This window comes from Scytonema sp. HK-05 (genome assembly GCF_963872035.1).
In the GTDB taxonomy this organism is placed as follows: Bacteria; Cyanobacteriota; Cyanobacteriia; order Cyanobacteriales; family Nostocaceae; genus Kalymmatonema.
Genome location: NZ_CAWMYC010000128.1, coordinates 1 through 57,671 on the forward strand (window position 1 = coordinate 1; position 57,671 = coordinate 57,671).

The following is a 57,671-nucleotide window of genomic DNA, read 5'->3' on the forward strand; positions in this document are numbered from 1 at the left end:
ACCGCTCTGGACTCGGTGGCGAATGCCCCCGTGCTTCAGCCGGGGGTAAGCTTACCAACAATACTTATTGAGGTAATAATACAGTGTCAATCACATGGATGACACCATTATCAGCTGCGACATCCGGAGTCACAACTGTAGCGTCGTTCACCTTAACACCATTGGAGGCATCAATTTTGATATCTGATCCGGCAGTCGTTGTCGCCTGTTTAAGCTGGGCTAAATCAGCCGCTGCAATTTTGCCAGAGACCACATGATATTCTAGAACCTTTCTAAGCTGGATGACATCCTCTAGCAGTGATTCCACAAAGCCTGATTCTAGTTTGGAAAAAGCTTCGTCTGTTGGCGCAAAAACCGTAAATGGACCAGAACCCTTCAACGCAGTATCAAGACCAGCAGTGGTAATAGCCGTTACTAGAGTGTTGAAAGAACCTGCGTTAATTGCAGTATCTACAATATCAGGCATCTAAGTGTCGCCTCAATTATTAAGGAACTTTACTTAAGAGATTTAACACACTTTTTAGTCTTAAGTGGTGGATATCAGAATTTCTCATCAGCGATCTGCGTTTCTTTGCGGACGTTACCTGCACGCGATCGCCATTTCGTTGACTGTTGAGTGTCAACCGTTAACTGTGAATTATTTGACGCCTAAAGCCTTTTTCCCCAAAGATAAACAAATCACATCATTTTGCGGAGTGTGGATGCGGCTACAGAGAACGTCCCGGTAGTATCTTTCTATAGGATTTTTCCTGAAGAGACCGGGATTACCAACCAGTTCTAGTCCGATTTCTACAGCCCGAATCGAATTCTTAGTAGTAATGTATTTGACTGTTTGTGCCTGTAAACCTACGGCATTGTCATACTCTCCTTTATCAATTTCAGCCGAAGAAGCATAAATCAATCGGTTGTTTGTATACAATAGCGTTTCTATCTCACCTATAGCTGTTTGAAAGTGCGGCAAGGTTGCCAAACTTGCGCCCAAATTAGAAGGCGTTCTCTCGTGTAAGTAGCCTATCAGCCAGTCTCGCGCCGCTGTCGCCACTCCTTGGTACAGCGCACTCAGCAACAGACTTCCACCTGCAAACAGTAACGGATCGGCAGGCGACCAAGCTTTGACGGGGCGGACATCTAAGGCATATTCTGTCGGGATGAAGACATTTTCCAAAATCAGGTCGTGGCTACCTGTTGCCCGCATTCCCATATGATCCCAAGTTTTCTCGATTTGCAAACCAGGAATATCGCGAGGAACAAGAAAACTCCCAACTTGAACTTCCTCGTCATCAGTCCGCGCCCAAACCACAAAATAACGCAGGATGGGACTACCTGTGGTGTATACCTTGTGACCTGTCAACAGCCAACCATCAGGCTTTCGTTGGGCAGTAGTTGCGGGGAGTCCTCCTCTGGCAGGTGTTCCTAATTCTGGTTCAACACGGGCAGCATTCAGCAGGGCAATGCCTTCAACAGACTCGCGGCAAAGTCGTTCATATAATGCCGGATGCCAACGACGAGTGCGGGCGGCGTTGGCGTGTTGGAGATAGTGCATTGTCAGCACCAGGGCAGTGGAAGCATCACCTTTTGCGATGGTTTCAATCACTCGGCAAATCACAGAATACCCCAAACCTTGACCACCAAATTCCTGTGGAACAGTGAGACTCAAAAGTTGTGCTTCATGCAGCGCTTCAAAGTTCTCAAAGGGAAAAGTGCCATCTCGGTCGTGTGCGGCGGCGCGAATCCCAAAGTCAGCAGCTAAAGCCTCGACGCGCTCAAATAAATCTGGAGTTGTTGTTGCGCTAACGAGTGTACTAGCAACAGTCTTTTCTGAGCGTAAATCAACTGAGTGTGTCATAGATACCGTCATTGGTTTCTAGAGTTGGAACCTTGCCTGTAGGGTTGTAATTCAGCAAGTAGCTATTCGGATCACGCACAGTAACTTTCTGCATTTGTACTTGCTTACCGAGATTGAGTTCGAGTGTAGTTACCCCAATGCGTGCGTATGGTGAGTTTGATGTATAGAATAGTCTCATCAAAAAGTCAGTCTTAGTTAGCTGCACTTGGTAATTGCCTCATTAAAACTGTTGTCCCAAACCGATTTCACATCCACCTTTGATTTCAGAACACCCGCTTTGAAAAACGTATCCGCGACTTCTTGCTGAGAGGCTATAGCCCGATTGGAAGTAGGCAGCAATTCTGAACGGCGCTGTTCTTGTTCTTCCTTAGCATTTTGGTAGACGATCGCTTCTTCAACACCAATAGCAGTCGCATATTCCTTCGACCACTTCTTCAGATTAGATTCGCGCCAATTTTGTGACTTTTTGATGCGACACAGAAAGTCTGAAACCGCCGCTTTCTTTGCTGGATCGGCGATCGCTTCAGGAGCCGCTACAATCATGAAGTTCCCGCTGAGGATATTTTTTGCAGATTTCAGTACCCTTGCTCCCTCTTTCTTGGCTTGTGGAATCGAATAACCGTAGGTAGCCCAACCATCAAGGTCGCCCCTCCTAAAAGCAGAAAGCCCGTCGGGGATAGACAGAGCAACTGCATTAATGTCGTTCATTGTCAGACCAACTTCCTGTAGCATTTTAATCAGGAAGTAATGGGCAGTAGTCGCTTTGATATAGCCCACTTTCTTGCCTTTGAGGTCGGCGATTGTTTTTGCTGTAGAGTTCTTCGGCACAAGCACGACTTGACCCACAGTCGGACCTTTTGTGGCTGCAATAATCTTCACTGCTGCATTGGACTCAATCCCAAATATAGGCGGAGTTTCGCTACACGAGGCAATATCAATCGCTTTGGCGTTAATCGCCTGCACCATCAAGTTGCCTCCTGTAAACTCTGTAAATTGAGCTTTGTAGGGAAAATTATCCAGCCCAGCTAATTTGAGTTGCAAATCCCAGCCGCCTTTGTACTTGGCGACACGCAACGTTACGTTTGACAAGTTAGCGGCGGTAAGAGTGGGATTTGCAGCAGCTGTATGAGAGCGATCGCCCACCGAGAAACCTGCAACAGCCAAAGCCATGCAGCCGCCCAAAACGAACATCAACACCACACTCTGCTGCAAACTTTTTAGAAGTCGCGTTAAGCGTTTTTGCCATTCAAACCGCTTCCAAATCGACTGCCAAGCAGCCTTGAATTTGAAGCGCTGCCAGTAGGTAGACACCTTGATTCATCCTTGGAAAATACAAAGGTAATGACTTAATGGTCATTCGTCATTGAATGATTCATTACGAATGACAAATTGAATGACTCTTGTGTAGAGTGGAAAAACCTTGAGGATAAAAATTTTCAAGCTATGGTTAAAATACTGTAAATCTATCTGTTTACCGTTTTAAAGCGATTGTGACACGAGGTTCGCAAAAGAGCAAGATTTTTCCAGCTCATTTTTTACCAAACTTCACGAAATAGCCTTGCTTGTATCAGCTATTTATGATAAGTTCCATTTTATAAATAGACGTATCTTGATTGAGATACCGTAGATATAGAGAACGCAATCAGTCAAAGTACCAGACAGCATAAGCCATCTCAGTTTTAAAACATTGCCTATAACCAGCTAAGTTTCCGGTTCCTTGGGGAGGCACAATTCACAAAAAACCCCCCAGGAAACGGTTTCATTGGCACTTATCTCAGCAGAACATTGCCTGATTGCAAAATTTTTAAGTGGAGTTTACCCATGCCAGTTGAGTTTATTGGCTTGATCCGGACGCGACCTGTTTCGGAATTAGACGGACCGCCAGGGACAATATCAGATAACATCATCGATCCAGCTTATGTGCGCGAGTTTGCTCAAGCTCATGAAAAAGGTGACTTCGACAGGGTACTCATAGGCTACAATTCCAACAGTCCAGATGGCTTTGGCGTTGCGAGTTATGCCGCTTCTGTGACAGAAAAACTGGGCTTTTTGATTGCCCACAGACCTGGTTTTGTCGCACCCACTTTGGCAGCCCGTAAAGCAGCAACCTTAGACCATTTCACCAATGGGCGCATAGCCATTCACATCATTACTGGTGGCAGTGATGCTGACCAACAAAAGGACGGCGACTGGCTTGACCACGATACTCGTTACCGTCGCACAGACGAGTATTTGGAGATTGTGCGGCGAGTTTGGACTAGCGAAACTCCTTTTGATTATGAGGGTGAGTTTTATCGTGTCAAACAAGCTTTCTCTGATGTCAAACCCTTGCAAAAGCCCCACATCCCGATTTATTTTGGCGGCGCATCCTCTGTTTCTGTTCCTGTAGGTGCAAAACACGCCAATGTTTATGCCATGTGGGGAGAACCAATTGCAGCAATCAAACAGCGAATTGCAGAAGTTAAAGCAGCCGCGCCACCTGGAAAGACACTACGGTTTAGTGTCTCCCTGCGTCCTATTCTCGGCACAACTGAAGAAAAGGCATGGGAACGGGCGCAAGAAATCTTAGCGCGGATAGTTGAGTTACGCGGTGGGCAGAAGGTAACAACTTCAGCACGACCTCAAGCAGTGGGATCGCAACGGTTACTAGACTTTGCCGCACAAGGGGAGATTCATGACAAGCGCCTATGGACGCCAGTTGCAGCGGCAACAGGAGCCGCAGGTAACACAACTGCTTTAGTTGGCACGCCTGAACAAGTGGCAGAGGCTTTAGTGGATTACTACGAAGCCGGAGTAACAACTTTGTTAATCCGAGGCTTTAATCCGTTACAAGACGCGATTGATTACGGTCGCGAAGTGATTCCGTTAGTTCGTGCAGAAGTAGCGCGACGGGAAAGACAAACTGCAAGCGTTGCCTAAATTCAACAAAGTCAGGATGTTTGCTAGACATGACCAAACATCCTGACTTTTTTTATGAAATTCTTGACCCACTTATGCTGATCAATATCAACTTCATGGTAATTTAGAAGAAACAAATTTAACATTAATGCTAGTTAATTTCCAGTAAGCATAATTTTTAAAAGAAAAACCCCTAAGCTATCACTTAGGGGGTTTAAAACCACGACTGCATCGGGCTGGCACTCATGTAGCGTCGTGCATTACAAGACCCGGTAGCTCACCGGTAAGAGGAGGTTTTAGCCTTGTGCTGTGTGATTTTTTGTGCAAGAACGTATTAACACCTACGATACTGCTCATAAAATTGGCGCAGTTGCCAAAATGCCAACTAATATTTATTTAAAGAATAACTCAAATGCTGTGAGCGTAAGCGTTACTCCGACCCAGGTGGCTCGCGATAAGTGCGATGGCAGTCCGTGCCCGCGCCCGGCGCGATGGCACGGACTGCCCGCCTGCGGCGATCGCATTGGAAATTAGCAAAGAGGAGAAATTTTCCCTCTTCGCTAGCGGGCTGTGGTCATCAATCCAGCAAATCGGGTTCTTCACGCACAATCTTTTCGTACAGTGGTTGGAAGCTGAACCACCCGCCTCTATGCGTTCCAACTTGGCTTTGTGCTAAACGGGCGGTGTCGGGGTCAATGGGAATGGGTTTGCCTGCGGCTTCGGCTAACAATTGAGCTTGAGCTGAACGCTCAAAAGTAATGTACCACCATGCTGCTTCATCAACGGTGTGACCTACTGTCAGATGACCGTGGTTACGCAAAATAGCTGCTTTTTTATTGCCTAAAGCCTCCGCAATTCGCTTGCCTTCTGTGGTATCTAGTACGACACCCTTGTAGTCATCAAACAATGCATGGTCTTCGTAAAAGGCGCAAGCATCTTGGGTGAGGGGGTCAAGCAGGCGATGCAAACTTGACCAGGCTTTGCCGTAAAGTGAATGAGCATGTGCAGCGGCGACAATATCGGGTCGAGCCTCATGAACCTGGGAGTGGATGGCGAAGGCGGCTCGATTGACAGGATAATTGCCCTTGACCACTTCACCCTCTCTATCAACTAAGATGAGGTCGCTAACGCGAATGTGACCGAAATAAACCCCAAACGGATTGACCCAGAAATGGTCTGTAAATTCAGGGTCACGGGCTGTAATGTGACCTGCGGTGCCTTCACTGAAGCCAAAACGGGCAAAGACGCGAAAAGCAGCGGCTAGGCGTTGCTTACGGTAGAGGCGTTCGTCTTCAACGCGCTCAAAAACAGGGGGTTGCGGTCTTTCAAACTTGGGCATGATTTTTCTCCTCTTTACAGGGTGCGTTGGAGTATCCAGAGCGAAACGATCGCACGCTTTCTTGTTCTGGCTTATACTGATTTCTCAAAACACATCCTGTATCATTACCGAGAACGTGAATCGAGACTGATGGTGCAAATCTTGTTGTTGTCTTGACTGCGTGGATATCTCCTTCTGGAGGTAACAGGTAATAAATATCGCCTGGTTTCAGTTGACGCACTTCAACCACCTCTAATTTAGCGTGTCCTTCTGTTTCGCCTTGATCCACGCGTCTGTAGACAGTTTCTTCTTGTCTTCCTTTATATAAACCAACGAGTCCCCAAGCAAGATGGTCGTGGACAGGAGTCGTTGAACCTGGGGGAATCACCAAGCTAAAGACTGTGAGTGAACGGTCTTTTGCTCTGTATAGCAACCATTGACCGATACCACCTCCCATCGCGCTATCTGGGTTAGGTTCAGCAAACTGGTCTGGTAGCCACCCTTGTTGAGCAAGTAGTGCGGTGAAATAAGGTTCGAGGGTAGCTACAGTTTCACTGCGGTTGTGTCTAGTTTGTTCACTAATTTCTTGAACTGTAGCAACAAATTGCTTCAGTTCAGGGCTATCGACAAACCATTGATCAGCTTCTAAGAGTTCTAGGTTAGTCATAAGTCAAGACTCAAGAGCCATTAATTATTATTTGTCTCCCTCACTCCCCTTACTCTAGTGGATCAGCACCAATGGCTTGAAGTGCTGCTTGAGCAATTGCAATATCCTGTTCGATTGTTCCACCTCCCACGCCAATTCCACCCACATGAGTCCCATTAAAGCGTATCGGTAAACCTCCGCCTAGATTTGTAAGCAGGTTACCCGATGCTAATGGTAAACTAACAGCAAGCTTTTCTGAGAACGATCCAGAGGCACGGCGGGTTGAGGCGGCGGTTTGAGCCTTGCGTTTACTGGTTTCTGCGCTGTGAGGAGTTGCTCCATCTCCGTGGGCGTATGCTATTTGAACAAGCAGTGAGTTGTGAATGGATACGGAAACAGCTATTCCCAAGCGCTGGCTCTCGTCTAGAGCTGCTTTTACAGCTTCTAGTGCCTTTTCAACTGTAATTAATTCTACAGTGCGAGTAAATTTGTTTCCCATTGTATTTAATTATTTGAACTAACTACCAACTGTTCGCGCCGTTGTACGGCATTCCGGACCAAACCAATGACATCACCACCGTAGGCGATGGGCGTAAGCCTGGCGGCACCGCAGGACTTAGCCCCGCTGGAAGCGATCGCATCTTTAACAGGCTCAAAAGCTCGAATCAACAAGGTTGTGACTCCCTCATCTCCTTCATCTTTCATTTGGCGGTTGTGGTTTCTAAAGGGCAAACCGCAGCAGCAATATTTACCCGTTGGGGAATCATCTTTTGCTCCAGCATCCAGTCAGCTGTCTTCTGGAGATTGGCAACATCGTCAACGTTCGGAAAAACAAGTTGCTCTGGACCTCGATTTTTCGTTGCCCGCTTGGCTACAGCTGGAGAAACTTTCACTTCCTTGACCATAAATTCAGCCGCTTTGTCTGGATGCTGATTTACCCATTCAGCATCCTTATTCAAACGAATCAGGGCGGCTTTTACACCAGTTGGATTTTCAGCAGCAGCACCGCTCCGCACAACCTGAACACTGTATGGTGGGGCTGGATGAGTTGTGGTAATCCGACGGGCACCGTGTTCGAGTTCGGCAATTGAGATATAGGGTTCCCAGACTGCCCAAGCATCAACAGAACCTTGGTAGAGGGCGGGTGCAGCATCATTTGGACTCAGGTAAACCCGTTGGACTTTGTCTTTGGGGATATTCTCTTTTTCCAAAACCTTTAATAATAGGTGTTCGCCTGCACCACCCTGATTGACAGCAACTTTTTTGCCAATCAGGTCAGCAGGTTTGCGAATAGAAGAGTCTCCACGCACAACGATCGCACTACCTAAGGCATCTGGTCTGGGACGCTGCACGGCTCCAATGCAAAGCGGCTGTCCCGCAGCTATACCAGATATGGTCGGAATATCACCACAACCGCCTATGTCAGCTCTATTCCCGTTGAGGGCTTGTAAGAGAGATGCACAACGGTCAAACGGACCGCTCCATTCAATTTTTATGTTCTGAGCAGCTAGCTCACGTTCTAAGTCCCCGCGTTGACGGGCAATGGGGACAGCACCTCCTCCCTTTTGGAAGGCTAAACGAATGGAACTTGTTCTTTGTAAATTTTGATTGCTAACTGGCGTAGCCAGGGAATTTGCGGAGTTTCCAGCAACATTTGTACCAGTCCCAGAGCAGCCAGAAACTATGAAACTCATCAAAGAACTTGTAATCAACAAGCTTCCAAGCGTCTTAGCTCTACATGCTCCGCTTTGCCGAAAGCTGTGCTGTTTAAAATGAATCATTTCTATTTACTCCTCAATGTCAATAGTTGGGAGTTCAGCCATCAGCCAAAGCACTTATGTCTCATCACCTATCTCAGTCTAATACCAGCTCTTTTTAAATACAGTAAATTGATTAATTTACCGTATATTAAAAATTATAAGCAAAATATTCTCATAAACTGCTGTAAAAATCAAGTTAATTTTTGTTGAGTTATAATCAGTAAATTAAGTTCAGCCGAAATATAGTAATTCGATATAATAGTTTGTGAAATTTTACAGAAAGACTAAAGTTTTCTATCAAAATTCCAATGGAGCAGCAAAAAAATGGACAGGAATGTCGTCTGCTCCTCCCAGAAATACTCTTGAATGACAACAAGAATTTTTCCTAAGATACCTGAGTAAATTACAACCCTAGTATTTTCCTCACCTCCGTTACAAATTGCTTCAGAATTTGAGGTAGGTTGGCGATTTCTCGCATCAGATCTTGGGGACTAAAACCAAAAACCATCAAGATCACGACAATGACAAAAATGGCGATCGCCGTACTAATTGCTGTTTGTAGTAGACTGAGCAAAGCTCGGAAGACCAACCACGCGACAATGAGTGCAGCAATGAAAATTATGAGGTTAGTTGGCATGGTTTTGCCTAGGTACATCTCAAGTTGGCAGAAGAACTATAAAGTATAAAGTATTTAGCCTTTATATTTCATCGTTCATCTTTTGGTTAGCAACCAGTCTCGAAACGTTGAATTTCAATTAAATAACCATTGGGATCGCGCAAAAAGCAGTGGTAAATTTTGTACTTTTCATTCAATATAGGTGGTTTTTCAAATTCAACACCACGTTCTTTAAGGTATTCAAACCACTCATCCACCTGCTGCGTTACCAAGGTAAAGATGACATTTGATTGCTTGTCTGTTGGAAAAATCGATGTTTCGCCTACTTGGCACAATCCCAAGTAAGCAGAGCCACTGACACTATAAATCCGACAGCTACCCTGGTCAAGCCACAACTCCAAGCCCAGGGTGTCTTCATAAAAGCGCGTTGTGGTGGCTAAATCTTGGGTATACAAAAAGGTAATCTGCTGTTCAATAGGGGGATGAGACATATTTTATCTGTCTTTAGATAGTTTTGTAGATTCAACGTCTATCTATAGGCTAATGTTACGGAGCCGATGAGGTAGAATCATGAGCGACAAGAACCTTTCATCTCGTCTTTGGCAGATGTCTACATCTTCGCAGGCGAATACCTGGATGTATTACTAAGTACCCAAATACCTTAACAAATCACTTATTTCTCAACTTTTCGCTCCCAATCTTCTACCCATTCCTCCAATTTCTCTCTTAACAAGGACTGCCACCCTGGTATTGCTTTTATCCTTTCTCTTAATCCTGGCTTAACCTTTAGTTGAAATGGTGTTTTGTCTAACGCTTTGTCTCCCTCTGGTTGAAATTTTGGAAAAGGCATTGTTAATTTGTTTGATAACTGGTATACTAGTATTTATAGCAAAAAGACAATCATCAGACAACCAATGTACTCTTTAAAGCTAGAACTAAAACTTAATAATAAGGAAAGAAGTAAACTAGCTGGATGTGCTGGGTTTTCTAGATTTGTCTATAACTTTGGCTTATCCTTGCTTACAAATTCTTGGGACTTTGAAGGAATAAAAGCATCCAACTCTAAACGACTAGCAGCAATAGAGAAAGTTTTTACTAACTACGTAAAAACTAATCCAGATTACGTATGGATGCAGCAATATCCTTCAGCCATCTACTCAAACGCTCTACGAAACTTAGCAAAAGCTTTTGAAAAATGGCGTCAACAAGAATCTGGTTTTCCGCAAATGAAAACCAAAAAGAAAGGAGACAGTTTTACTGTTCTGAAAAAATCAGGTGTGTATCCGACGGCATGTGAGCCAATGCTGCCTTTTACAAACAGGCAAGTATTGCAGCCTGGGAAAAGAATTACAATACCAGGGTTGGGAGAATTTAGACTAAAGCAACCAATACCATTTTTGTGTTCTAGTCAATCTTTTACGATTTCTAGAATGGCTGATAAGTGGTTTGTTTCTTTTAGTTTAGATGTTGAAAAAGCTCCTCCAGTGATTCATGAAGTTGAGTCTGTTGGAATCGACTTAGGTATCAAAACATTTGCGACGTTATCAGATGGTTCAACACGAGAAACGCCTAGTAGCTTAAAAAAAGCGAAAACCAAGCTAAATAAGCAACAGTGGCGCAATCGTAAAAAGCAGCTTGGAAACCGTCGCAAAGATATTAAAGCATCAAAAAATGCAAAACAATACTTTGCTCAACTAGCAAAATCTCACGCTCATATTACCAATATCCGTAAAGACTTTCTACAAAAAACTACGACCGAGATTAGCCGAAAATACTACCGTATTAGGATAGAGGATTTGAACGTATCAGGGATGATTGCCAATAACAAACTATCAGAAGCGATTTCTAATTTAGGTTGGTATGAGTTTCGCAGAATGCTGACTTACAAGGAAGCATTTTACGGAACAAAACTAGAGATAGTTAATAGGTGGTTTCCAAGTTCAAAAACGTGTTCTAGTTGCGGTAGTGTTCAACCGATGCCTTTGTCAGAAAGAGTTTATAGATGTGGAGCGTGTGGTCATGTTCAATGCCGTGACTTGAACGCGGCAATAAATTTGAACAATGCCCCAAAGTCAAAAATACGTGCGGTGAGCAGCGCGTTGGACGGGTTCCCCGGCTTGAAGCGACTGCGAACCCGGAGGGCAAGCGCGGAATCAACGCCTGTGGACAGGAAAGGAGCCGTCTCCCCTGGTAGAAGCAGGAAGCAAACATCAAAAGTTTAAGTTATGCGACTTGAGCGATTTGTGTAAGTTTTGTGTTGCACACCACAGTCCTAGTAATGACAGTAACGCATTCCCCACGATTACAACTTTTCAACCTCCACAATGGCGATTCCAAGGGAACGCTGCGCCCTCACGGGCAATCGCCTATCTATGCAGTAAGTTTGCTTTGTTGCAGAAATCCTCTTTAGTTCGAGTCCTTGACGCCCAGTCAAGTGTTCGCCCTAGTAGATGCAGTAGAAGAGTACTTCTACCTTGAGAAGATCTGAGTTTTTGAGTCAAACTTTATTCTAAAACATTTGTACTAAAGGAGAAAGGTATGAGCAATTCAAGCCTATCTGCTGCTGCGCAAGAAGCTGCGGATACAATTTTGGAGATCGATCTAAAGGTTCAAGCAGAAAAAGGACCTGATCTGCGCAAGGATCATACCAAAAGCCACGGTCTACTCTGGGGAGAATTCCGAGTCGATGACTCTATTCCTGAATCTTTGAAGATAGGAATCTTTGCCAAGCCCCAGACATATCCGATCTGGGTGCATTTCACCAATGCTTCAGAAGCACAGAAGCGCGGAAAGTTCAAGTCAGACCACGAACCGGATATACGCGGCGTGGCTATCAAACTCCTAAACGTCGAGGGTCAGAAAGTGCTTGACGACGAGGAGAACACCCAGGACTTCCTTTTGCTCAATCACCCGGTCTTCATTGTGCGCGATGTCCAAGGGTTTGCTAACCTGACTAAAGCGGGTATCGGTCAGGCTGATCCGCAAGTGCTGCGATCGCTCGAACCGACCTTTGAAATCATTAAAACGATTGTGAGCAAACAAGTTACCAATCCGCTGTTCATCCAGTATTGGAGTACCACACCTTTTCAATTAGGTTCCCACATCATCAAGTTCTCCATCAAACCCCAGCAACAGGATGAGGTTCCCGGTTCAAAGTCCGATTCAGAGAATTATCTGCGCGAGGCAATAGTCAAATACCTGACGGAGGAAGGCAAGGAAGCAAGATTTGACTTCTTGGTGCAGCTGTATGTCAACGACGAGAAGACGCCCATCGAAGACCCAACGCAGGAGTGGAAAGAGGAGGACTCGCCTTTTATTAAGGTGGCTACACTCAGAATTCCCGCCCAGAAGTTCGACTTCGAGGAGCGTAAGCGGTTGGATGAGGGACTCTCGTTCTCGCCTTGGCATACCCTACCTGAACACGCGCCTGTGGGCAGCATCAATTTAGCCCGTAAGAAGATTTATCAAGAAATTGCCAAGTTTAGGCATGACCACATTGAAAAACGCCTCAGGGAACCTCAACCTTATTCTTCAATTTTGGACGACCCTCAATCATGATTCATTAAAACACCGGTAATACAGCACCTTGATATTTTTGGTTGATAAAATCCCGGACTTTGGGGTCGTTGATCAGCTTGTTAAGCTTCTGAATTCTGGGATCGTTTTCTTTACTTTGCAATGTGACTAGCCCTACAGCATAGCGTTTCTGTGCTACTGACTCCTGCACGAGGGGTTGTAATTGCAGCCCTGCTTGTAAACGAAGGCTAGCTGATAATACAGCTAAATCTACATCGTCGAGCGATCGCACGATCGCTGGTCCTTCTAACTCCTTTAATTGGGCATTTTTGGGGTTATCTTTGATGTCTTTGACGCCTGCGAATTCTCCCAAGCTGTCCTTAAATTTGATCAGACCTTGGGCTGCTAGTAATCTTAAACTGCGATCGCCATTACTTTTATCGTTGTAAACGGCGATAGTCGCTTTTTGCGGAACCTCGGCTAGAGACTTGTACCGCTTAGAATAAATACCTATCGGAGTTAGGAAACCCAAATTCAGCATCACCAAATTGAGGTTGAGTTGCTTAGCCGCATTCTGCATAAACGGGGTGTGCTGAAAAAAGTTGGCATCTATTTGCCCGTCTTTTAGTGCCGTATTAGGTTGTATCCAGTCATTAAACTTAACTATCTGAATATTTAAACTCTCATTGGCTGTCAGATTATCTTGGATAAATTTCAAAATATCTTCGGAAATCACTGCCCATACACCGACTTTTAAGACCTCTTTTTTTTGGCTTGCTGCAACTGTCGAAGCTGCTGTATTTGTAGAGGTATTGGCAGACGATTCGCTCTGACTGCTGCTGCAGCTAGAAAAAAATGCAGATGCCGCAAAAGAGCTTGCCGCTATCAGAAAAAAACGGCGTTGAATGAGAAAAGAATGCACATTTTCTTGTTTTTTGTTCATTTGTTAATATTTTGTACATCACAAAGGCTACTGTAATAATCATTCTTTAAAACACAGGTATAAGTCTTCCCTTATACTCTTTGTTAATAAAATCCTTGACTTGTGGATGAATGAGCAATTTATTCAATTTTTGAATCTTGGCTTCGTTTTCTCGGTTCTGTAATGTGACCAATGCCAGAGCGTATTTTGTGTCCTTGGCTGTTTCTTGACCCATAGAATTTGGTTCTATCCCTGCAAGAGCAACTGTTTGAGAGGTCGATACAATGAAGTCTACATCATTAATAGCTCGGACTACTTGTACTCCTTCTACTTCCTTTATTTTTAAATTTTTGGGATTCTCAGCAATATCTTTCTGGGTGACGAATTCCTTGCTATTCTCCTTTAACTTGATTAGCCCATTTGCTGCTAGTAACCGCAGCCCTCGGTCGTTATTGATAACATCATTGGCAACTGTAACGCTTGCATTTTGAGGAATTTCATTGACTGACTTGAGCCGCTTGGAAAAAAGACCAAGTGTGTTTAAGTAAACTGTATTCAATGCCACTAGATTGATTTTGAGTTCTTTGATAGCATTATTCATAAAAGGTTTGTGTTGGAAGAAGTTAGCGTCAATCACTTTATCTCTCAACGCCGTGTTAGGCTGTATCCAATCATTAAATTTAACTACCTCTATTTTTAATTTCTCTTGAGGCGCAAGATTCTTATTAACAAATTTCAAAATATCTTCTGAGACAATGCCAGTGACTCCAACTTTAATTACATCTGTTTGGTTACTTGCCTGAGCAGTATTAGAAGTTAATTCACTCTGTTTTTGACCGCAACTAGCAAAGAAGAGCGATGCAAAGAATGCACCTCCTGCTGTGAGGACAAAACGGCGACCTATTTGTGTCAAGGGGGCTAATTTTTTGTCTGTGTTCATCAGTGAACCTTTTTGAGTTGGGTGTAGGATGTAGAGATGAAAAAATGTATTATATTTCTTGCAAAAGATATGATTAATGGATATTTAGAACCACAGATGGACACAGATTAACCTTGCCCTCGAGCGAAGCGTAGACGCCCGCAGGGCGGCTTCCCGGAGGGTAGGGACAGATAAATTATCTGTGTGCATCTGTGTTAATCTGTGGTTTTTTTTCATATATTTTGCTGTTACAAGTGGGCTATTATTTTTGATTTTTGAATTTGAGCAAAGCGTTTGTCATACCAATTCTGTATGAAGATGCGCCGCCTTAATACCCCCCTGTAGTCCCCCCAAGGCATCGGGGAGAGGAGAGTGCCGGGGGTAAATATATTGCAGCTTCACAAAGAAACGGTATCACTACTAAAATATGCATTGTCAATATTTTTTCTGAGAAATTGATTATTTTTTTCTCATCTGTCGTGCTAGGAAATCACCTAATAACTGTATGATTTGTACCAAAAGAATCAAGACGATAATTGTGGAAAACATGACCCCAACATCGAACCGTTGGTAGCCATATTGAATTGCCAAATTGCCCAATCCACCGCCACCAACTGCCCCAGCCATTGCTGAAGAGTTCAGCAGGCTGACAATGAGAATTGTTATGCCTAAAACCAAAGATGGTAATGCTTCTGGAATCAACACTTTAAGCACAATTTGCCAATAGTTGCAACCCATTGCTTCTGCTGCTTCTACCAGCCCTTTATCTACTTCTAGGATGCTGGTTTCGGCGATGCGTGCAAAGAAGGGGATGGCTGCAATTGTTAGGGGAACAAGCGCTGCTGTGCTGCCGATAGAGGTGCCAACTATCAGTCGTGTTACGGGCGTTAAAACGACTAGCAGAATAATAAAGGGAAAAGAGCGTCCGGTATTTACCACCGCGCTCAGTACTTTGTTGATATTTAGGGAATCCAGAAAATTGCCTGGTGCGGTCATGACTAGGAACAAGCCCAAGGGTAAACCTAACACCACGGCTACCAGGGCTGATATCCCAACCATATAAAAGGTTTCAACTGTAGCTTCCCATAAGCTTTGAACGAATTCCGACCCTTGCATTAATGCACCTCTACTTCAACTTTCGTCTTGTGTAAATATTCAAGAGCCTGCTTGACATTGGCTCCTTCTAGTTCGACTTGAAACTGTCCGACGCGTTGATTTCCCACCGTTTCAACGCTGCCATTGAGGATATGAATATCAACATCAAAGCGACGAGCCAACGTTGCAAATATTGGCTGACTGGCGGCTTCTCCGGCAAATGCCAGTGTTGCCAGTACCGCACCAGGAGGCGGTATATATCCATTTCGACGGGGGAAAAACTCCTGCGCTAACAAAGAGTCAGGCTGGGCAGCTAAATCGCTGACTCGCCCCTGTTCGACAACTTTTCCGGCATGCAGAATTGCTACACTGTCACAAATGTGTTTCACTACGCCCATTTCATGGGTAATGAGCAAAATTGTTAGCCCCATACGCTTGTTGAGGTCGTGCAGCAGTTCCAAAATCGAGCGAGTCGTTTGGGGGTCTAGGGCTGACGTCGCCTCGTCTGAGAGCAGTACGTTTGGCTCTCCCGCTAGCGATCGCGCAATGCCAACCCGCTGCTTTTGACCCCCGGAAAGTTGAGCCGGATAGGCGTTTGCCTTGCCTTCCAAACCAACCAGCGCGAGTAATTCTTCAACTTTTGCCTTGCGTTTGAGTTTGCTGTAACCTATCACCTCCAGGGGAAAAGCGATGTTTTGTGCAACTGTTCTGCTACTGAGCAAGTTGAAGTGCTGAAAAATCATGCCGATGCCTTGACGTGCTTGACGTAGTGCTGCACCAGAAAGTGCAGTCATTTCTTGACCATTCACCCAAACAGAACCAGAAGTAGGTTTTTCTAATTGGTTGACGCAGCGGATAAGAGTGCTTTTACCTGCTCCACTTGGTCCTAAAACGCCAAATATTTCACCTGCTTTGACGCGGAGGCTGACGCCATCCAAAGCCACGACTTTTTGGTCGCTTTGTTTGTAAATTTTATGTACATCAATAAATTCAATCATGAAAGGGTATTTGAAGTTAAGAAAAATGGGTGTTTTGCAACGGTTGTGAAAAGTGGAGCAAAGAATTTATTTTATGAACCGCCAAGGACGCAAAGAAGAAAGAAGAGGACAAAAGAGTCAGTCTTAAAGAATTTGGCTAAGGAATAGGAAGTACAGCACCTTGATATTTGTCTTTGATAAATTGTTTGACTTTGTCGTCGCGGAGTAATTTATAAAGTTTTTGAACTTTGGGGTCGTTTTCTTTGCCCTGTAAAGTCGTAACAGTAACGGCGTAAAGTGGGTTTTGCGCTGACTCTAATGCTAAAGCATCTTTATCAGTTCGCATTCCTGATTGAACAACCCAGTTACCTGTCATTGCTGCTAAGTCTACATCAGGAAGAGAGGGAATTGCTTGCGCTCCAGGTATTTCTTTAATTTTCAGGTTTTTGGGATTTTCAACTACGTCTTTAACACTTGCTAAAACCCCAGCATTCTTTTTGAGCTTGATTAACTTAGCGTCTTCCAGTACCTTCAGTGCTCGATGGGCATTGTTGACATCATCGGGAATTGTGACAATTGCATTTTGGGGAACCTCAGCTAGAGATTTATGACGCTTGGAGTAAACGCCAACTGGATTTAAGTGAATTGGGGGATTGAGTGCAACCATTTTGATGTTGTGTCGCTTGCCAAAGTCCTCCATAAAGGGGACGTGTTGAAAGTAATTGGCATCGATTAGCCCATCCCTGAGAGCATAGTTATCCTGTACAGAGTCATTGAAGGTAACAATCTCAATGTCTAATCCTGCTTGAGGTGCGAGATTATCCTTAACAAATTTCAAAATATCTCCGGCTGGGACAGGCGAAACCCCAACTTTGATTTTCTCCTTTGCTCCTGTGGCTGTTGTATTAGATGCTGTTGTAGCTGTGGGACTAGATACTGCTGTGTTAGAAGTTGAAGAGTTTTGGGGTGCAGCACAACTAGAAAATACTAAAGACGCTGTGAAGGATGCGGCTGTTAATAAAAAGAAGCGGCGTTTAGTTCTAATAGAAGGAGTTATCATACTCTTGCTTGTGCTATCTCTTAAAAATTGCATAACAATTGGTTTCAATTGCTGAAACTACAGCGTTTATTCTTATGATTAGACTAGAAATCGTAAGGTGGAGAGAAGTCCTGCAGGCGGGTTTCCCAACAAGCGGGAACTTCGGGGCATTGCCTATAAAATCTTATGTGATGGACATTTGATATATTGGTGAGCAATGCCCACCCTACACAGAACTGAAACTAAATCGAAAATCTAAAATTGCAACCAAATCCAACATAGTAAGCTGTTATGGATTTTAGCTGCATATAACGAACAGTCATAATGCTTGCTACGATAGGATTTTTGAATTTTGAATTTTGAGAGAAGTCAGAGCGGCGGTTTCCGCCGATCTGAACTTCGGTGATTTTGAATTGTTTATTACCACTTCTGCTCAGGAACCCAATTGTAGTTTTTATCCTTGACGTCAATTTTTTTGGGAATAATTTTTAGTTCAAAGAAGGTATCCGCCATACGTTGCAAACCTGAAAGGACTTCATCAGTTACAGGTAATACCTTTCGTTCTCCACCACGCTGCTCAACGACTTCCATTGTTGGTAGATCAAGTTTGTATAGCGCCGAAAGAAGTTTAGCAGAATCCTTGTAGTTGCTCCTAGACCAAGAACCTGCCTTTTGTAGCTCTTCTAGAATTATCTTGACAATATCAGGATGGTCACGCACAAAATCTGGAGAAGCGTAATAGAATGAGGGGCTTTCTAGTGGAGCTTTGTCACCAAATACTGTGCTGTTATCTGCCAAAAGACGAGTGCGAAGAGTTCTCTCAGCTTGGGCAGTATAGGGGTCCCAAATGACCCACACATCTATATCGCCACGCTCAAACGCGGGTAAAGCTTCTGCAGGAGCAAGATAAACAGGTTGAACGTCGCTGAATTTCAGACCGACTTTCTCCAAAGCTCGCACTATAATGTAGTGCTGACCAGAGCCTTTAGCAAAAGCAACTTTTTTACCTTTGAGGTCGGCTAGACTTTTGATGGCTGAATTTTCGAGAACCAAGATAGCTGAACCCCTTGTACTACCTGTTCCTGCAGCTACCCGAACGAATGGTTTGTCACCAGCTTGAGCAAATACACTTCCTGTTCCGCCACCACCGCCAAAGGCGATCGCACCTACACCCATCCCGTCGAGGAGGGGTGCAGTAGAGGAAAATTCATTCCACTGCACAGAGATCCCAAGAGGTTGTAAGCGTTTCTCTAGGCTTCCTTGCGCCTTGATAATATTCAGAAGTGCCATCCCTTTCTGATGCCCCATTTTCAGAACCTTTAACTCGGTCTGTTGAGGATTTTGCGTCGGTGCGTTTGCGGAATTAGCTGTGTTAGTCGAAGTACAAGAAGAAAGCGTAACCCCCAAGCCAAAACCAATTACAAATAGTAGGATAAAAGCTAGAATACCCGGTTGATAGAGAGGCTTAAAAAAGCTCTTCTGATTTACCCAGCCTAAAAACTGATTCACTAGCCGAGTTAACATATCACTATCCTATTTCATTTGTGAAAAGTAAGTTTTTTAAATGAACTGCGTAGACGAAAAGAGTAGAAAGACGCTTCAAAAGCGTTTTTTTAGTAGAAAACATAAGAATTATAGAGGGGCAATTTTCTTATCCTAACTTGACTGATTGACATTATAATATTGCTCACAAAACTATGATTATTGACTATTTAGAACCACCAATGCAAACAGATTAACGCTAGTTATTTATCTGTGTTCATCGGTGTTAATCTGTGGTTTCATTTTCATGACTCTTGACTTTTTCAAGAGGTGTATTAAGTAGGTCGTAAAAATAAAGTTAACTAGTGAGGGCCGTCCTTTGTGAGCCAGCGCTGCAGGAGGGTTTCCCGACCTAGGCGACTGGCGAACCCGAAGGGTCCAAAGTCATTCATCTAGGGCGCGGATTTCAGGTATATTTACATAAAGTACATAGTTCGGTTTATTTCCACGAAGCTACTTAGTCAATAACCTTAAGAATTTGTATCCTTAGAAAAAATCTTCTTTGCTGTTGTCGTGGGAATATAGGTGAAAAATCGCTGTGTCACCACGGTAAGCCGCGGAGGTCAATCGTTCCTTCTCGTGGGGCTTTGCCGCGCACGGGCAGCACCATCGGCTCGTTGGCTGTGAAGGGGACTGTACCACCTGGTTGTTCCACCAAAAGAGTTCCGTTGAAGGACTCCCATCCAAGACGGGTATAGAAGGGTACTAAGTCCTGCCGACAGACGAGCAACGCGAAAGCGACACTGCATTCATCGAAGAATGCTGCCGCGTGCCGGAGGGCAGCACTTGCGTAGCCTTGTCCCTGCGCTTTTGGGCTTGTCATTACCCTGCCGATGCCACCGATGCGGATTGATGCACCGTCCAGTGTTGCCTCGCGAGTCACGATGCCGATGTGCGAGACAACCTGTCCACTGTTGTCCCACACGAGCAAGCTCCACTGCGGTAAAGACCATGTAATGTACCGCCCCGGACGGGTAGCGATCGCAAGAAGGCGGGTAGACCGCTGCCCTGAGGGTATCTAAGGCTTCCTCCTCCTCCAAAGTCAGGTCGGTGACAGGCTTCAGGTCAAGGCTCAATGGACGGGCTGTCATGATCAATCGTTCACGCTCACAAGTTTGGGGAGTTTGGAAATAGGAATATCCAAGAAGTAAGAAAGGACTTCCCGCCGCCAAGCATCATAAATCACTGGTAAATGATCAATTTCGCTGCCAATCGCGCGATGGGTAATCTGCCAATGCTCTTTGAGGTAGGGATTCCGCCGACGTTGACCTTCTTCATCCGCTTCCAATACCTGTGCGACTAGCTCAGATTTTTCTGCTGGTGAGGCTTGGTCGAATTTGCGTTGCCACCAATCCACAACTCCCAGACGGTGATATGCTTCATCTGGCAGGATTCTCTCGGCAGCAAATTTTCCTGACTCTGGATCATTGATTTTGCTGGTACGGCTATTGAGGAATAGCAAGGCAACAATATGGAGTTCGTAGTGCAGCTCGAACGCCAAGAAACCTTGCCAGTTACGAATGGGTAAGTCCCCCATATAGTCCCAGTGCTTTTGCACCTGCTTTTGTATCTCCTCAATGGGGTCGTATCCAGATAATGCGTGCGATCGCTCACGAGTATTTTGAGCGTGTGCGCCATCGTCACCAATTTGTCGGCTCAAAAAGAGCTGCAATTCTGGGTCGGGAATTTGGTCGATTATCTTGGCGCAAACTTGGACAATGAACAAGTCATGAGCTGCTCCTGCGACACGAAAGCGGTAAAAATTTTCTATTTCCTCTTGTGTTGCAGGTGGTCGGGGGTCATGCAAACGAGTTTTGGGAAGATGAGGAGCGTGTTTGTCAATGAGTTTGTTAAAAATTTCTACTTCTAAATCAGTTGTCCAAGCTGGACGAGTTAGAGTTGCGGTCATGTTTAATCTCCTATTAGTAATGCTGTTGCTCTGACCTGGAATTATAGTTTGGGTTAATAGTTTAGGTTGGTTAAAACAGGTTTCAGCTTTGAGCCTGAAATTTATTTCTCGTTGTATAGCAGTCCTATTTAATTTGTAAACTTGGGTTTTTTTATGAACCGCAGAGAACGCAGAGGAGGACACTTCCGTGCGGGGGTTCCCCCCGCCCTTGGAAAGTGTCCGTTGACACAGAGGAAAGAGACGAGAGAAAATTTTACGACTCTTAAACGGATTGCTATATCAGCACTTAAGACTTGGTATCTATCAGCATCCAATCTTTGACGTTAAAGTCGGATTTTAACAAGTTTTGGTCAGCGAGAAACTTTTTAGTAGAATTTAAAAGTTCTAATCCCTCAGGTGTAAAAGGTTCTTGAGGGTAAAGATTGAGAGGGTAAGACTCTTTAACGACAGGTAAAGGCATATCACCACTCGCTTCAGCAGCGAATTTGTAAAACGCTTCCGGATTTGCCTGTATTTCCTGCAAAGCTTTCTGTCTCATCTGATTCCATTTTTGAGGCAGTTGAGGATGCTTTGCTAAAATTTTGTCAGTAACAACTGTGACTCCTGTTCCTACCAGCCCTTTATGGTTCTTAGCTTCGTCAATTGATTTCCATCCCTTAGTAACCAACAAAGGACCAGCACCCATTGCAAACGGATACGCTGCGATATCACCCTTTGTTAGAGCAGGTACGACATCTGCTGAGGCTATCTGTACTAGTTTGACATCCTTAGAAAGTCCGGCTTTATCTAGAAGACCTAGTAAATACCGATGGGGGTAGGTTCCTTTAGCAACACCCACTTTTTGCCCCTTCAGGTCTGCAAGTGAATTTACTCCCTGTTTCTTGACAATCAACCACGCATTTTGACCGACACGAGTTTGATTAATCAGCTTAGTATTAATACCAGCAGCTTTAGCAACAATAGCAGGAGTATCCCCATACATTCCTATATCTAATGACTCACTAGAAAGTGCTTCATTCAAAGCAGGACCTCCCGCAAAAGGAAAGAACTTCACATCAGTTACGCCAATATTTTGCAGTTCGCGCTTCAATTTGCCAGAACGCATTACCCAACCCTCTGGTCCAATGGGCACTTTACTTTCAGTGCTGATAAAGCCTACTCGTAAAACTTGCGTATTGGTGTTGTTGGGCTTGTTGGGAGTATTTTTTTGAGCCGCTTCAACTGCTGCATTAGATTGGCGCGACTGCGAACCGCAACCTGCTGTCACATGACTTGTGACTAGCATTGCAACTACTGATAAAGTGGAGACAAAAAGTCGATGAAAAAAGCTCCTCTCAAGCGTTTGTGAATTCATATGCTTAACTTTATTAGGCGTCTAGGAAAAATTAGTAATTCGTAATTAAGTTGATAATTACGAATTACTAATTATTAGACAAGATTGCATCTCTTTGATTCCATCTGTGTCCATCTGTACGCCAGTCGCCACAACGGGGGGAACCCCCCTCCGGGTTCACCAGTCGCCTGCGGAGGGAAACCCTCCTGCAGCGCTGGTTCACCGCAAGGCGCTGGCTCGTCCATCTGTGGTTTAATTATTCTTTTTTTTCGACTTTTGCAAGAAGTCTATTAATAATGAACGTTGCGGAATTTGGTAATGAATAGCGGAAAGTCAACAGATTTTTAATTTTCCTAACCCCTGTAATGAAAGTGCATGCACTTTCATTACAAAATTGTGAATTTCTAAATTCATCTCTCAATTCAGCAACGCCTAATGATGAATTGTGTTTCTTCCCCTACACTGTCTTTCGCTCAGTATTTGGTGATGGATTCGTGGACGGTTGATTCCAAGGTAGTATTCTTCCCTGAGCATCTGTGGACAAATTGCTATTGAAGTTCCTAAAAACCTGCGAGGACTGTTCTCTAAGTCCGGCAGGAGTGCGTCCTGGTCCCCAACCAACGTTTTCACGGTAACTGCCTAACAAACCTGATTCTATAAGAGTTTTCTCATCGACTGGGACAGACTCATCTGTCTGTGGAGCAACATACAGCGCATCTACTGGACAGTACAACTCGCACATAAAGCAGGTTTGGCAGTCGCTCTGGCGGGCAATTTTGGGCGGAGCGTCTGGCACTTTGTCAAAGACATTTGTTGGACAGGCAGAAACGCAAATATTGCATTGAATACAACGAGATTCACTGACAAGTTCAATCACAGCGCTACTAGCTCCTTCTCCCTTTGAACAGCTTCTAATCTTTCAGGTTTCACCCAAACATGATCCAGTCCACCACTTAGTAGACGGTGTTGTAGGTTTGGATCTTGTTGCGGATAGTCCAGGTGTCTGTGCATTCCGCGAGTTTCTTTTCGCTCTAAGGCGCTGGCGTACATCCACCGCGCTGTTGCTACCATTGCAGCAGCTTCCCTTGCTTGGACAATCTGATTTTCTGCCACGACTTCACTATGACGAATTTCTTTCCAAAGGTGATGCAGTCGATTGAGCGATTCTGACAAACCTTGTTCTGTACGGAAGAAGTTGCGATCGTAAGGGAAGACTTCTGCTTGCACACCCTGAATCACTTCACTAGGAGCAAAACTCTTGGTATGACCGTTGTGGGAACGTACAGCAGTTTCTCCAATTCCTTCGACTGTGCGTTGATTAACTTTAGCTCCTAATTGGCGGGCAAAGGATGCTGCTGCTTCACCTGCCCAATATCCAGAAGAGGTTGCCCAAGCAGCGTTATGACTACCACCACCTGTAAAGCCACCGCAGATCAGTTCTCGCGTTGCTGCATCTCCCGCAGCATAAAGACCGGGTACAGAAGCAGCGCAAGTATCATCTATAATCCGAATACCGCCTGTACCGCGCACGGTTCCCTCTAGACGCAGAGTGATGGGAAAGCGTTGAGTGAATGGATCTATCCCCAATCGGTCAAATGGTAGGAAAAAGTTATGCTGGACAGTTCGCAGAATTTGCTGCTCTTCTGGAGTTGCCTTGTTCAAAATAGCGTAAACAGGTTGGCTGAGCAAGGTACGAGCAATGACAGAACGACCTTTGTGAGAACCTGCTCCTTCAATCTCTGTTCCATCTTCGTAGGTGAAGGTTGCCCAGCGGTAGTAAGCACCCTTCGTTACTGAGGAAAATACGGGGGATAAAGCATAGGCATTGGAAAATTCCATACCTGACATTTGCGCACCTGCTTCTGCTGCCATCAGGTAACCATCGCCTGTCAGCACATTGCAGCCCAATGCTTTACTCAGGAAGGCACAACCACCTGTAGCAATGACGACGGCTCCTGAACGGACTCTCCAACGCTCACCACTTTGGCGGTTAATGCCTGCTGCTCCTGCAACTATGCCTTCTGCATCTACAAGCAATTCCAGTGCTGGGCTATGGTCAAGGATTTGCACTCCGGCTTTTTTAATCTTTTTCCGCATTAGGCGCATATAATCCTGACCTTGTTGGAGCGATCGCCTATATGGACGACCTTCTTCATCAACTGGAAACGGGAAGCCCCAATCTCCCAGCATATTCAGATTGGTGTAAGTCTGATCCAAAACGCGAGTCATCCACCGGCGGTTTGAGAGAAACCCCCCTAACGCTTCTCGTGAAGCCATTGCTGCTTCACGTTGCACGGGATCTGGTGGCACATACCAAACACCAGTTCCGGAGGGTGCTGTTGCACCACTTGTACCGCAGTAACCTTTATCTACCAATACCACTCTCGCACCCTGAGCTGCGGCACTCCATGCTGCCCAAGTGCCGGCAGGTCCCCCACCAATGACTAAGACATCAGTCTCTAACTCTATGTATGAAGGGGTAGTAGATGTTTTTCCTGATAGATCTGAATTTGCACTCACAATGACTCTCCTTAATATTAAGTAAACAGTTATCAGTGAACAGTTACCAGTGTCAAAGACTCATAGTTGATAACTGATAATTGCTAACTGATAACTGCGATCGAACCCGTGGCATAACTTCCTGAGAAAAACGTCTCATTTCCGGGGCGAAAGGTTGGAATTGCAGCATAAAGGTATCAACACCCACGCTTACAAAATCTGCAATTCGAGCAGCCACCGTGTCATAGCTGCCAACTAAACCTGCTGCGGTACCACCGTTGCTTCCTACACTCGGATACTTCGCCATGTTCTTGAACATCACAACTTCAGAATCTACACCCTTTAAAAGCTCCGAGCGATCGTCTTGTTTTGTCAGTTCCAACAACCACTGATAATTTTCCTGTGCTTCGGCATCTGTTGGTCGAGCAATGACAAAGGCTGACATCGCAAATCGTAGTGGTTTCGGCTGCTTTCGCTTCCGCTTTCTCACATCAGCGATGGTTTCTCGTATCACCTCAATAGGACGACCATTAAGGAAAAAGACATCCGCCTCTTTCATCGCCAAATCTCTGGCTGGATCTGACTCGCCTCCTAGATACACACGAGGATGAGGTTGTGCGACTGGACGCGGAAGCAAGCAGAGGTCACTGATGTGAAAGTAGTCTCCAGAGAAGTTAACTCGTTCTCCACTCCAGAGTGCTTTCACCACCGCTATCCACTCTTGAGAATAGCGGTAGCGCTCATCGTGAGAGAGAAAGAAAATTCCGGACTTCTCCATTTCCGGCTTAAACCAAGCACTCACTAAGTTAATAGCAAAACGTCCACCGCTGATGGCATCGATACCCAGTGCCATTTTTGCCAAGACAGTTGGATGGAAGAGTAACGGCTTAACAGCAGCAATAATTTCAATAGAGTTTGTGGCTTCCGCAAGCGCTGCTGCTGCTGTCCAAGTTTCTAACTGGTCTAATTCTTGATTTCTGGGATTGATGATGTGTTCGGCAATGAGAGTGGTTGTAAATCCACATTCTTCAGCTAACTGGATAAGTCCTTTAGCTCGCAAGTAACTGGCGTCGCGAGGTTCTTGGGGGTGGTTCATCGCACCGCAGTTGCCGTAAACGGGAATCCAGATGCCATAGCGTGGTTCAGACATAGCTTTCCTCACTTTTTTATTAGAGGCTTAAAGCTTTGCGTTTCATTAAAGATGCAAATCAATTCAAAATTGTTTTTTGAACTTTGGATTGATTTACGCTCTGCCCTAAAGCAGCTTTGCACTACCATCAATTAAGTTGGAAAAAGGGGTATGTGGGAAAGGGCAAATCTTTTTGATTTTACTCTTTCTCTTTTCCCCTTAACTCGGAAGGTGTTCGCGCTCGCTTCGCTCTTTCATAAATACGATTTGTCGATAAACTTACCGTACTTTATGATCATAATTTCATAGATGGGTGCAAAAAGCAAGAGGATAATGTTAAAAATACTTCTCATTGATATAAAAATACCAATGAAGTGCCAAACCCGCCTGGGAGCGTGGTGGGTTCAATTCCCCTAGAGCATAATTTGGAAGCTTTTCGCACCACGCTAAAGTCGCAGTTTAAGTAGCAACAGCACGAGGTCGTTTAGTGACCAACGATAACCCAGTATATGCCATCCGGCGCAACTAGCCCAAAAGAAGGTTCACCAAATTCGTTAGGTACTATCGCTGTCACATTAATAGCACTGCTATTGGTGACTCGTTGGTGAAAAGCAGTGATATCTTCTACTTGATAGGTGAACACAGACACACCCAAACAGCCTGGTTGAGCATATTCGCGTTTATCGGCAGTAGGATAAAGTGGGGTGTAGATTTGCAAAACACCTACGTTAGTTTTTGGTGAAGAGAAAAGCGAAAGATAAAATTCTTGCCCTTCAGAGAGTATCAAAGTTTCGCGGGTGGAGGGTTTGGAAGCACCAGAAATCTTGCCATTCCATTCTTGTGGCACTAGTCCAAAAACATCTGTGTAAAAAGAACTTAACGAGTGGTCAGAGATAACCAAGCTCGAGTGAGTTCCTTCACTCACTCCCAGTGGAGAACTTGGTTCAATCGTGCCATAACCAGGACGGGTATAATTGTACCGTTGGAAAAAAGCTTGCCGTGTCTCGGAACCAATGACAAACATTTCCCGCACCCCAACAAAGCGGTTGTAAAACCCTGTCCCCTCATGACCTGTTCCTTCTATAGCGCGAACTGGTTCAGTATAAAGCCAGTTTCCTCCGTTTGCTTTGTCGTCGGCAAAAGCATCTGCAATTGTGTAAATGTCTTTGACGAGGGAAGCAAACCAACGGCTTCCTTCCACAATCGGCAAGGTGTGAGCTAGACCCTCGTTGCGAGGTTCTGACCAGGACATGATTCGCACTAAACCATGATTCGAGGAGTTACCATTTTGCAGCCGTAGGGAGGTCAAAGCTGATGTATAACCGTAGAGTTGTCCTGCTTGTTCGGCGGAAAGTTGTCCCCTTTTCACCTCACGATAGCCCAACTCTGCCCAATATTTTAGGGTAGCTTCGACATCTGTTGACCCTATGCAATTCTCGAAAATTCCACTAATCATCGCCGTTCACCTCAATGGCTTATGTTAGTTTTACAACACTTTTTGCATCAGGCTTAATCCCCCCTACCCCCCTTAACAAGCGGAGGTTTGACATCACTCACTGAAAAACATTGGCTTATTTTAAACATCTTGCAATGATGTGAGGCGGCGAATTTGAGGAAAAATTAACGTCACAATTAATACAACAAAAACTGTGCCAACACCACCAGAAACTACGGAGAAAATAGGTCCAAATAGGGCGGCAACAAACCCTGATTCAAAACCACCTAACTCGTTGGATATGCTAATAAATACGCTATTGACTGCTGATACCCGACCACGTAAGTGTTCAGGAGTACGTATTTGTACCAAAGTATGGCGTATAACGACACTAATATTATCCAATGCTCCGCTCAAAGCAAGCATCAGTAAGGACAGCCAAAACGATCGCGATAGACCAAAGACAATAGTCACAATACCAAACCCTACCACCGACCACAACAGTGCTTTACCTGCTTTTTTCATTGGTGGTAAGTGAGCTTGAGTAATTGCCATTGTAAACGCTCCAAATGCAGGTGCAGCACGCAGCCATCCCAACCCAGAGGGACCAACCTGCAAGATGTCCTTAGCGTAAATTGGCAGCAGGGCAACTGCACCGCCAAAGAGCACTGCAAACAAATCTAGGGTAATAGCAGCTAAGATGACCTTGTTTTGCCAAACAAAATCCATTCCTGCTGCCAGAGTTTTGAGCGTAGGTGGCTCTATTGGGCGTGCAAATTTGACTCTGGTAATTTTGGCAATTAAACCAAAGCAAATGAGGATGAGAACAGCATCTATGATGTAGACAGATGTAGCGCTCCCTTGGAGTGCAATCACCCATCCCCCTAAAGCAGGACCAAGTACCGCAGCGAGTTGGAAGCCACTACTATTCCAAGTTGCGGCATTGGTGAACACTTCTAGAGGAATGAGTTGAGGTAAAAGTGAGTCTGAAGCTGGTGTATTGAATGCTTTGGCAACACCGCCCAACAGCAAACAGGTGTATATCAGGAAAATTGACCCTTGCGCGTATGATAGGACTGCCAAACCGAGCGAACATAACACAAGCATTAAGTCAGTCAACATGACTGTATACTTGCGATCCCAACGGTCTGCAATATGACCAGCGGGCAAAGTCAGTAGGATAACAGGGATGACCTGAACTAAACCAACTCCCCCAAGTATCAACGCTGATCCCGTACGCTCATAGAGTTCCCAGCCAATAGCGACGCTTTGCATCTGCGAACCAAACAGTAAGAGATTTCGACCAATGGCAAACAAACGATAATCACGAAAGCGCCATGCTGCATACGGATCATGCAATAGATTAGACATTTGGAATTTTGAATGCGTGAATTTTGAATTCCTTAAAACAGTGAACAGCTACCTACGCAGTGACGCTTTCTCGGGCTGGTGGGGGATTTAAACCCGCCACCAACGCTTTCGGTCCAATTGGTGGGGGACTTAAACCCTGCGGATGAAACTGATAACTGATAACTGATAACTGGTAACTGTTAATAGCCTGCTTTCTTATCCACCACATTACGTAAGGCACTCCCGTTGCGATAGCGTGATAAATTGTCGAGAAATAAAGCCAAGCTGCGCTCTTTGACTCTTGGGGAATGACCTGTGCAATGTGGTGTGACAAACACATTGGGAAGCGACCACAAAGGACTCTCCGGTGGTAGCGGTTCTGTAATCACTGTGTCTAATCCCGCACCTGCAATCCAACCTTCTTTAAGTGCAGTAATCAGCGCAGGTTCATCAACGACTGCACCACGAGCGATATTGATGAGATAACCATCTGGGCGCATTAAACGTAGTGCTGCTTCATCAATTAAGCCTTTTGTGTCCTGAGTGAGTGCTGTGGCAATAACTACATAGTCAGCTTCCGGAAGGAGCGATCGCCATTCATCTGCACCCACAACCTTGTCAAAATTTGGTAACGGTTCGGGGCGACGGCGACTCCCCAAAATGCGCATTCCAAAGCCTTTCGCACGGGCGGCAATTTCTTGCCCAATACCACCAGCACCAATAATTAACAGCGTAGCTTCCCATAACTCTGTAATGGGAAAGCCCCTTTTCCAGTGGTGTTGGTCTTGTAAAGTATATAGTTCACGCAAATGCTTGGCATGAGCAAGTATGAATGCGATGACGAATTCAGCAATGGGAATTGCATGCACTCCCGCACCGTTGGTGAGGATGAGGTTGCGTTCTAAGTAAGTTGGTGTGAGAATATGATTCACGCCTGCATTGGGTGCATGATGCCAACGCAGTGCAGGTGAGGCTTCCAAGACTTTGTGCAGAGTGCCAGGTTTGAGAAAAAACCAACTAAAATAAACTTCGGCATCTGTAGCATCGCCGTCTAAGTTGCCATCACTATCCACACGCACAACAGCCGCATCGGAAGGTAAATGCGGCTTGAGGTCGTCAGCAATCTCTGTTGGTAAAATAAGTTTCACAACTTGCTACTCCCTGTGTTCATGAGCGTGAACAGTAAAACCTGATAACTGGTAACTGGTAACTGATAACTGAATATTAGTATCCTGCTTCCTTGTCTACCACATTGCGTAAAGGCTGACCCATTTGGTATCGTCTCAGATTGTCGATAAACAAAGCAATGGTACGCTCTTTCGTTCTTGGGGAATGAGCTGTGCAGTGGGGTGTCACAAAGACATTAGGAAGCGACCAAAAAGGACTTTCTGGTGGGAGGGGTTCTGTCACCAATGTGTCTAATGCAGCACCTGCAAACCAACCTTCACCAAGTGCTTTGAGAAGTGCGGGTTCATCAACAACTGCACCACGAGCAATATTAATTAAATAGGCACTAGGACGCAACAAGCGCAGTGCTGCTTCATCGATTAAGCCTTTTGTGTCCTTAGTGAGTGGTGTGGCAATAACGACATAGTCAGCTTCCGGAAGGAGCGATCGCCATTCATCTGCACCTACCACCTTTTCAAAATTCGGTAGCGCTTGCGGGTGACGGCGACTTCCCAGAACTCTGATTCCGAAAGCTTGGGCACGGGCGGCAATTTCTTGACCAATATGACCAGCACCAATAATTAATAAGGTAGAACCTTTCAACTCTTGGATGTTAAACCCTCTTTTCCAGTAGTGTTCAGCCTGTAAAGCGTACAATTCACGCAAATGCTTGGCATGAGCCAGTATAAAAGTGATGACGAATTCTGCGATGGGAATTGCATGCACTCCCGCACCATTGGTGAGGATAATATCGCGTTCCAAATAAATTGCTGTATGAGTTGGTGTCAGGATGTGATTTACTCCTGCATTGGGTGCATGATGCCAACGGATTCTAGGTGCTGCTGCCAGTATTTTATCCAGGATATGACTTTTCACAAGATACCAACTGAAATACACTTCAGCATCACTAGCATCGCCGTCAAAGTTACCATCAGTATCCACACGCACAACTGCCGTATTGGGGGGTAAATGCGGCTCAATATCGGCAGCAAGATCTGTAGGTAAGATTATTTTCATATTAATTGTGCAAAATATTTGAGTAAAAAATGTATTTAACGTGAGTTCGACAGAATTAAAAAAACGTGTGCTCGATGAGATGTGATTACAAAGGAAGGATGAAAGTAGATTTTCAAGGTAAGTCTAACGTAGAAACGCACTATGCTGCATCTCTACTTTTGAGTAATAATCCAGTCGGTTAATTGAAAATCTGATTTGGCTAATTTTTGTGAAACTAAAAATTTCTTGGTTCCTTCTAAAAGTTGGAGCCCTTTGGTGGGAATTGGTTCTTCAGGAAACTGATCTAAAGAATAGGAAGCTTTAACGATATCAATTGGATATCCAGACACTTGTGCGTTGAATTTATAATACTCTTCTGAGTTTGCCTTGATATCTTTGACTGCTTGTTGTTTTATTTGATTCCACTTCTGAGGTAAATCAGGATGCTTAGTGAGGAAAGCTTCTGTCACCACAGTCACACTTGTTCCTGGTAAGTCAGGGTGTTTGATAGCTTCATCAATAACGGGATAGCCTTTTTTGTGTAGAAGTGGACCTGCTCCAGTGGCGGCGGCAATTGCAGCTACATCACCACGTTCTAGGGCTGCTTGGGCTTCACTCGTTAGTAGATGAACAACAGTCACTTGTTTGTCAATGCCAGATTTTTGCAACAAGCCTATCAGGTAGCGGTGCATATACGAACCTTTTGCTGTTGCTACTTTTTGCCCCTTGAGATCTGCGACTGAACGAGGTCCATTTTTCTTCGCCAACAACCAAGCATTTGTCCCCACTTGCTCTTGATTTATTAACCTGGTTGGAATACCGTTAGCCCGAGCTACAAGTGCTGGTGTATCACCGTAAATGCCAACATCAACGGCTCCTGCGACAAGGGCTTCATTAAGGTTTGGTCCGTTGGGAAAACTGAGCAGCTGGACTTCTGTAATACCTACTTTCTGCAATTCTGGCTTGAGTTTGCCTTTATGCAGTGCCCAACCTGTAGGTCCGGTTGGAGCTTTAGCGCTACTGGTGCTGATGTAACCAAGACGCAGGGTAGAAGTGTTACTGTTGGATGAAACTTTAGTGCTGGTGTTTTGTACTGGTTTAGATAGAGTCTGAGTAGATTGTTGAGATAAGGTTTGAGTAGAACTGCAAGCAGTATTTAGTAACAGTGGGGCGAGTGTAATTAAGATAGAAAATCGGGAAAAAAGAGGTGCATGGAGAAAATCCGTATGAGTCGGAAGAAAACCCTGCCCCCCCTTCCTTGATAGGGAAGGAGGTTGGGGTGTCAGGTTTGAGACTTGTGCAGCAGAAACACTATTTTTTCCTGTCATTTTTCTATTTCATGTGCTTGAGCAGCTGATAAGTGGAATCTTCTTTGGCTTCGTTTGTGCGACCCCGACCCCAGCCGATGTTTTGGCGGTAGCTTCCCAAGAGCCCAGTTTCCGCAAGAGTTTTTTCATCCACTGACTCTAGCGGTTCGACTTGAGGTGCCACGTAAAGGGCATCCACGGGACAGTACAATTCGCACATGAAACAGGTTTGACAGTCGCTTTGTCTGGCAATGGTTGGTGGTGCATCTGGCACTTTGTCAAACACATTTGTCGGGCAAACGTTGACGCATATATTACACTTAATGCACCGGGATTCGCTGACTAACTCAATCACGCCGCCACTCCAACTTTGACTTTTGTCTCTGCAACTGTTGTGTTTAGAGGTTGGGCTTTTACCCAGACTTTATCTAAACCTCCGCTAATCAGATAATGTTGCTGGTCAGCATCTTGTTGCGGATAGTCCAAGTGTCTGTGCATTCCGCGAGTTTCTTTGCGTTCTAAGGCGCTGCTGTACATCCACCTCGCTGTAGCTAGCATTGCTGCGGCTTCCCGCGCTTGGACAATGTTGCTTTCATCTACCGCAAGGCTAGTGCGAACCTCTTTCCACAGGTCGTTTAACTTGTGCAGAGATTCTGTCAAACCTTTTTCGGTGCGGAAATAGTTGCGATCGTACGGGAAGACTTCGGCTTGAGTTGCTTTGATGACCTGTTCTGCTTTCAGGGTAGGGTGGGTTGCAAAATTAAATCCAGCTTCTCCTAATGCTTCTGTATGGCGCACAGTTGCTTTCTCTCCCAATTGACGGGCATAAAAAGCGGCAGACTGTCCAGCCCAATAACCGGAAGATAACGCCCAAGCAGCGTTATGGCTTCCCCCACCTGTAAAGCCACCGCAGATTAATTCTCGCGTCGCCGCATCTCCAGCTGCATACAGTCCTTTCACAGAGGTCGCACAAGTAGAATCGACTATCCTAATTCCACCAGTACCGCGTACAGTTCCTTCAAGAATAAGTGTGACGGGGAAGCGTTGGGTGAACGGGTCAATACCTGCACGATCAAAGGGTAAGAAGAAGTTGGGCTGCGCTTTTCGCATATGTCCCTGCATTTCTTCTGTGGCTTTGTCCAAAATGGCGTAAACCGGTTGAGTCAACAATGTCTGGGCAATCACAGAACGCCCCCGTTGCGAACCTGCACCCGGAATTGGCGTTCCGTCTTCGTAGATAAATGTTGCCCAGTTGTAAAACAAGGTTTTGGTAACGGAAGAAAAAGCAGGTGCGATGCCGTAAGCGTTGGAAAACTCCATACCCGACATTTCGGCACCTGCTTCTGCTGCCATAAGATATCCATCCCCGGTTAAAACATTGCATCCTAGTGCCTTGCTTAAGAAAGCACAACCACCAGTAGCAATGATGACAGCCCCTGAACGCACAGTCCATTTTTTCCCACTCTGACGGTTCACTCCTGTTGCACCTGCAACTGCACCTTCAGTGTCTACCAGGAGTTGCAAAGCTGGACTGTGATCTAAAATTGTTACGCCTGCTCGCTTGATTTGCTTACGCATCAGTCGCATATATTCTGGACCTTGCAAAGAGCGGCGGTATGGCTTGCCCTCGTCATCTGTGGGAAAGGGATAACCCCAATCTGCTAACTGGTTGACGTTTGCATAAGTTTGATCCAACACCCGCTTCATCCAGTCGCGGTTTGATAAAAATCCTCCCAAGGTTTCGCGAGAAGCCATTGCTGCTTCCCGTGCTTCGGGATCGGGTCGCACGTACCACACTCCATTGCCAGACGCCGCCGCACATCCACTTGTGCCGCAGTATCCTTTATCTACGAGGACAACCCTTGCGCCAGAGGATGCTGCACTCCAAGCAGCCCAAGTGCCAGCAGGACCGCCCCCAATCACCAAAATATCTGCCTGTAAACTTGGGTCAAAATCTGTTGTAGATGAATCACCTGACCAAAACTGGTTTTTACTCATCAAATTCCTCGCTTCGCTATCCGAGTAGGGGTACAACACAAAAATATGGCGATCGCACAGCTATGACACTGACTGCTAATTACCAGAACGATGATAAATGAAGCTCACAAGCAGCCTAACCCCATGGCTTGTTAACGAGAGTCGTCGGTAGACTAGCATTTGCAACCTTAAAACTACGGTTCATTGGTTAACTTATCGTAGTATTTATATACAAAGAGAGTTTTACATAGTTTCTCCAGAAAAGCAAGGACAATATTAATAAAAGTTAAAAATTGCAATTAACTTGATTTTGGACAGCAGTTTATGTATTTATTTTAGCTTCAAAACATAAAGATATTAAGTAGGTCAGCAGAATTAAACACAACAAAAGAATCATAGAAACTGGGGACTGGGTAAGGATTCCGTAAGGGACTAATCCAAGGGTCCCCAATCCCTCAAACCAGTAACATTTATTTGCACCCACCTACTTACATTTTGAATTTTGAATTTTGAATTTTGAATTTTTTAAGGTGCTGGGTTGGGATAACGAGTATGAACAGCATCCAACTGTGCCAAAATGTCTTTGTCAAGAACGATATTCACACTCTCTATATTTTCTTTGAGTTGTTCGATTGTTGAAGCACCGATAATTGTGCTGGTGACAAACCAACGACTCCGGACAAATGCTATGGCTAGTTGTGCGAATTTGATGTTATGTTTACGGGCAATTTCTGCATAAGCTGCGACTGCTTCATTCACATTTGGTTTGAAATAGCGTTGTCCAAAGTTCTGAAACAGTGTAAGGCGTGTATTCTCTGGTTTTTTACCATCAACATACTTGCCTGATAACACACCAAATCCCAAAGGACTATAAGCCAGCAAGCCAATATTTTCGTAATAGCAAGCTTCTGCTAAATGTCTATCAAATTCGCGGTTAAGCAGATTGTAAGCATTTTGAATGGAGACAACTTTAGGTAATCCTAGCTGTTTAGCAATGTGGCTAAACTCGGACACTCCCCAAGGAGTTTCATTACTCAAACCCAAATAGCGAATTTTACCTGCCTTAATGACATCAGCAAAAGCTGTTAGCTGTTCAGCGATGGAAACAGTTTCACGCTCAAAATTCGGATTGTATTCTGTCTGTCCAAAAAGGGGAACATAACGGTCGGGCCAATGGATTTGGTAGAGGTCGATGTAGTCAGTTTGTAAACGCTTGAGGCTATCATCTACTGCTTGCTTAATGTTATCGCGTTGAATATTTGTGGCTCCTCCTCTCACCCATTTAATAGCACGACCAGGTCCTGCAATTTTAGTAGCGATAATTAATTTATCCCGCTGCTGCTTCTTCAGCCATTCCCCAATATAAGCTTCCGTTCGTCCTTGAGTTTCGGCACGGGGCGGTACCGGATACATTTCCGCAGTATCGATAAAGTTTATTCCTTGGGCAACGGCATAATCTAGTTGCTTTTGGGCATCTTCAATGGTATTTTGCTGCCCAAAAGTCATAGTACCCAAACAAATTTCTGAAACCTTGAGGTCGCTTTCTCCAAGTTGGTTGTAGTTCATATTTTCCTAAAACACATTTCATTCAATAAAATACCTTTGGTTGGCTTTGAGCGAAGGGCTTTAAGAAGAACGCAGAACACAGAACACAGTAATCAGAATATCCAAAACGAGTGAATCCGGGAGATTTAAGTACGGAAAAAGTTTGTTGGTCTCCAAAGGATTTATCCGGGGGCAGCCATACCAATACGGCTGACCAGAACTCTTAATTCATGCTCGTCTTCGCGTTTAATATTCTGACTTCTGAGTTCCTACTCTGCGGTCTTTTTTGGTGATCATATTTTCCCTACAGCCTACAGCGTACTTGTATATTTGTCCTGGTTACATTCCCATTGACAACTTAAAAATACTACATATTTCCACAAAAATACGGTATTTTTACCGAATTAGTGATATTTCTAACTTAGAACAGAATCTTACCAGAGATAACTTGAATAGACAAGCTTGTTTTTCTAAAAATATTTTCTGAAAAATGTGACAAAAAATACTTATTCCTTACAGTTTTTCTGGAATGCTCCTATCTAGTAGAATCAATCTACATTAAGGCTACTAAATTACCGTACTTTAAAAAAAGGAACATTATTTAGAACCCGAACTAATACTTTCTTATTCCTTTGCGTAGAGTTTTTTCAAAGGATAGTTCATTTTTTAACGAAGTACTTGAGGGTGATCTCAGCATAGCTCGATGAGATGAAATTCAAATAACATAGTGTGAAAAGAATTTTTGAATATCGACAATTTTGTCAATCCATGATAGAGATTAATACTTAACAGACTTTGACCCGGCAAGCAAACAGATGACAGGCTGACGTCAGACAATACACTTGTTTATCATTCTGTTTGCATATTATCAAGCACTGCTTGTAACTAAAGCGGAACTGCTGACTTTTCTAAATTTGAGGTTTTAACGTCATCCAATGATGTTATGAGGCTGATGCTTGACATAGCAACAGAATTTTGTGCAACCCCTAATTGAGAGTGTGTCAATCACATGAATAAAACAAAAACTATTTGGAATCTACTGCTATCTACGCCTATCGTTTGTTGCCTTATATTGTTCACAACTTTAACAAAAACAACGGCTCAAGAAGTACCTGCAAAGCAATGGGGGATGGGTGAACAAGGGAGAGAAACAAGCAACCATTTGCAGCGCTTCAATGCCCCCTTCTTGACAACTCAAGAATTAGCACAAACAGATAAACAGACAAATAGACTTGAAGAATTTCCCTCCTCTTCCTCCCAGACAAGTCCTAACCAAGTTAAACAAAACTCAGATCCAGGCGCACCAACGCCAACGAACTCTCCTGCGACATCCCAAACGAAGCCTCGAGTGACATCAGTCTCGGAATTATCAGATGTGCAGCCAACTGATTGGGCATTCCAGGCTTTACAGTCTTTAGTCGAACGCTATGGTTGTATCGCAGGCTATCCTGACAAAAGCTACCGGGGTAATCGCGCTATCAGTCGTTATGAGTTTGCTGCGGGTTTGAATGCTTGTTTAGACCAAATTACCCAGCAAATTGCAGCAGCGACGGCGAATGCAGTCTCTAAAGAAGACTTAGCAGCTGTGCAAAGACTGACTAAGGAATTTAATCCAGAACTGGTTCAATTACGAGGACGAGTCGATAACCTAGAGACTCGTGTGGCGGAAGTACAAGCCAATGAGTTTTCCACAACTACCAAATTGGTTGGTGAGGCGATATTTTTGGTAGCCGATGCGATTGGCGATCGCGCAAATAATACTCGCGCTAATGATACTAAAGATGAATCTTCAACCTTTTTTGCTTACCGTTCTAGGCTTGCTTTTCAAACCAGCTTCACAGGTAGAGACCAACTGACGACTAGTTTGACAGCACTTAACATTCCAAACATGGGAAACAGTACGGGAACCCAAATGACTCGTTTTAGCATTGATGGGTCTTCAACTAATTACCCAGATAATGACGTGTATCTTGACGCCTTGTACTATCGTTTCCCATTAGGCGACAAAGCTACGGTTTGGATAGGGACTAGAACACTAAATTTCCCTGTTTATGTTCCAACGCTCAATACCTTAACTGGTAACGCCCAAAATGGTAGTATTGGCAGATTTTCACAATTTAACCCTACTGTTTACCGACCTGGCTTTGATGGTGCAGGAGCCGCTTTTGCATACAAGTTTAATGATCAACTTCAACTACACTTAGCTTACATTGCAGATAACTTTCAAGCTAATCTACCCAACAGAGGGCTTTTCGATAGTAACCAAGCCGCTACTGCTCAGTTAACTTTCTCGCCCAGTAAACAGGTAGATATTGGTCTGACATACACGCGCAAATACTTTATTGCTCAATCTGGTTTTAACCTCACTGGTGGTACAGGAAGCGCTTTGGCGAGAAATCCTTTTCAGCAAAATGCCACTTCATCCGATAACTTCGGATTAGAGTTTAACTGGAGATTTAGCAAGCGTTTTACGTTAGCAGGTTGGTTTGGTTACACACAAGCTCACCAAGAAACGGGGGGTGATAGCGAGGCGACTATCGTCAATGGTGCTCTCAGCTTTGGTTTCCCAGACTTATTCAAAGAAGGTAACCTAGGTGGATTTATTATCGGTGTACCGCCAAAAGTCACCAGTAGTGACTATAGAGTTGCTGGAGTGCGACGAGAAGACCCAGACACTTCTTTACACCTAGAGGCTTTTTATCGCTTTCGTGTCAGTAGCAATATCAGCGTTACCCCGATTGTCTATGTGATTACCAAACCAGAGCATAATGACAACAATGACCCGATTGTGGTGGGTGTTCTCCGCACGACCTTTACTTTCTAGTGATCACGCTTTGCAGAAGTGTTTTTGTGAAAAAAACTACGGTAAAGCTATCGATTTGGTGTAACTTGTGAGTAGAGATGAGTGATGTTCCATGTTTAACCAGGGTTTGAAACACTTCATTACACAATTTAAATCATTGATAGAATACAGGTTTTTTCAATGGGGAACTCGAAAGAGATTATTATCTGTTTTCCCCCTTCCAATTGTCTGCGCTTTTGTTGCTGGCATATGCTTGAGCCTGTTATTTGCGGCTTGTTCTGCCAATAATTCAGCTAATGCTCCCACTCCCAATGCGACATCTGCTGCTAACACTCAAACTAAAGCATCAGTCGTCAGATTTGGCTATCAAAAATCAGCGATTATTATCAAGTCTAAAGGGGTTTTAGAAAAACGCTTGCAACCTGAAGGGGGATCTGTTGAGTGGATTGAATTTCCCGCAGGTCCACAACTTTTAGAAGCGATGAATGTCGGGAGTATTGACTTTGGACATACAGGAGAATCACCGCCAATTTTTGCCCAAGCTGCAGGTGCTTCACTGACCTATATTGCAGGGATAGCAGCTAGTCCTGCTGGTTCAGCCGTTCTTGTTCCGCAAAACTCTCCCATCAAAACAGTTACTGACCTTAAAGGCAAAAAAATAGCCTTTCAAAAGGGTTCTAGCGCTCATTATATGCTGTTGCAAGTTTTAGACAAATTCAAATTGCGATACAGCGATATTCAACCCGTGTATTTACCACCAGCCGATGCTCGTGCTGCATTTGTCAAAGGTAGTCTGGATGCTTGGGTGATTTGGGACCCATTTTATGCAGCGGCTGAAAAAGCTGCAAATGCCCGTGTTTTACTTGATGGCAAGGAAATTAATAAACAAGGAGGGTATTATTTAGCTAGCCGCAAATTTGCCACCGAAAACCCGCAAACGATTAAGGCGATTTTAGAGGAAATTCAAAAACTAGAGCAATGGTCTGATAAAAATCGTCAGGCTGTGGCAGAAACTCTTGCGCCAGCATTGGGAATTGATTTGGAAACAATGAAAAAGGCAACGAATAGAAAAACTTTTGGTGTCGTACCCATTGATGAAAACTTGATTGGTCTTCAACAGAAAGTTGCCGATACGTTCTATGATTTAAAATTGATTCCGAAAAAGATTGATGTGAGAGAGGCGATGTTGAAACCAGAACAATACGCCGCTTTGTCACCGAAAGTATAGTTTGGTTAATGGCTAATAATGTAGAGAGGTAGTACGCTACCTCTTTAGATGGATGAAAGTTCATTTCCACCCAATTTTCTATGACAAATCCTACTGAGTTGCTAAATCAACGTTATGGTGATAAGGCTGTCAATTTAGATATTCCTTGGAATGATAGCCTAACGACTCTCCTATCTCACCGTTCAATTCGCTCTTACCTTCCTGATCCTTTACCGCCTGGAACTCTAGAAATTTTGGTGACTGCGGCTCAATCTGCTTCTACTTCTTCCAATCTCCAAACATGGAGTGTGGTAGCAGTAGAAGACGCACAACGTAAGGAAAAGTTATCACAACTAGCTGGAAATCAAGCGCATATTCGCCAGTGTCCTCTCCTTTTTGTATGGCTAGCAGATCTGGCTCGCCTGACTCACGTTGCTGAAAGTCGCGGATTGCCTCACGAGGGTTTAGACTACCTGGAAATGTTCCTCATGGCGGCAATAGATGCATCATTAGCAGCTCAAAACGCGACTGTAGCTGCTGAATCTCTTGGCTTAGGAACAGTGTATATTGGTGCGCTGCGGAACCGCCCGGAAGAAGTGGCGGAAGTACTTAATTTGCCCCCGCACGTGTTTGCGGTATTCGGATTGTGTGTAGGCTATCCTGATCCCGCTCATGGTGCTGCCATTAAACCACGTTTGCCTCAGTCTGCTGTGCTGCACCGAGAAACGTATAACCTGGCAGAACAAGATGAGGCGATCGCCGAATACAACGACATTATGAAAGCTTTCTACGCCTCCCAGCAGATGAATATCCAGAGCGACTGGTCAGAACATTCTGCCAAGAGAGTTGCTTTTGCTGAGTCTTTATCAGGACGGCATCGCTTAGGTGAAGCTTTGAAAAATCTCGGCTTTCAACTACGCTAGTCGTAGACAATAGTTAGTAATTAGTAGTTAGTTGAATTTTTTACTAACTACCAAAAACGCGCACAGTGCCCAAGCCCTTCTAGCTATCGGGGTGTAGTGCGTACGCCGGGTACGGCGCGCTTCGCGAACGCGACTTTAGTCGCAGTCCTAAAAACCGTCGTGATGATTAGTAGATTAGCTGTATAATATATCAGGAGGTGATGCAAGTGTTCAATCTGACTTACGAGTTCAAACTAAAGCCAACGCAAAACCAAGTAGAAATATTTGAGGAATGGCTAGAAACCCATAGACGGGTTTATAACCATGCTTTAGCCGAGCGCAAAGACTGGTACAAGTCTCGCAGTTGTCAGGTAAACGCTTGTTCTCTCGTTAGTGAGTACATCATTAGAGCTGATGCACCCCGTCCAACGTTTGCTAGTCAATGCAAGTCTTTGACTGCTGCACGTAAAGAAAACGAGTATTTAAAACGTGTTAATGCTCAATCTTTGCAGCAAACATTGAGACGACTAGAAAAGGCTTTTGTGAGTATGTGGGAGCAAAATCATGGGTTCCCAAGATTCAAAAAGCGAGATCGGATGCGGTCTTTTTCTTTTCCACAACTAGGACAAAACCCATTAAGTAATGGGTATGTTAAGTTGCCTGTTATTGGTGTGGTTAAAGTTCGCCAATCGCGAGATATCCCTGATGGTGGAGTAATTAAGCAAGCACGTGTAGTTAAGCGTGTTTCTGGTTGGTATGTCATGCTGACCGTTCAGTGGGATTTATCCGTGCCCTCTCCTCTCCCACATGGCGAAGCAGTAGGGATTGATGTAGGACTCACAAGTTTTGTTGCAACCTCTAATGGTCTTTTAGTCAAGCGTCCGAGGTTTTTTGTTGATGCCCTCCGCAAGCTTAAATTGCTGCAACAGCGCGTTTCCAGGAAACGTATTGGCTCGAACAATTGGAAAAAGGCACACAAGAAAGTTGCTTCATTGCATGAGTACGTCGCTAACTGTCGTAAAGACTGGCATCGAAAGCTGTCTCACCAAATCTGCAACAATGCCGGAATGGTGTTTGTTGAAGATTTAAACCTAGTTGGATTGTCTAGAGGTATGCTAGGCAAGCATTGTTTAGATGCGGGGTTTGGTCAATTCTTCAACATCCTTGAGCAAACTTGTTTTAAGCGTGATGTCTATTTCCAAAAGGTAGATAGTCGCAAGACAAGTCAGATTTGCCCCAACTGTGGAACCGAGACAGGCAAGAAAGAACTTTCGCAGCGTATTCATGTTTGCTCAAATTGCGGCTATACAACAGATAGAGACATTGCAGCCGCTCAAGTAGTGCGAGAGCGCGGACTTGCAGCCGTAGGGCATACGGTCAAGATGCTTGCCGAGGGTAAATTCATTGGAGTCCCCGTGACGCAAGAATCCCCTGCCTTATAGGCATGGGGAGTGTCAATAACACCCGACAACTAACAAATCAAAATTAAGATGGACTTACAACTGGGTGGCAACATCGTCTTAGTGACAGCAGCAAGTAAAGGTTTGGGTAAAGCCACAGCACGGCAGTTTGCCCGTGAGGGTGCAAAGGTTGCTATCTGCGCCCGCAGCGAGTTAGTTGAAAAAGCTGCTGCGGAGATTGAAAATGAAACGGGTACAGAAGTTTTGGCAATACGTGCAGATTTGACCAAACAAGAAGATGTAGAACGAGTGATTAATGCCACTGTGGAAAAATTTGGCGGCTTAGATATCCTCGTCACCAATACAGGAGGTCCACCTGCTGGCACCTTTGATGATGTGGATCTCAGTGCTTGGGAAGCTTCGGTTAACTTAATTTTGTTGAGTGCTGTGCGGCTAATTAAGCTCGCATTACCGCATCTACGCAAATCGTTCTCCCCAGCAATTCTCACAATCACTTCATCGACTTCCAAACAGCCAGTTCAAAATTTGATTTTGTCTAATTCTATTCGGCTATCTGTGATTGGTTTGACCAAAAGTTTAAGCCGGGAACTCGGTAATGATAAAATCCGCGTCAACAGCATTTTACCTGGTTGGACATATACAGAACGAGTTGAAGAAATCATAGCAGCGCGTACTGCCAGGAATGGTAAAACTCCAGCGGAAGAAATCGCTAATATCAATGCTACTGTGCCACTAGGTCGTATGGGGAAACCCGAAGAGTTTGCAAATGTCGCTGTTTTCTTGTGTTCCCCTGCTGCTTCATTTGTAAATGGAGTTATGCTCCAAGTGGATGGGGGACTTTATCAAGGAGTACTATAATAAGCGGTTCAGCTTGTCATTTGCTGACGTTTGCGGTGATGAACAGACAGAGAGATCGGAGGCTAAAGATCCCTACGTATGCGCTTTGCGTTCAGCAAGTCTGCGCGTGCCTCCTAACGGAGGAGCTTTGCTAACGTTCAGCGTGTCCTGCCAGAGAGGAGAGCATATCCGATGGGCGATGGAAAGAGGTTATATTATATCCGGTTAAATAACCGTGCGGAAATTTCTAGTAAGGGCTTTAGTCCTTTTCCACCAAAGCAAGGACTAAAGTCCTTACTAGAAAAAAGTTTGATTCTGGGTAATTTTCCAAACATGATATTAAATACGTGAGTGTGTACATTTTTAGATTTTGGATTGGTAGTTATCAGTTGTTAAGTGGGCTTTTTGATAACTCCTTAATAATCACTAAGTTAAAAGTATCTGAGGTAGGACTAACCGCGATGACCTACCTCAGTTTCCTATATGAATCTCCCGAATTTATCGGCAGGGTTATTCTGAGTTCTTTTTGATTTCCAAACCCTCATTGAAAGGGGGAGTTTTTCACTCTATCTAATGCATCAGTTCTAATTTTTCTAATTTTGCAATTATTTACAAAATACGCTTGCCTTTGCAGTGAAACTGTGCAAAATTAATAGAAATAATATCCGGCAAGTCTACCAATTAACCGTACTTTATTTTCCGATGCTAGTCTCCAGGCAGAAAGGGGTGCAAATACCGCTAAACCGCTTGTTTCGTGACGCTTTGAGCACAAATATCCTCAATCTTCTTCAGGGTGAAAACACTATTAACAGTTACCAGTTATCAGTTATCAGTTATCAGTTTCATCCTTTGCATGTTTAAGTCCCCCACCAATTGGACCGAAAGCGTTGGTAGCGGGTTTAAATCCCCCACCAGCCCGAGAAAGCGTCACTGCGTAGGTAGCTGTTCACTGTTTTAATCAGCATATCAACCAGGTCAACAAAAGTGATGAAGTGTGATGTATGAAGTTTAATGTTCCATCCCTAGATTCTTTTTTCTTCAGCCTTCATCACTTTACCCTTTCTTGTTGCCCCTTACACTATTGATGGAATCAAAAGCTTATGTTTCAAAGTTTACATATTATCAGCCGATGTTGATAACTGATTTCCAATTAGAACATCGAAGGGTTCTGGTATTTTACCACATTTATTCAGCATATTCTTGGTATTTAATGTAAAAAATAAAACAATACAGGAGTTTTTTTTAATGAATTTAGAAACCCGTGGAACACATTTAAAACTCGAAAGGTTAAGGAAATCCTTTGGGAAGAAAACAGTCTTGCAAGGTATAGATTTAGATATCAAGCCCGGAGAGTTTGTCGCGATTGTGGGTCGCAGTGGGTGTGGTAAGAGTACAATGCTACGCCTGATTGCAGGACTAGATGCTGCGAGTGGAGGTGCAGTCTATTTGGATGGTAAGCAATCCCATCATCGAATTAACCCACAGGTGCGGATGATGTTCCAAGATGCGCGTCTATTACCTTGGCAGCGGGTATTAGCAAACGTGGAGCTGGGTTTGGTAGATTCTAAATCTAAAGCGTATATGCGGCAAACTGCTTTGCACGTTCTTCGCTGTGTTGGACTTGAAGACCGCGCTCATGAGTGGCCATCTGTTCTCTCTGGTGGACAACGCCAACGGGTAGCATTGGCAAGAGCTTTGGCTGGTAAACCCTCTTTGTTGCTTCTTGATGAACCCCTTGGCGCTTTAGATGCTCTAACGCGCATCGAGATGCAGCACTTGTTAGAGAATTTATGGCAAGAACAGAAATTTACTGCCGTGTTGATTACTCACGATGTAGAAGAAGCAGTGGTTTTGGCAGACCGAGTTGTACTGATTGAAAACGGTGAGATAACGCTGGATTATCCCGTACCCCTGCCACGTCCTAGAGTCAGGGGAAACCCAGTGTTTGCTCAAATAGTAGAAAGCATTTTACAGCGAGTGATGGGCAAAGCAGAAAGCGATCGCCAATTAGTAGAAGTTGCCCATTAACTCCTTTGTGGTAGTGGAGGAGGGGGGGAGATGAGGCTGGACAGGCGCAGTGGCATTGTGCCCATATGAAAGTGGGGAGTGGTTAGTAGTGAGTGGAGCCTTTGAAAAACTAACAACTAACAATCAACTAATGACTCATACTAGGAGAAAGTCTGATGACTATTGCCTTAGAACGTCCACAAAAATCCAAATCAGCACAGATTCGGGAACGCCTGGGTTATCCGATTATCGACACTGATGTCCATACCCAAGAATTTATCCCAGCATTCTTGGACTACTTGGAGCAAGTTGGTGGAAGTAAATTAGTTGACCGCTTCCAAGAGAATTTACCAGGTTCTTCTCGCTTCCGGTGGCACAAACAAAGTTGGGAAGAACGCCGTGCTTATCGCACTGCTCGTCCTCCCTTCTGGGGACGACCAACCAAAGATACATTAGCTTTAGCAACTGTAACTCTGCCAAAACTGCTCTACGAGAGACTGCAAGAAGCAGGGACAGATTTTGCTGTACTGTATCCCAACTTGGCAACACTAGCAACGCATATTGGCAATGAAGAAATGCGGCGAGCAGTGTGTCGTGCAGCGAACCTGTACCACGCTGATAACTTCGGTCCTTATGGCGATCGCATTACCCCAATTGCCACAATTCCTCTGCATACACCTCAAGAAGGAATTGAGGAGTTGGAATTTGCTGTCAAGACTCTAGGATTGAAAGCGATTCAAATTCCTGGACACGTCCGTCGTCCGATTCCCGCATTCCAGAAGTATGGCGAAGAAGTCGCAAACGAAGCCACCTGGATAGACACATTTGGCTTGGATAGCGAGTACGATTATGACCCATTCTGGGCGAAGTGCGTGGAGTTGAAAGTTGTACCCACAACCCACTCTTCTGGTATGGGCTGGACTTCGAGGCGTTCGATTTCCAACTACCAATACAACCACATTGGTCACTTTGCTTCTGCGGGTGAAGCACTGTGCAAATCATTGTTCTTTGGTGGTGTGACAAGACGGTTCCCCACATTGAAGTTTGCTTTCTTAGAAGGAGGTTCAGCTTGGGGTGCAAGTCTATATGCTGATATTCTCTGGCACTGGGAAACTCGTAACCCCGAAATCTTGCAAAACAATAATCCCAATGCTGTGGATCGGGAGTTGCTGTTAGAGTTGTTCACCCGTTACGGTGGCGAAAAGGTTCACGGACGCTTAGATCAAGTTGGTAACGGTTTGGGCTTCCACGGACACCTGTTCTCACCAGATGATCCGGGCGAACTGGATGAATTTAAAGAAGCAGGAATCACTCGTCCTGAAGATGTGCGCGATCGCTTCCTGAATCATTTCTACTTCGGTAACGAATCAGACGATATCCGTGTGGCTCATGCGTACAATCGCAAGGCTAATCCCTTTGGTGATAGAGTCAAAGCTTTCTTAGGTTCCGATTCCGGTCACTGGGATGTGCCTGATATTACCGCAGTCACTGCCAACGCTTACTCAATGGTAGAACGTGAAATCATCACCGAAGAAGACTTGCGCTACTTCCTGTCTATCCATCCGTTGGAGTTGTACACCAGCCTCAACCGCGACTTCTTTAAGGGGACAGCTGTTGAGAAAGCCGCTGATGAATATCTAGCGAGTGTCAATCGCTAATAGAAAGTTCGTAGTAAGTGCTTCAGCACTTACTACCCTATTCACAATACGAGAGAATTTGGTCATGGTACAGCTGTTAGAGGTAAAAGAGTCTCAACAGTCCAAAGACTGGAGTGCGATCGCATCTTCCCTTTCCCAGAAACTTGCTGAAACTGCAGTTGAAAGGGACGCCAAAGCGGGAATTCCAGATGTAGAAGTACAGCTACTGCGTGAAAGTGGTTTGTTGCCTTTGGTCGTACCCAAAGAATACGGTGGAATTGGGGCAACTTGGGCACAAGCCCTGAAAATTGTCCAAGAACTGTCTAAAGCAGATGGTTCAATTGGACAATTGTATGGGAACCATCTGAATTTAACTGCTTTAGGTCATGGTTCCGGAACGCCTGAGCAAAAGGATAGATACTATCAGCAAACCGCTCAAAATAACTTATTTTGGGCTAATGCCATCAATACACGGGATACTCGCTTGAAAATTAGCCCAGACGGCGAAAATTTCCGGGTGAATGGCGTTAAAAGTTTTGGTACCGGTGTTGCTGTTGCTGATCTGCGGGTGTTTTCCGCCGTGCAAGATGGCGCAGAACTGCCAATATTTTTCGTGATTCCCAAAGACCGAGAAGGTGTAGTTTCTAATCAGGATTGGGACAATATTGGGCAACGGCGGACGGATAGTCCTAGCTTCACGTTTCACAATGTTTTGGTGAAAAAAGATGAAATTGTCGGACCTCCTGCTCCTCCTGATAGTGTTTTTGCTACATTTGGTGGAATCATCGCTCAATTAACTAAAACCTATGTGTATTTAGGTATAGCCGAAGGAGCATTTACAGCTGCAAAAGAGTATACTTCAACCCAGAGTAAACCCTGGATCACTTCAGGGGTAGAGAGTGCCACAGCTGATCCTTATATTCTGCATCACTATGGTGAATTGTGGACTGAACTTCAAGCTGCCATTGTTTTAGCAGATCGCACCGCTGAACAAGTCCAGCAAGCATGGGAGAAGGATATTAACCTGACTCTCGAAGAACGGGGAGAAGTGGCGATCGCTGTTTTTGCAGCCAAAGCCTTTGCCACAAAAGTGGGATTAAAGATTACCACCGATATCTTTAACGTGACGGGAACCAGATCTACGGCTAGCAAATATGGCTTTGACCGTTACTGGCGGGATTTACGTACCTTCACCCTTCATGATCCGGTAGATTACAAATTCCGAGATATAGGAAATTGGGTACTCAACCAAGAGTTACCAGTTATTACTCAATACAGTTAACAGTTATCAGTCAACAGTTATCAGTTATCAGTTGTTAACTGTTCACTGATAACTGATAACTGATAAAAGTTTGCCTCCCACCAATTGCTCTCCTTTCGTCAGGTGGGTACAGCCACGGCTCACCTGACTTTCTTAATAAATTTGAAAAGCAAAAAACTTTAAACCCTTAGCGCATTGCTCATAGCTGCAAACTAGGCTCTTTTCCTTACTCTCCTAACGATGGGGTGGCTCATACCCACCCTATTTCCTCCATTTAAGGAATATTCAAAATGTCAAAAAGACAAATGCACTTGGCTGGTTTCATGCACGCTTCCCAAGTTGTTCATAGCCATGCCATTTGGAGACATCCAAAAACACATTCAGGCTTTCTGACACCAGAGTATTATCAGAATGTTGCCCGCATTTTAGAACAGGGAAAATTTGACCTTGTTTTCTTTGCGGACATATTAGCAACTCCAGACCGTTATGGTAATAGTTTTGAAACCAGTATTAAATATGGTTCTCAAGGTGCAGTTACATTAGATCCTGTTCTTGTTGCCACAACAATGGCAGTTGCTACTGAAAAAATAGGAGTGGGAGTCACACGTTCTGCAACTTACTATCACCCTTATGATTTAGCGCGGACATTTGCTACTTTAGACCACCTTTCCAAAGGTCGTGCTGCTTGGAATGTGGTGACTTCCAGTGGTGATGCAACGGCTCAAAACTTCGGGATAGAAAAACATTTAGAACATGACACTCGTTATGACCGCGCGGATGAATTCTTGGAAGTGGCTTTCAAGCTTTGGGATAGTTGGAAAGAAGGGGCATTAATTGTAGATAAAGAGCAGGGAATTTTTGCAGATCCAACAAAAGTTGATTACCTTCATCACTCTGGAAAATGGCTGAAATCTAGAGGACCGTTGACTGTTCCCCGTACACCCCAAGGGCGTCCGGTGATTATTCAAGCGGGTTCGTCAGGACGTGGAAAAGAATTTGCAGCCCGTTGGGCAGAAACGATTTTTACATCCCCACTCACCCCTGCCGACATGAAGACTTTTTATCAGGATGTAAAATCTCGTATGGCAAAGTATGGACGTGAACCACAAGAGTGTAAAATACTCCCAGCAGTTGTTCCGTTTGTCGGTGAAACAGAAAGTATTGCTAAAGAAAAACAAGCTTTTCACCATGAATTAGTTCACCCACTTGTCGGTTTAGCTTCCTTATCTAACGTCCTCAACTATGATCTGTCTGAATTTCCTCTTGATAAGCCTTTGAGCGAATTAGAATTTCGCGAAGGGGGTAGGACGATGTTTGAGCAGGTTTTGAAATTAAGTCAGAACGAAGGATTGACTTTAGGAGAAATTGGTAAACGTTACGGTCAAAGCCGTCTCGTTCTCCAAATTGTTGGTAGTCCTACTCAAATTGCTGACCAATTGGAAGCCATTTTTCTTGATGAAGCCGCTGATGGGTTTGTGATTTCACCTGCTTATATTCCTGGTGCATTTGAAGATTTTGTGGATTTGGTTATTCCAGAATTGCAGCGGCGCGGGTTATTCCGTAAAGAATATACTGGCAGCACATTGAGAGAACACCTTGGATTAATTCGTAATTGATAACTTTTCATCCCGAAATGAATCACAAATAACTCATGATTTTGTTTGAATAAAAGATAAGTAATGCTGACAAGATTTAGGCGCTTAAGGCTTGATAACCAAATATTTCCGTATTTTTTGGTCGCTCTTATGGCTTGCTTATTAGTATGGATGCTTGCCTTAGCAGGCTGTAGCCCCCAAAGCACTAATAGCAGTCAGGCTCAACAACTGTCTGGTGGGTCGAAGCTAGAGGTCGTTAATGTCGGTCATCAGAGTGGAACTCCAGGTCTGAACCTTCTCAAAGCACGGAAAAATCTGGAAAAGCGCATAGCCTCTGATGGCATTACTGTCAAGTGGATAGAATTCCGTGGCGGTCCCCCCATGATGGAGGCTATGGCTGCAGGAAGCGTAGATATCGGGAATGTCGGGAATTTACCAGCAATTTTTGCCCAAGCTGGTAATAATCCCATCGTTTATGTTGCTGCAACTGGCTCTAACGCAGGTGCTCAAGCAATTATTGTGCGTAAGGATTCCCCGATTAAAAGTCTTGCTGACCTCAAGGGCAAGAAAGTTGCTGTACAAAAGGGAACTGCTCTGCATTACTTGGTTTTAAAAGCTTTAGAAAAAGCTGGATTAACACTCAATGATATTCAACCCACATACCTTTCCATCCCAGAAAGCCAGGTCGCTTTTGAAGGAGGTAGGATTGATGCTTTACCCATTGGCGACCCATTTTTAGCTCAGAAGGAGCTGGCAAACGAAATACGCGTCATAGCTAGAGGTAATGAAGTTGCCCCACAAAGAGCTTTCTACATTGCTACGCGCAATTTTGCAGAAAATCACCCCGACTTGGTGCAAGTGATTTTGGAAGAGCAACGCAAAGTAGAAGAATGGGCAAAAGCCAACCCTGGCGAAGTTGCTAACTTACTGGCAGAGCAAACCAAATACAAGCCTGCTGCGTGGGAATGGGCTTTGAAGAGGCGTCCTTACTTCGGCGTATTCGATATGAAAGACGAATATGTTGCTGAACAACAGCAAGTGGCTGACTTGTTCTACACTCAAAAGCTGATTCCAAAACCTATTCAAATCAAAGATGACGTGTGGCTAGCTAAACGCTAAACCATACGCTAGCACTTTGTTATTAACAGTCAATGCTTCGCGAGGAAATCAATCATGATTGCTATTTCTGGCTTTTTGGAGGAAAAACCGAAGGCATCTTCTGATAAGTTCCAACCAACTCATTCTGAGACGAATTTGCACTCAGTTGTGCAACTTGACGCGGCTTTGTTAGACACAAAGGCACACAGCCCTAGTGTCCCCATGTCCTCTAGTGCATCCCCCAACGCTGACAACAATAATGTTTATGGCATGCACCAATTAGAGTTACAAAATCAAGTGGTGTTTTTGTTTTCCCCCTCTCCTTGTCCTTCACTAAAATTTTATACACAAAAATTAAAAACATATTCTCATAAAGAAAGAGAGACAGAATCAAAAATTGATTTTATTAGCGGTTTCTCACTATTACTGCTTGCTGTTTCCTTGATACCTATTGCTTTAAAAGGTCCTTGTGGGCAAAGTAAAACTTCACAAGAACTAGATCAAGTTAATACTCCTCAAACAGTACAAGTACAGAATCAGTTATCAGTCAACAGTTATCCATTCATGCAAAAACTTGGATACAAATAAGCCGATTCATTCATTAAGTGATTACATACCGACTGAACATTGTTTGTGAGAAGTGAAGTAAGATGCAAGTTTTGAAAAAAAAGTTTCAATCATGGCAAGATTCGCGAGCCACTCGTCGTTCTCTAATATTTAGAGCCGGCTACTGCTTAGTGGTATCTACAACTCTGTTCAGTTGCAGTACACCATCTCAGACGACCCAACAAACAACGCAACAGACAGCTCAACAAACTGCGCAACAAACAACTCAGGAGCCAGCGTCTTCACCTACCAGCAGCGGTAGAAAAGTGGTGCGTATTGTTCGTTCAAAACAACTCACCCCTCTAGCAGTTTTACAAAAGCAAGGTAACTTAGAAAAGAGATTGGAACCCTTGGGTTTTAAAGTAGAGTGGCCCGAATTTGCTGCTGGACCGCAACAGCTAGAAGCCCTCAATGCGGGTTCACTCGATATTGCATCAACGGCAGAATCGCCTCCAGTATTTGCTCAAGCAGCAGGGACACCGCTTGTCTATCTAACCACTACCCCTTTCAATGGCAAAACTGTCTCGCTTTTGGTTTCACAGAACTCTCCTGTGAAAAGTGTTGCTGACTTGAAGGGCAAAAAGATTGCTTTTCAAAAAGCATCTATTGGTCACTATCTCTTAGTAAAAGCGCTGGAAAAAGAAGGGTTGAAACTCAATGATGTAACGTCAGTTTTTCTAGCGCCGCCTGATGCTAATGTGGCGTTTAGCCAGGGAAAAGTAGATGGCTGGTTCATTTGGGAACCATTCGTTACTAGAACTGAACAAAAGAAAATAGGACGTGAGTTAATAAATGGTGGTCAGTTGAGAGATACAGGGAACTTTTACTCAACTTCACGTAGTTTTTATCAGGCACACCCAGATATCATCAAAATATTTTTTGAGGAGTTGCAAAAAGCAGAAGTTTGGTCTAAGGGTAATCGTAAAGAAATGGCACAACTACTTGCTCCGGTAACTCAACTTGACGTACCCACCCTAGAGAAGATGCACAGCAAGTATGACTGGGGGCTGCGACCAATTACCGAGCAAGTCATTAAAAAACAACAAGAAGTTGCAGATATGTGGTATAGCCAAAAGTTGATACCTAAGAAAGTCAATGTCAAAGATGGATTTTTGACGCCTGAAGAGTATGCCAAAATCACTCCCCCAGAAGTACTGGCTAAACAGTAAACAGTAATCAGGATAGAAAATAACCACCTGATTACTGCTCACTCAAACAATAGGTTTTGTCGTTTTGAATTTTGAATTTTGAATTTTGAATTGCTTATTATGCCTACATTAACTTTGTCTGAATTTAAAATCACTGAGCTTGATGCGCCTTTAGGAGCTGAAGTCACTGGGCTGGATGCCAGCCAAAGCGTTGCACCTGATGTGATATTACAACTGAAGCAAGCTTTGCGCGATCGCCACATCTTAATTTTCAAAAACCAAAATCTCACAGATGAGCAACTGTTGAATTTTGCATTTTACTTTGGCTCACTCTATGTGCCACCAGATGATGTTCCGGTGTTAGCTTCCAAACCTGGAGTAACTCCAGTGGTGATTCCAATCTCTAATGTTGATAATGGCTACACTGGTAGCGGAGAAATTCCCTTCCACTCCGATCACCTTTGGACTCCCTACCCTTCGAGTGGGTCACTACTGTATGCTATTGAAGTGCCTCCTGAAGGGGGAGATACTTATTGGTTGAATCTCAATTTGGCATACGAGACATTAGATGAATCTACTAAGGAACGGATTGCTGACTTAGAGTTGATTACTTATAACCCGTTCTTGCAAGATCCTAACGGACCAAGACCCAAGTACCGTCTGGATAAGAGCATACCTCTAATCAGCCCTGTCTTCCCCCATCCATTGGTTCGGACTCATCCTGAGAGTGGCAAAAAGATTCTCTACTTGAGTTATTCCAATGAAGTCGAAGTTGTGGGCTTAGATCCGCAAGAAGGCGCAGAACTAATAGAACAATTAAGAGAGCATCTCAATCAACCTCGATTTTACTACCAACACAAATGGTCTGTGGGTGACATTGTTTATTGGGATAATCAAGCCACCTTGCACTACCGTCAAGCATTTGATCCGAACTATCGACGAGTGATGAAACGAGTCAGCCTTGCGGGTAGTCGTCCGTTTTGAGGTAGGTGGAAAATGATTGCAAGCCATGCATGGTTATTTGGGCGGTCTCTACCATCTTTTATAGCTTACTTACTTCTACTGGCAGCTACTCTCACAGGTTGCGCTCCCAAAACTGAAAGCGCTCAAAATACTCAAACTACCCAAAACACACAAAACACAAAAGTCGAACAAGCTTCTAGCAACGTTAAACAAACAGAAGTTCGCATTGGCTACCAAAAAGGAACAGCTTTTTTAAACATTGTTAAAGCCAGAGGTAGTTTAGAAAAAAGATTGCAGCCTTCAGGGGTTACAGTCAAATGGAGTGAATTTGCTCAAGGACCGCCCATGATGGAGGCGATGAATGCTGGAGCAGTTGATATAGGAGTTGTAGGCGCACCACCTCCTATATTTGCTCAAGCAGCAGGTACGCCTGTCGTCTATGTTGCTAGCAGTTTACCTAATGGGAAAGGTCAGGTTATTCTAGTCAAAAAAGATTCTCCATTTCGGACAGTAACTGACTTAAAAGGTAAAAAAGTAGCCGTAGGAAAAGGAACAGCAGGACATTATCTAATCGTAAAAGTTTTAGAATCAGCTGGTTTAACACTCAAAGATATTCAGCCAGTTTATCTTTTACCACCAGAAGCCCGTGCTGCTTTTGAAGGGGGAAATGTTGATGCTTGGGTAACTTCCGATCCGCGTTACGCTGAAGCGGAACGGACAGGAAAAGCACGTCTTCTTGCCAATGGGGAAAAAGTTGCAGAACAACGTTCCTACTTTATTGCCACTCGTCCTTTTGTTGACAAACATTCTGACATTGTCAAAGTCATTTTGGATGAACAGGCGAAAGATGAAGAATGGGCAAAAAGTAACCGTAAGGAAACTGCGAAAATTTTAGAAACAGCAACGGGTGTTAAAGCTGCAAACTGGGAATGGTCTTTTGAAAGGCGACCGAATTTTGGTGTGCTGTATATGAATGACCAAATTGTGAACGAACAGCAGCAGATGGCAGATTTATTCTACAAACTGAAGCTGATTCCAAAACCTGTTCAAATCAAAGAAGCAACTTGGATACCGCAATCTTAAAAAGATGGGGAGATGGGATGTGGTTAGGGGTAATTTTTGACAACTAACAAATGTACAGACGCGCCATGGCGCGTCTCTACAACTAACAACTGACTAATAACTAATTCAAAGTTTTGGAGTGTTTTAAATGACTACGCTTCCTGCTTACGACTCGACATTATTTGAGGGCGCTGCTTGGTATTATGCTCGCTATAGACCAAAGTACCCACCAGCCTTATTTGATTTGCTTGCGGAAAAATTTCAACTTGATGGGACTGGACGACTTTTAGACTTGGGTTGTGGTGCTGGATTGATTGCTATTCCATTTCATGACAGATTTGAAGAAGTGATTGGGTTAGATCCCGATCCAGAAATGCTTGCAGAAGCCCAAAAACAAGCACAAGCTTTAGGAGCAACCAATATCAAATGGGTGCAAGAACGAGCAGAATTGGTTTCTCCTGGTTTGGGGTCATTCCGTTTAGTCACCATTGGAAGAGCCTTTCACTGGATGCAGCGGGAAATTGTGCTAGAACGCATCCATGAATTGCTAACTAGTGATGGTGGAGTCGCAATTATCAATGCACCTCAAGATATTTGGAACAGTGACGATCCTTGGAAAAAAACAGCGCTTACTGTTGTCAAACGGTGGTTGGGAGAAGAACGTCGCACTGGTCAAGGTGGACAAGGTGTATGGAAACCTCTAGAAGTTTCTCATGAAGAAATCTTGGCTAAATCACCCTTCACTCGCATTGAGAAATATGAATTGAAATTTGAACAATTTTGGACAATTGATACTTTTCTTGGCTATCTCTATACAACGGCTTTCTGCCTGCCTTCTTTTTTTGGAGACAACCGTGAAAAATTTGAGAAAGATTTAAGAGAATCTCTGCTGGCTGTTGAACCATCCGGGCAGTTTACAGAAGAACTACCTGTCATTGCTATTGCTGCTTGGAAGCAGTAAATTTTTAGCACTCGAATGAGCGCAATATACACCTCATCCGCCTGTGATTTAAATCGCAGCCTAATAGCAAAAGTCCTCTGAAGAGGACTGTCAAACAATATTTAGTCTTGTTAATAAACTGTCGCGCCTACAAGTTGCACTCGCGACAGGTAACAAAGTTCTTGTGGGATGTGCCGCAATACTTTTCGCATAATACTTGATCCCCCCTAACTCCCTTAAATCAGTGAACAGTGAACAGTGACCAGTGACCAGGCGTATGGTGTGGTGTTTCCCCCAACGATGAAACTGATAACTGATAACTGATAACTGGTAACTGTTAAAAAGGAGGGAACTATCTGCCCCTTTTTTAAGGGAATTGGGGGATTTCATAGAGCGGAAACATCACTAACCAAAATGTATTGGGATGTGCCGGACAGCCCGTCGTTGACAATGCAAGTTAAAAGCATAACAGCTTAGGACTCGTGCTATAAGACAGGACATTTATTTCCTAATGGTTGGGCAAGAGAATGAATTAGCTCTATTTGTAATACCCCTTGAAATTGCCCGGAGATAATATCAAATGTTTAGCAATTACATCAAAACCAACTTAACAGTAATTAGAAAAGTCGCATTGTTCGCAATGCCTGGTTTTATAGCCCTATCTGCTACCTTAATCAGCTGCACTTCCACAAGCCCCAAAGCGGAAAAAACAGAGACACAAGCCACTGGTATTAAAACAAAAGTAGTCCGCTTGGGGTATCAAAGCTCCGGTGATATTGTCAGGGTAACGGGAGTTTTAGAAAAACGTTTGCAACCTTTGGGTATTAAAGTTGAGTGGTCGCAATTTGCTCAAGGTCCGCAATTGATGGAAGCCATGAATGTCGGCAAAATTGATTTGGGTTCGGTGGGAGAAACTCCTCCGATTTTCGCCCAAGCTGCCGGTGGAAATATAGTTTATGTTGCTGGTAGGCGACTTACTAGTACTTCAGGACAAGGGAGTGCGATCGCTGTTCCTAAAGGTTCTCCCCTCAAAACTCTAGCTGACATAAAAGGTCAAAAAGTTGTCTTTCAAAAAGGTTCTGCTTCTCACTATTTCATCCTCAAAGCCTTAGAAGAAGCGGGGTTGAAATACAGTGATATTCAAGTTTTGAGTATGCCCAATGTAGAAGCCCGTGGTGCATTCATTCAGGGGACTATTCCAGTTTGGGTGACTGGCGATCCTCATTTAGCTCTGGTGCAAAAAATCCACGGTGCTCGTGTGCTGCGAGATGGCAAAAATATTGGGACTCCAGGTGGATACTATGTAGCAACACGCGATTTTGCTAAGGACAATTCTGAATTAGTTCGCATCATCTTAGAAGAGATTGATAAAAACGGTCAATGGGCAGAAGCAAACCGCAAGGAGGTTGCCAAGCTTGTAGCACCTGTACTCAAAATTGATTTGCCGATTATGGAAATTGTCACAAGCCGCGCAAATTATCGATTACAGGGAATTACGCCAGACAGAATGGTAGTTCAACAACAGATTGCAGATCTATTTTACAATGAGAAAATTTTGCCAAAAAAGATTGCTATCAAAGATGCCATGCTGACATCTGAGGAATACGCAGCTTTGACTCCTCCCACAATTTTAAGTCAAAAATAGCGCGGGGGAGCATAGAACTTTATAAGGGGACTTTACAGAATAACCTCCCAACACTGTACTGGCTGCTGAAAAGCAAGCATAAAAATTTTAATTTTTTTTAAATTTTCATCAATCATCAGGAGATTTCATAACAGTTATGGATGAAAAATTGTTCCAGCAACGCCGTCAATTATTAAAGAGCGTTTTCCAATATTCATTGCTAGGATTATCTGGTTTTTCAGTTCCCATTATTGGAGACTTTATCGAAAAAGCTCAAGCGCAAACAAAACCCTCTGGAATCAACACTAATGTCGTCCGACTAGGCTATCAAACTTCTGGGGATATTGTCAGGCTCAAAGGAGTTTTAGAACAACCTCTCAAAGCTTTGGGCGTTTCTGTAGAGTGGGCACCATTTCCAGCCGGTCCCCAACTGATGGAAGCCATGAATGCAGGCAGAGTTGATCTCGGTAGTGTGGGGGAAACACCGCCAATCTTTGCCCAAGCTGCTGGTGCACAACTTGTCTATATTGCCGGGCGTAAACCTAGCAAGGGTGAAGGCAGTGGTATCATAGTCAGGCAAGATTCACCTATTAAGCGAGTAGCGGATCTCAAAGGTCAGAGGGTTGTTTTTCAGAAAGGCTCAGCTTCACATTATTTACTACTGAGAGCTTTGCAAGAAGCAGGGTTAAAATATAGTGATATTCAACCCATTGGTTTGACTCCAGCAGAAGCGCGTGATGCATTTATTCAAAAGAAGATTGATGCTTGGGTCACTTGGGACCCTTTTTATGCTTTTGTGCAAAAAACTGCTAATGCTCG

Annotated in this window: 53 protein-coding genes and 1 pseudogene (1 of these 54 running past the window's edge); 21 read left to right on the plus strand and 33 right to left on the minus strand. The window is 44.2% G+C overall.

Translation table 11 applies throughout. The features are described 5' to 3' along the window. Nucleotides 1-64 precede the first annotated feature (64 nt). The 4 genes from AACT52_RS28190 to AACT52_RS28205 form a co-directional block, all read right to left on the minus strand. A complete protein-coding gene (locus tag AACT52_RS28190) occupies nucleotides 65-466 on the minus strand; it encodes a fasciclin domain-containing protein (RefSeq protein WP_073634145.1) in 402 nt (133 codons plus the stop codon). 171 nt (nucleotides 467-637) lie between these two features. Further along, nucleotides 638-1,846 (minus strand): acyl-CoA dehydrogenase family protein, encoded by a 1,209-nt coding sequence (locus AACT52_RS28195; RefSeq protein ID WP_073634146.1) that lies wholly within the window; start codon nucleotides 1,844-1,846, stop codon nucleotides 638-640. Continuing rightward, nucleotides 1,830-2,024 carry a glutathione S-transferase N-terminal domain-containing protein gene (locus AACT52_RS28200; RefSeq protein ID WP_143172900.1) on the minus strand — a complete coding sequence of 65 codons (195 nt, stop codon included), beginning with the start codon at nucleotides 2,022-2,024 and terminating at the stop codon, nucleotides 1,830-1,832. The genes AACT52_RS28195 and AACT52_RS28200 overlap by 17 nt, the downstream gene beginning before the upstream one ends. Before the next feature lie 17 nt (nucleotides 2,025-2,041). Beyond that, complete coding sequence (locus AACT52_RS28205; RefSeq protein ID WP_233154095.1) at nucleotides 2,042-3,157, minus strand: ABC transporter substrate-binding protein; 1,116 nt, start codon at nucleotides 3,155-3,157, stop codon at nucleotides 2,042-2,044. 510 nt (nucleotides 3,158-3,667) lie between these two features. Here AACT52_RS28205 and AACT52_RS28210 point away from each other — a divergent pair. After that, the gene (locus AACT52_RS28210) at nucleotides 3,668-4,765 is read left to right on the plus strand and encodes an LLM class flavin-dependent oxidoreductase (RefSeq protein ID WP_073634147.1); all 1,098 of its coding nucleotides are present in this window, start codon (nucleotides 3,668-3,670) and stop codon (nucleotides 4,763-4,765) included. A gap of 300 nt (nucleotides 4,766-5,065) precedes the next feature. Continuing rightward, nucleotides 5,066-5,278: a hypothetical protein gene (locus AACT52_RS28215; RefSeq protein ID WP_143172901.1), complete on the plus strand. Its 213-nt coding sequence runs from the start codon at nucleotides 5,066-5,068 to the stop codon at nucleotides 5,276-5,278. Between the two features lie 43 nt (nucleotides 5,279-5,321). Here the strand turns inward: AACT52_RS28215 and AACT52_RS28220 are convergent, their stop codons facing one another. From AACT52_RS28220 to AACT52_RS28255, 8 genes are all read right to left on the minus strand, one after another. Further along, the gene (locus AACT52_RS28220) at nucleotides 5,322-6,083 is read right to left on the minus strand and encodes a class II aldolase/adducin family protein (RefSeq protein WP_073634148.1); all 762 of its coding nucleotides are present in this window, start codon (nucleotides 6,081-6,083) and stop codon (nucleotides 5,322-5,324) included. Further along, complete coding sequence (locus AACT52_RS28225) at nucleotides 6,070-6,729, minus strand: cysteine dioxygenase family protein (protein WP_073634149.1); 660 nt, start codon at nucleotides 6,727-6,729, stop codon at nucleotides 6,070-6,072. Before AACT52_RS28225 ends, AACT52_RS28220 begins: the two co-directional genes overlap by 14 nt. 49 nt (nucleotides 6,730-6,778) lie before the next feature. Beyond that, nucleotides 6,779-7,207, minus strand: coding sequence for a heme-binding protein (locus AACT52_RS28230; RefSeq protein ID WP_073634150.1), 429 nt, complete (start codon nucleotides 7,205-7,207; stop codon nucleotides 6,779-6,781). A 5-nt stretch (nucleotides 7,208-7,212) separates the two neighbouring features. Continuing rightward, nucleotides 7,213-7,413: a hypothetical protein gene (locus AACT52_RS28235; RefSeq protein WP_073634151.1), complete on the minus strand. Its 201-nt coding sequence runs from the start codon at nucleotides 7,411-7,413 to the stop codon at nucleotides 7,213-7,215. Next, complete coding sequence (locus AACT52_RS28240) at nucleotides 7,410-8,489, minus strand: aliphatic sulfonate ABC transporter substrate-binding protein (RefSeq protein ID WP_073634152.1); 1,080 nt, start codon at nucleotides 8,487-8,489, stop codon at nucleotides 7,410-7,412. Before AACT52_RS28240 ends, AACT52_RS28235 begins: the two co-directional genes overlap by 4 nt. Before the next feature lie 382 nt (nucleotides 8,490-8,871). After that, the gene (locus tag AACT52_RS28245; RefSeq protein ID WP_073634153.1) at nucleotides 8,872-9,105 is read right to left on the minus strand and encodes a hypothetical protein; all 234 of its coding nucleotides are present in this window, start codon (nucleotides 9,103-9,105) and stop codon (nucleotides 8,872-8,874) included. An 86-nt stretch (nucleotides 9,106-9,191) separates the two neighbouring features. Next, complete coding sequence (locus AACT52_RS28250; protein WP_073634154.1) at nucleotides 9,192-9,575, minus strand: VOC family protein; 384 nt, start codon at nucleotides 9,573-9,575, stop codon at nucleotides 9,192-9,194. 182 nt (nucleotides 9,576-9,757) lie between these two features. After that, nucleotides 9,758-9,934, minus strand: coding sequence for a hypothetical protein (locus AACT52_RS28255; RefSeq protein ID WP_198941006.1), 177 nt, complete (start codon nucleotides 9,932-9,934; stop codon nucleotides 9,758-9,760). Between the two features lie 64 nt (nucleotides 9,935-9,998). Between AACT52_RS28255 and AACT52_RS28260 the strand changes: the two genes are divergently transcribed. Beyond that, on the plus strand, nucleotides 9,999-11,306 hold the full coding sequence (locus AACT52_RS28260; RefSeq protein WP_073634155.1) for an RNA-guided endonuclease InsQ/TnpB family protein: 1,308 nt from the start codon (nucleotides 9,999-10,001) through the stop codon (nucleotides 11,304-11,306). A gap of 316 nt (nucleotides 11,307-11,622) precedes the next feature. After that, entirely contained in the window at nucleotides 11,623-12,642 is a 1,020-nt protein-coding gene (locus tag AACT52_RS28265) for a catalase family protein (RefSeq protein ID WP_073634156.1), read from the plus strand. Nucleotides 12,643-12,646: 4 nt separating this feature from the next. Here the strand turns inward: AACT52_RS28265 and AACT52_RS28270 are convergent, their stop codons facing one another. The 21 genes and pseudogenes from AACT52_RS28270 to AACT52_RS28370 all read right to left on the minus strand — a co-directional run bounded on the left by AACT52_RS28270 (nucleotide 12,647) and on the right by AACT52_RS28370 (nucleotide 35,762). Further along, nucleotides 12,647-13,543, minus strand: a complete 897-nt coding sequence (locus AACT52_RS28270) for a MetQ/NlpA family ABC transporter substrate-binding protein (RefSeq protein ID WP_073634157.1) — start codon at nucleotides 13,541-13,543, stop codon at nucleotides 12,647-12,649. Between the two features lie 46 nt (nucleotides 13,544-13,589). After that, on the minus strand, nucleotides 13,590-14,462 hold the full coding sequence (locus tag AACT52_RS28275) for a MetQ/NlpA family ABC transporter substrate-binding protein (RefSeq protein ID WP_073634158.1): 873 nt from the start codon (nucleotides 14,460-14,462) through the stop codon (nucleotides 13,590-13,592). A gap of 438 nt (nucleotides 14,463-14,900) precedes the next feature. Further along, nucleotides 14,901-15,557, minus strand: coding sequence for a methionine ABC transporter permease (locus tag AACT52_RS28280; protein WP_073634159.1), 657 nt, complete (start codon nucleotides 15,555-15,557; stop codon nucleotides 14,901-14,903). Then, nucleotides 15,557-16,534 carry a methionine ABC transporter ATP-binding protein gene (locus tag AACT52_RS28285; protein ID WP_073634160.1) on the minus strand — a complete coding sequence of 326 codons (978 nt, stop codon included), beginning with the start codon at nucleotides 16,532-16,534 and terminating at the stop codon, nucleotides 15,557-15,559. Before AACT52_RS28285 ends, AACT52_RS28280 begins: the two co-directional genes overlap by 1 nt. A gap of 136 nt (nucleotides 16,535-16,670) precedes the next feature. After that, complete coding sequence (locus AACT52_RS28290; protein ID WP_073634197.1) at nucleotides 16,671-17,573, minus strand: MetQ/NlpA family ABC transporter substrate-binding protein; 903 nt, start codon at nucleotides 17,571-17,573, stop codon at nucleotides 16,671-16,673. Nucleotides 17,574-17,972: 399 nt separating this feature from the next. After that, nucleotides 17,973-19,076, minus strand: a complete 1,104-nt coding sequence (locus AACT52_RS28295; protein WP_083630589.1) for an aliphatic sulfonate ABC transporter substrate-binding protein — start codon at nucleotides 19,074-19,076, stop codon at nucleotides 17,973-17,975. 559 nt (nucleotides 19,077-19,635) lie between these two features. Further along, nucleotides 19,636-19,824: a hypothetical protein gene (locus AACT52_RS28300; protein ID WP_233154096.1), complete on the minus strand. Its 189-nt coding sequence runs from the start codon at nucleotides 19,822-19,824 to the stop codon at nucleotides 19,636-19,638. A 3-nt stretch (nucleotides 19,825-19,827) separates the two neighbouring features. After that, nucleotides 19,828-20,019 (minus strand): annotated as a pseudogene (locus tag AACT52_RS41555) (GNAT family N-acetyltransferase); the annotation flags it as partial. Nucleotides 20,020-20,187: 168 nt separating this feature from the next. After that, nucleotides 20,188-21,003, minus strand: coding sequence for a hypothetical protein (locus AACT52_RS28310; protein ID WP_073634162.1), 816 nt, complete (start codon nucleotides 21,001-21,003; stop codon nucleotides 20,188-20,190). A 286-nt stretch (nucleotides 21,004-21,289) separates the two neighbouring features. Further along, on the minus strand, nucleotides 21,290-22,357 hold the full coding sequence (locus tag AACT52_RS28315) for an ABC transporter substrate-binding protein (RefSeq protein ID WP_073634163.1): 1,068 nt from the start codon (nucleotides 22,355-22,357) through the stop codon (nucleotides 21,290-21,292). A gap of 436 nt (nucleotides 22,358-22,793) precedes the next feature. Next, nucleotides 22,794-23,213 (minus strand): 4Fe-4S binding protein, encoded by a 420-nt coding sequence (locus AACT52_RS28320; protein ID WP_073634164.1) that lies wholly within the window; start codon nucleotides 23,211-23,213, stop codon nucleotides 22,794-22,796. Further along, on the minus strand, nucleotides 23,210-24,856 hold the full coding sequence (locus AACT52_RS28325; RefSeq protein WP_073634165.1) for an FAD-dependent oxidoreductase: 1,647 nt from the start codon (nucleotides 24,854-24,856) through the stop codon (nucleotides 23,210-23,212). Before AACT52_RS28325 ends, AACT52_RS28320 begins: the two co-directional genes overlap by 4 nt. A gap of 52 nt (nucleotides 24,857-24,908) precedes the next feature. Continuing rightward, nucleotides 24,909-25,985, minus strand: a complete 1,077-nt coding sequence (locus tag AACT52_RS28330) for an LLM class flavin-dependent oxidoreductase (protein ID WP_073634166.1) — start codon at nucleotides 25,983-25,985, stop codon at nucleotides 24,909-24,911. Nucleotides 25,986-26,448: 463 nt separating this feature from the next. Beyond that, nucleotides 26,449-27,420 (minus strand): hypothetical protein, encoded by a 972-nt coding sequence (locus AACT52_RS28335; protein ID WP_073634167.1) that lies wholly within the window; start codon nucleotides 27,418-27,420, stop codon nucleotides 26,449-26,451. 120 nt (nucleotides 27,421-27,540) lie between these two features. Further along, nucleotides 27,541-28,770: an MFS transporter gene (locus AACT52_RS28340; RefSeq protein ID WP_073634168.1), complete on the minus strand. Its 1,230-nt coding sequence runs from the start codon at nucleotides 28,768-28,770 to the stop codon at nucleotides 27,541-27,543. A 179-nt stretch (nucleotides 28,771-28,949) separates the two neighbouring features. Continuing rightward, nucleotides 28,950-29,897, minus strand: a complete 948-nt coding sequence (locus AACT52_RS28345) for a D-2-hydroxyacid dehydrogenase (RefSeq protein WP_073634169.1) — start codon at nucleotides 29,895-29,897, stop codon at nucleotides 28,950-28,952. A 76-nt stretch (nucleotides 29,898-29,973) separates the two neighbouring features. Further along, the gene (locus AACT52_RS28350; RefSeq protein WP_073634170.1) at nucleotides 29,974-30,933 is read right to left on the minus strand and encodes a D-2-hydroxyacid dehydrogenase; all 960 of its coding nucleotides are present in this window, start codon (nucleotides 30,931-30,933) and stop codon (nucleotides 29,974-29,976) included. 152 nt (nucleotides 30,934-31,085) lie between these two features. After that, nucleotides 31,086-32,240 (minus strand): ABC transporter substrate-binding protein, encoded by a 1,155-nt coding sequence (locus AACT52_RS28355; protein ID WP_083630592.1) that lies wholly within the window; start codon nucleotides 32,238-32,240, stop codon nucleotides 31,086-31,088. Between the two features lie 4 nt (nucleotides 32,241-32,244). Then, nucleotides 32,245-32,574, minus strand: a complete 330-nt coding sequence (locus AACT52_RS28360; RefSeq protein ID WP_073634171.1) for a 4Fe-4S binding protein — start codon at nucleotides 32,572-32,574, stop codon at nucleotides 32,245-32,247. After that, complete coding sequence (locus AACT52_RS28365; RefSeq protein WP_073634172.1) at nucleotides 32,571-34,217, minus strand: FAD-dependent oxidoreductase; 1,647 nt, start codon at nucleotides 34,215-34,217, stop codon at nucleotides 32,571-32,573. Before AACT52_RS28365 ends, AACT52_RS28360 begins: the two co-directional genes overlap by 4 nt. A 504-nt stretch (nucleotides 34,218-34,721) precedes the next feature. Continuing rightward, a complete protein-coding gene (locus AACT52_RS28370) occupies nucleotides 34,722-35,762 on the minus strand; it encodes an NADP(H)-dependent aldo-keto reductase (RefSeq protein WP_073634173.1) in 1,041 nt (346 codons plus the stop codon). 988 nt (nucleotides 35,763-36,750) lie between these two features. Between AACT52_RS28370 and AACT52_RS28375 the strand changes: the two genes are divergently transcribed. The 17 genes from AACT52_RS28375 to AACT52_RS28455 all read left to right on the plus strand — a co-directional run. After that, entirely contained in the window at nucleotides 36,751-38,565 is a 1,815-nt protein-coding gene (locus AACT52_RS28375) for an iron uptake porin (RefSeq protein ID WP_073634174.1), read from the plus strand. Between the two features lie 91 nt (nucleotides 38,566-38,656). Next, on the plus strand, nucleotides 38,657-39,772 hold the full coding sequence (locus AACT52_RS28380) for a sulfonate ABC transporter substrate-binding protein (protein WP_073634175.1): 1,116 nt from the start codon (nucleotides 38,657-38,659) through the stop codon (nucleotides 39,770-39,772). 80 nt (nucleotides 39,773-39,852) lie between these two features. Then, nucleotides 39,853-40,674, plus strand: coding sequence for an NADPH-dependent oxidoreductase (locus AACT52_RS28385; RefSeq protein WP_073634176.1), 822 nt, complete (start codon nucleotides 39,853-39,855; stop codon nucleotides 40,672-40,674). 206 nt (nucleotides 40,675-40,880) lie between these two features. Then, complete coding sequence (locus tag AACT52_RS28390) at nucleotides 40,881-42,095, plus strand: RNA-guided endonuclease InsQ/TnpB family protein (RefSeq protein WP_073634200.1); 1,215 nt, start codon at nucleotides 40,881-40,883, stop codon at nucleotides 42,093-42,095. Nucleotides 42,096-42,143: 48 nt separating this feature from the next. After that, on the plus strand, nucleotides 42,144-42,932 hold the full coding sequence (locus AACT52_RS28395; RefSeq protein WP_073634177.1) for an SDR family oxidoreductase: 789 nt from the start codon (nucleotides 42,144-42,146) through the stop codon (nucleotides 42,930-42,932). Between the two features lie 1,224 nt (nucleotides 42,933-44,156). Then, a complete protein-coding gene (locus AACT52_RS28400) occupies nucleotides 44,157-44,939 on the plus strand; it encodes an ABC transporter ATP-binding protein (protein ID WP_073634178.1) in 783 nt (260 codons plus the stop codon). A 155-nt stretch (nucleotides 44,940-45,094) separates the two neighbouring features. After that, on the plus strand, nucleotides 45,095-46,576 hold the full coding sequence (locus AACT52_RS28405) for an amidohydrolase family protein (protein ID WP_073634179.1): 1,482 nt from the start codon (nucleotides 45,095-45,097) through the stop codon (nucleotides 46,574-46,576). A gap of 64 nt (nucleotides 46,577-46,640) precedes the next feature. After that, nucleotides 46,641-47,837, plus strand: coding sequence for an acyl-CoA dehydrogenase family protein (locus AACT52_RS28410; protein WP_073634180.1), 1,197 nt, complete (start codon nucleotides 46,641-46,643; stop codon nucleotides 47,835-47,837). 269 nt (nucleotides 47,838-48,106) lie between these two features. After that, complete coding sequence (locus AACT52_RS28415) at nucleotides 48,107-49,432, plus strand: LLM class flavin-dependent oxidoreductase (RefSeq protein WP_073634181.1); 1,326 nt, start codon at nucleotides 48,107-48,109, stop codon at nucleotides 49,430-49,432. 129 nt (nucleotides 49,433-49,561) lie between these two features. Then, nucleotides 49,562-50,530 carry an aliphatic sulfonate ABC transporter substrate-binding protein gene (locus AACT52_RS28420; protein WP_073634182.1) on the plus strand — a complete coding sequence of 323 codons (969 nt, stop codon included), beginning with the start codon at nucleotides 49,562-49,564 and terminating at the stop codon, nucleotides 50,528-50,530. Nucleotides 50,531-50,584: 54 nt separating this feature from the next. Next, nucleotides 50,585-51,097, plus strand: coding sequence for a hypothetical protein (locus AACT52_RS28425; RefSeq protein ID WP_073634183.1), 513 nt, complete (start codon nucleotides 50,585-50,587; stop codon nucleotides 51,095-51,097). 62 nt (nucleotides 51,098-51,159) lie between these two features. Next, complete coding sequence (locus AACT52_RS28430) at nucleotides 51,160-52,284, plus strand: aliphatic sulfonate ABC transporter substrate-binding protein (protein ID WP_073634184.1); 1,125 nt, start codon at nucleotides 51,160-51,162, stop codon at nucleotides 52,282-52,284. A gap of 99 nt (nucleotides 52,285-52,383) precedes the next feature. Beyond that, nucleotides 52,384-53,247: a TauD/TfdA dioxygenase family protein gene (locus AACT52_RS28435; RefSeq protein ID WP_073634185.1), complete on the plus strand. Its 864-nt coding sequence runs from the start codon at nucleotides 52,384-52,386 to the stop codon at nucleotides 53,245-53,247. Nucleotides 53,248-53,259: 12 nt separating this feature from the next. Then, the gene (locus AACT52_RS28440; protein WP_073634186.1) at nucleotides 53,260-54,309 is read left to right on the plus strand and encodes a sulfonate ABC transporter substrate-binding protein; all 1,050 of its coding nucleotides are present in this window, start codon (nucleotides 53,260-53,262) and stop codon (nucleotides 54,307-54,309) included. Nucleotides 54,310-54,436: 127 nt separating this feature from the next. Continuing rightward, a complete protein-coding gene (locus AACT52_RS28445; protein WP_073634187.1) occupies nucleotides 54,437-55,249 on the plus strand; it encodes a class I SAM-dependent methyltransferase in 813 nt (270 codons plus the stop codon). Between the two features lie 559 nt (nucleotides 55,250-55,808). Beyond that, nucleotides 55,809-56,873, plus strand: a complete 1,065-nt coding sequence (locus AACT52_RS28450; RefSeq protein ID WP_073634188.1) for a sulfonate ABC transporter substrate-binding protein — start codon at nucleotides 55,809-55,811, stop codon at nucleotides 56,871-56,873. Nucleotides 56,874-57,009: 136 nt separating this feature from the next. Continuing rightward, nucleotides 57,010-57,671, plus strand: partial view of a sulfonate ABC transporter substrate-binding protein gene (locus tag AACT52_RS28455; RefSeq protein WP_073634189.1) — the 5' portion only. Its footprint extends 388 nt past the window's final position; the window shows 662 of its 1,050 coding nt (coding positions 1-662); it begins with the start codon at nucleotides 57,010-57,012; the stop codon falls past the right edge of the window.

Bases quoted from the DNA above. Each gene is read 5' to 3' on its own strand.
- AACT52_RS28240 (WP_073634152.1), bottom strand. From the start codon at position 8,489: ATGATTCATTTTAAACAGCACAGCTTTCGGCAAAGCGGAGCATGTAGA.
- AACT52_RS28365 (WP_073634172.1), bottom strand. From the start codon at position 34,217: ATGAGTAAAAACCAGTTTTGGTCAGGTGATTCATCTACAACAGATTTT.
- AACT52_RS28335 (WP_073634167.1), bottom strand. From the start codon at position 27,420: ATGATTAGTGGAATTTTCGAGAATTGCATAGGGTCAACAGATGTCGAA.
- AACT52_RS28250 (WP_073634154.1), bottom strand. From the start codon at position 9,575: ATGTCTCATCCCCCTATTGAACAGCAGATTACCTTTTTGTATACCCAA.
- AACT52_RS28265 (WP_073634156.1), top strand. From the start codon at position 11,623: ATGAGCAATTCAAGCCTATCTGCTGCTGCGCAAGAAGCTGCGGATACA.
- AACT52_RS28370 (WP_073634173.1), bottom strand. From the start codon at position 35,762: ATGAACTACAACCAACTTGGAGAAAGCGACCTCAAGGTTTCAGAAATT.
- AACT52_RS28400 (WP_073634178.1), top strand. From the start codon at position 44,157: ATGAATTTAGAAACCCGTGGAACACATTTAAAACTCGAAAGGTTAAGG.
- AACT52_RS28235 (WP_073634151.1), bottom strand. From the start codon at position 7,413: ATGAAAGATGAAGGAGATGAGGGAGTCACAACCTTGTTGATTCGAGCT.
- AACT52_RS28430 (WP_073634184.1), top strand. From the start codon at position 51,160: ATGCAAGTTTTGAAAAAAAAGTTTCAATCATGGCAAGATTCGCGAGCC.
- AACT52_RS28230 (WP_073634150.1), bottom strand. From the start codon at position 7,207: ATGGGAAACAAATTTACTCGCACTGTAGAATTAATTACAGTTGAAAAG.
- AACT52_RS28410 (WP_073634180.1), top strand. From the start codon at position 46,641: ATGGTACAGCTGTTAGAGGTAAAAGAGTCTCAACAGTCCAAAGACTGG.
- AACT52_RS28195 (WP_073634146.1), bottom strand. From the start codon at position 1,846: ATGACACACTCAGTTGATTTACGCTCAGAAAAGACTGTTGCTAGTACA.
- AACT52_RS28395 (WP_073634177.1), top strand. From the start codon at position 42,144: ATGGACTTACAACTGGGTGGCAACATCGTCTTAGTGACAGCAGCAAGT.
- AACT52_RS28415 (WP_073634181.1), top strand. From the start codon at position 48,107: ATGTCAAAAAGACAAATGCACTTGGCTGGTTTCATGCACGCTTCCCAA.
- AACT52_RS28255 (WP_198941006.1), bottom strand. From the start codon at position 9,934: ATGCCTTTTCCAAAATTTCAACCAGAGGGAGACAAAGCGTTAGACAAA.
- AACT52_RS28190 (WP_073634145.1), bottom strand. From the start codon at position 466: ATGCCTGATATTGTAGATACTGCAATTAACGCAGGTTCTTTCAACACT.
- AACT52_RS28225 (WP_073634149.1), bottom strand. From the start codon at position 6,729: ATGACTAACCTAGAACTCTTAGAAGCTGATCAATGGTTTGTCGATAGC.
- AACT52_RS28290 (WP_073634197.1), bottom strand. From the start codon at position 17,573: ATGATAACTCCTTCTATTAGAACTAAACGCCGCTTCTTTTTATTAACA.
- AACT52_RS28210 (WP_073634147.1), top strand. From the start codon at position 3,668: ATGCCAGTTGAGTTTATTGGCTTGATCCGGACGCGACCTGTTTCGGAA.
- AACT52_RS28310 (WP_073634162.1), bottom strand. From the start codon at position 21,003: ATGACCGCAACTCTAACTCGTCCAGCTTGGACAACTGATTTAGAAGTA.
- AACT52_RS28200 (WP_143172900.1), bottom strand. From the start codon at position 2,024: ATGAGACTATTCTATACATCAAACTCACCATACGCACGCATTGGGGTA.
- AACT52_RS28275 (WP_073634158.1), bottom strand. From the start codon at position 14,462: ATGAACACAGACAAAAAATTAGCCCCCTTGACACAAATAGGTCGCCGT.
- AACT52_RS28280 (WP_073634159.1), bottom strand. From the start codon at position 15,557: ATGCAAGGGTCGGAATTCGTTCAAAGCTTATGGGAAGCTACAGTTGAA.
- AACT52_RS28435 (WP_073634185.1), top strand. From the start codon at position 52,384: ATGCCTACATTAACTTTGTCTGAATTTAAAATCACTGAGCTTGATGCG.
- AACT52_RS28450 (WP_073634188.1), top strand. From the start codon at position 55,809: ATGTTTAGCAATTACATCAAAACCAACTTAACAGTAATTAGAAAAGTC.
- AACT52_RS28260 (WP_073634155.1), top strand. From the start codon at position 9,999: ATGTACTCTTTAAAGCTAGAACTAAAACTTAATAATAAGGAAAGAAGT.
- AACT52_RS28380 (WP_073634175.1), top strand. From the start codon at position 38,657: ATGTTTAACCAGGGTTTGAAACACTTCATTACACAATTTAAATCATTG.
- AACT52_RS28355 (WP_083630592.1), bottom strand. From the start codon at position 32,240: ATGACAGGAAAAAATAGTGTTTCTGCTGCACAAGTCTCAAACCTGACA.
- AACT52_RS28440 (WP_073634186.1), top strand. From the start codon at position 53,260: ATGATTGCAAGCCATGCATGGTTATTTGGGCGGTCTCTACCATCTTTT.
- AACT52_RS28245 (WP_073634153.1), bottom strand. From the start codon at position 9,105: ATGCCAACTAACCTCATAATTTTCATTGCTGCACTCATTGTCGCGTGG.
- AACT52_RS28270 (WP_073634157.1), bottom strand. From the start codon at position 13,543: ATGAACAAAAAACAAGAAAATGTGCATTCTTTTCTCATTCAACGCCGT.
- AACT52_RS28420 (WP_073634182.1), top strand. From the start codon at position 49,562: ATGGCTTGCTTATTAGTATGGATGCTTGCCTTAGCAGGCTGTAGCCCC.
- AACT52_RS28425 (WP_073634183.1), top strand. From the start codon at position 50,585: ATGATTGCTATTTCTGGCTTTTTGGAGGAAAAACCGAAGGCATCTTCT.
- AACT52_RS28295 (WP_083630589.1), bottom strand. From the start codon at position 19,076: ATGTTAACTCGGCTAGTGAATCAGTTTTTAGGCTGGGTAAATCAGAAG.
- AACT52_RS28375 (WP_073634174.1), top strand. From the start codon at position 36,751: ATGAATAAAACAAAAACTATTTGGAATCTACTGCTATCTACGCCTATC.
- AACT52_RS28315 (WP_073634163.1), bottom strand. From the start codon at position 22,357: ATGAATTCACAAACGCTTGAGAGGAGCTTTTTTCATCGACTTTTTGTC.
- AACT52_RS28285 (WP_073634160.1), bottom strand. From the start codon at position 16,534: ATGATTGAATTTATTGATGTACATAAAATTTACAAACAAAGCGACCAA.
- AACT52_RS28220 (WP_073634148.1), bottom strand. From the start codon at position 6,083: ATGCCCAAGTTTGAAAGACCGCAACCCCCTGTTTTTGAGCGCGTTGAA.
- AACT52_RS28330 (WP_073634166.1), bottom strand. From the start codon at position 25,985: ATGTCTGAACCACGCTATGGCATCTGGATTCCCGTTTACGGCAACTGC.
- AACT52_RS28350 (WP_073634170.1), bottom strand. From the start codon at position 30,933: ATGAAAATAATCTTACCTACAGATCTTGCTGCCGATATTGAGCCGCAT.
- AACT52_RS28340 (WP_073634168.1), bottom strand. From the start codon at position 28,770: ATGTCTAATCTATTGCATGATCCGTATGCAGCATGGCGCTTTCGTGAT.
- AACT52_RS28445 (WP_073634187.1), top strand. From the start codon at position 54,437: ATGACTACGCTTCCTGCTTACGACTCGACATTATTTGAGGGCGCTGCT.
- AACT52_RS28385 (WP_073634176.1), top strand. From the start codon at position 39,853: ATGACAAATCCTACTGAGTTGCTAAATCAACGTTATGGTGATAAGGCT.
- AACT52_RS28405 (WP_073634179.1), top strand. From the start codon at position 45,095: ATGACTATTGCCTTAGAACGTCCACAAAAATCCAAATCAGCACAGATT.